The sequence below is a fragment of the Chloracidobacterium sp. genome, assembly GCA_015075585.1.
Lineage (GTDB): Bacteria > Acidobacteriota > Blastocatellia > Pyrinomonadales > Pyrinomonadaceae > OLB17.
In genome coordinates this window covers 980,053-1,037,723 of record JABTUB010000001.1, presented here as the reverse complement: position 1 = coordinate 1,037,723, position 57,671 = coordinate 980,053, and the positions used below count along the sequence as shown (strand labels likewise).

At 53.6% G+C, this 57,671-nt stretch carries 55 protein-coding genes (1 of these 55 running past the window's edge); 32 read left to right on the top strand and 23 right to left on the bottom strand.

What is annotated here, in order from left to right:
- Window positions 1-645, bottom strand: the 5' portion of a protein-coding gene (locus tag HS105_04705) for an NAD-dependent epimerase/dehydratase family protein (GenBank protein ID MBE7515901.1). It extends 213 nt beyond the left edge of the window; only the first 645 of its 858 coding nucleotides appear in the window; its start codon is at window positions 643-645; the stop codon falls past the left edge of the window.
- Window positions 646-797: 152 nt separating this feature from the next.
- On the opposite strand from HS105_04705, the gene HS105_04700 reads away from it, so the two are divergent.
- Window positions 798-3,572, top strand: a complete 2,775-nt coding sequence (locus tag HS105_04700) for a PBP1A family penicillin-binding protein (GenBank protein MBE7515900.1) — start codon at window positions 798-800, stop codon at window positions 3,570-3,572.
- A 7-nt stretch (window positions 3,573-3,579) separates the two neighbouring features.
- On the opposite strand, the gene HS105_04695 is transcribed toward HS105_04700, so the two are convergent.
- Window positions 3,580-4,317 carry a DsbA family oxidoreductase gene (locus HS105_04695; GenBank protein MBE7515899.1) on the bottom strand — a complete coding sequence of 246 codons (738 nt, stop codon included), beginning with the start codon at window positions 4,315-4,317 and terminating at the stop codon, window positions 3,580-3,582.
- A 52-nt stretch (window positions 4,318-4,369) separates the two neighbouring features.
- Window positions 4,370-5,248 carry an urea transporter gene (locus HS105_04690; protein MBE7515898.1) on the bottom strand — a complete coding sequence of 293 codons (879 nt, stop codon included), beginning with the start codon at window positions 5,246-5,248 and terminating at the stop codon, window positions 4,370-4,372.
- A 197-nt stretch (window positions 5,249-5,445) separates the two neighbouring features.
- On the opposite strand from HS105_04690, the gene HS105_04685 reads away from it, so the two are divergent.
- The 3 genes from HS105_04685 to HS105_04675 all read left to right on the top strand — a co-directional run bounded on the left by HS105_04685 (window position 5,446) and on the right by HS105_04675 (window position 8,639).
- Complete coding sequence (locus HS105_04685; protein MBE7515897.1) at window positions 5,446-6,609, top strand: radical SAM protein; 1,164 nt, start codon at window positions 5,446-5,448, stop codon at window positions 6,607-6,609.
- Window positions 6,610-6,631: 22 nt separating this feature from the next.
- Window positions 6,632-7,810, top strand: a complete 1,179-nt coding sequence (locus HS105_04680) for a glycosyltransferase (GenBank protein MBE7515896.1) — start codon at window positions 6,632-6,634, stop codon at window positions 7,808-7,810.
- Window positions 7,811-7,922: 112 nt separating this feature from the next.
- Complete coding sequence (locus tag HS105_04675; GenBank protein ID MBE7515895.1) at window positions 7,923-8,639, top strand: SDR family oxidoreductase; 717 nt, start codon at window positions 7,923-7,925, stop codon at window positions 8,637-8,639.
- Here HS105_04675 and HS105_04670 read toward each other — a convergent pair.
- Genes HS105_04670 through coaBC form a run of 4 tightly spaced genes read right to left on the bottom strand, consistent with a single transcriptional unit; the run spans window position 8,636 to window position 13,197 of the window.
- Window positions 8,636-9,892 carry a competence/damage-inducible protein A gene (locus tag HS105_04670; protein MBE7515894.1) on the bottom strand — a complete coding sequence of 419 codons (1,257 nt, stop codon included), beginning with the start codon at window positions 9,890-9,892 and terminating at the stop codon, window positions 8,636-8,638. The genes HS105_04675 and HS105_04670 overlap by 4 nt on opposite strands.
- On the bottom strand, window positions 9,889-10,977 hold the full coding sequence (locus tag HS105_04665) for an isoaspartyl peptidase/L-asparaginase (GenBank protein MBE7515893.1): 1,089 nt from the start codon (window positions 10,975-10,977) through the stop codon (window positions 9,889-9,891). Before HS105_04665 ends, HS105_04670 begins: the two co-directional genes overlap by 4 nt.
- Window positions 10,978-11,009: 32 nt before the next feature.
- Window positions 11,010-11,963 carry a uracil-DNA glycosylase gene (locus HS105_04660; protein ID MBE7515892.1) on the bottom strand — a complete coding sequence of 318 codons (954 nt, stop codon included), beginning with the start codon at window positions 11,961-11,963 and terminating at the stop codon, window positions 11,010-11,012.
- The gene (gene coaBC, locus HS105_04655) at window positions 11,941-13,197 is read right to left on the bottom strand and encodes a bifunctional phosphopantothenoylcysteine decarboxylase/phosphopantothenate--cysteine ligase CoaBC (protein MBE7515891.1); all 1,257 of its coding nucleotides are present in this window, start codon (window positions 13,195-13,197) and stop codon (window positions 11,941-11,943) included. Before coaBC ends, HS105_04660 begins: the two co-directional genes overlap by 23 nt.
- A gap of 184 nt (window positions 13,198-13,381) precedes the next feature.
- Between coaBC and HS105_04650 the strand changes: the two genes are divergently transcribed.
- The 11 genes from HS105_04650 (at window position 13,382) to HS105_04600 (ending at window position 24,572) form a co-directional block, all read left to right on the top strand.
- Window positions 13,382-14,431: a hypothetical protein gene (locus tag HS105_04650; GenBank protein ID MBE7515890.1), complete on the top strand. Its 1,050-nt coding sequence runs from the start codon at window positions 13,382-13,384 to the stop codon at window positions 14,429-14,431.
- 29 nt (window positions 14,432-14,460) lie between these two features.
- On the top strand, window positions 14,461-14,994 hold the full coding sequence (locus HS105_04645) for an NUDIX hydrolase (GenBank protein ID MBE7515889.1): 534 nt from the start codon (window positions 14,461-14,463) through the stop codon (window positions 14,992-14,994).
- A 144-nt stretch (window positions 14,995-15,138) separates the two neighbouring features.
- A complete protein-coding gene (rplM, locus tag HS105_04640; protein MBE7515888.1) occupies window positions 15,139-15,573 on the top strand; it encodes a 50S ribosomal protein L13 in 435 nt (144 codons plus the stop codon).
- Window positions 15,574-15,575: 2 nt separating this feature from the next.
- Complete coding sequence (gene rpsI / locus HS105_04635; protein ID MBE7515887.1) at window positions 15,576-15,968, top strand: 30S ribosomal protein S9; 393 nt, start codon at window positions 15,576-15,578, stop codon at window positions 15,966-15,968.
- A gap of 115 nt (window positions 15,969-16,083) precedes the next feature.
- Window positions 16,084-17,037 carry a 30S ribosomal protein S2 gene (rpsB, locus tag HS105_04630; protein MBE7515886.1) on the top strand — a complete coding sequence of 318 codons (954 nt, stop codon included), beginning with the start codon at window positions 16,084-16,086 and terminating at the stop codon, window positions 17,035-17,037.
- Window positions 17,038-17,131: 94 nt separating this feature from the next.
- Complete coding sequence (gene tsf / locus HS105_04625) at window positions 17,132-17,794, top strand: translation elongation factor Ts (GenBank protein MBE7515885.1); 663 nt, start codon at window positions 17,132-17,134, stop codon at window positions 17,792-17,794.
- A 64-nt stretch (window positions 17,795-17,858) separates the two neighbouring features.
- Window positions 17,859-18,584, top strand: a complete 726-nt coding sequence (locus HS105_04620; protein ID MBE7515884.1) for a UMP kinase — start codon at window positions 17,859-17,861, stop codon at window positions 18,582-18,584.
- Window positions 18,581-19,141 carry a ribosome recycling factor gene (frr, locus tag HS105_04615; protein ID MBE7515883.1) on the top strand — a complete coding sequence of 187 codons (561 nt, stop codon included), beginning with the start codon at window positions 18,581-18,583 and terminating at the stop codon, window positions 19,139-19,141. The genes HS105_04620 and frr overlap by 4 nt, the downstream gene beginning before the upstream one ends.
- 122 nt (window positions 19,142-19,263) lie before the next feature.
- Window positions 19,264-21,927 (top strand): hypothetical protein, encoded by a 2,664-nt coding sequence (locus tag HS105_04610; protein MBE7515882.1) that lies wholly within the window; start codon window positions 19,264-19,266, stop codon window positions 21,925-21,927.
- Window positions 21,928-22,443: 516 nt separating this feature from the next.
- On the top strand, window positions 22,444-23,187 hold the full coding sequence (locus HS105_04605) for a hypothetical protein (GenBank protein MBE7515881.1): 744 nt from the start codon (window positions 22,444-22,446) through the stop codon (window positions 23,185-23,187).
- A gap of 125 nt (window positions 23,188-23,312) precedes the next feature.
- On the top strand, window positions 23,313-24,572 hold the full coding sequence (locus HS105_04600; GenBank protein MBE7515880.1) for a VWA domain-containing protein: 1,260 nt from the start codon (window positions 23,313-23,315) through the stop codon (window positions 24,570-24,572).
- Between the two features lie 141 nt (window positions 24,573-24,713).
- On the opposite strand, the gene HS105_04595 is transcribed toward HS105_04600, so the two are convergent.
- Genes HS105_04595 through glmM form a run of 3 tightly spaced genes read right to left on the bottom strand, consistent with a single transcriptional unit; the run spans window position 24,714 to window position 27,633 of the window.
- Complete coding sequence (locus tag HS105_04595; GenBank protein ID MBE7515879.1) at window positions 24,714-25,118, bottom strand: hypothetical protein; 405 nt, start codon at window positions 25,116-25,118, stop codon at window positions 24,714-24,716.
- 46 nt (window positions 25,119-25,164) lie between these two features.
- Window positions 25,165-26,280 (bottom strand): 3-dehydroquinate synthase, encoded by a 1,116-nt coding sequence (aroB, locus tag HS105_04590; protein MBE7515878.1) that lies wholly within the window; start codon window positions 26,278-26,280, stop codon window positions 25,165-25,167.
- Window positions 26,281-27,633 carry a phosphoglucosamine mutase gene (gene glmM / locus HS105_04585; protein ID MBE7515877.1) on the bottom strand — a complete coding sequence of 451 codons (1,353 nt, stop codon included), beginning with the start codon at window positions 27,631-27,633 and terminating at the stop codon, window positions 26,281-26,283. It abuts the gene before it with no gap.
- A 207-nt stretch (window positions 27,634-27,840) separates the two neighbouring features.
- On the opposite strand from glmM, the gene HS105_04580 reads away from it, so the two are divergent.
- On the top strand, window positions 27,841-29,082 hold the full coding sequence (locus HS105_04580) for a hypothetical protein (protein ID MBE7515876.1): 1,242 nt from the start codon (window positions 27,841-27,843) through the stop codon (window positions 29,080-29,082).
- Window position 29,083: 1 nt separating this feature from the next.
- Here HS105_04580 and HS105_04575 read toward each other — a convergent pair whose 3' ends face one another.
- Window positions 29,084-29,644, bottom strand: coding sequence for a hypothetical protein (locus HS105_04575; protein ID MBE7515875.1), 561 nt, complete (start codon window positions 29,642-29,644; stop codon window positions 29,084-29,086).
- Between the two features lie 49 nt (window positions 29,645-29,693).
- Here HS105_04575 and HS105_04570 point away from each other — a divergent pair, with 49 nt between their 5' ends.
- The 5 genes from HS105_04570 to HS105_04550 all read left to right on the top strand — a co-directional run bounded on the left by HS105_04570 (window position 29,694) and on the right by HS105_04550 (window position 34,463).
- The gene (locus HS105_04570) at window positions 29,694-30,236 is read left to right on the top strand and encodes a DUF4878 domain-containing protein (protein MBE7515874.1); all 543 of its coding nucleotides are present in this window, start codon (window positions 29,694-29,696) and stop codon (window positions 30,234-30,236) included.
- A 142-nt stretch (window positions 30,237-30,378) separates the two neighbouring features.
- On the top strand, window positions 30,379-32,127 hold the full coding sequence (dnaX, locus tag HS105_04565) for a DNA polymerase III subunit gamma/tau (GenBank protein MBE7515873.1): 1,749 nt from the start codon (window positions 30,379-30,381) through the stop codon (window positions 32,125-32,127).
- 77 nt (window positions 32,128-32,204) lie between these two features.
- Window positions 32,205-33,074, top strand: coding sequence for a TPM domain-containing protein (locus HS105_04560; GenBank protein ID MBE7515872.1), 870 nt, complete (start codon window positions 32,205-32,207; stop codon window positions 33,072-33,074).
- Window positions 33,075-33,098: 24 nt separating this feature from the next.
- Complete coding sequence (locus tag HS105_04555; protein MBE7515871.1) at window positions 33,099-33,821, top strand: hypothetical protein; 723 nt, start codon at window positions 33,099-33,101, stop codon at window positions 33,819-33,821.
- Between the two features lie 15 nt (window positions 33,822-33,836).
- Window positions 33,837-34,463 carry a LemA family protein gene (locus tag HS105_04550; protein ID MBE7515870.1) on the top strand — a complete coding sequence of 209 codons (627 nt, stop codon included), beginning with the start codon at window positions 33,837-33,839 and terminating at the stop codon, window positions 34,461-34,463.
- Window positions 34,464-34,576: 113 nt separating this feature from the next.
- Here the strand turns inward: HS105_04550 and HS105_04545 are convergent, their stop codons facing one another.
- From HS105_04545 to HS105_04520, 6 genes are all read right to left on the bottom strand, one after another.
- Window positions 34,577-34,849 (bottom strand): ethanolamine utilization protein EutN, encoded by a 273-nt coding sequence (locus HS105_04545; GenBank protein MBE7515869.1) that lies wholly within the window; start codon window positions 34,847-34,849, stop codon window positions 34,577-34,579.
- Window positions 34,850-34,880: 31 nt separating this feature from the next.
- Window positions 34,881-35,165, bottom strand: coding sequence for a EutN/CcmL family microcompartment protein (locus tag HS105_04540; protein ID MBE7515868.1), 285 nt, complete (start codon window positions 35,163-35,165; stop codon window positions 34,881-34,883).
- 30 nt (window positions 35,166-35,195) lie between these two features.
- On the bottom strand, window positions 35,196-35,465 hold the full coding sequence (locus HS105_04535; protein MBE7515867.1) for a EutN/CcmL family microcompartment protein: 270 nt from the start codon (window positions 35,463-35,465) through the stop codon (window positions 35,196-35,198).
- 15 nt (window positions 35,466-35,480) lie between these two features.
- Window positions 35,481-35,759, bottom strand: coding sequence for an ethanolamine utilization microcompartment protein EutM (gene eutM, locus HS105_04530; GenBank protein ID MBE7515866.1), 279 nt, complete (start codon window positions 35,757-35,759; stop codon window positions 35,481-35,483).
- Window positions 35,760-35,802: 43 nt separating this feature from the next.
- Window positions 35,803-36,603: a class II aldolase/adducin family protein gene (locus HS105_04525; GenBank protein MBE7515865.1), complete on the bottom strand. Its 801-nt coding sequence runs from the start codon at window positions 36,601-36,603 to the stop codon at window positions 35,803-35,805.
- Between the two features lie 79 nt (window positions 36,604-36,682).
- Window positions 36,683-36,985, bottom strand: a complete 303-nt coding sequence (locus HS105_04520) for a hypothetical protein (protein MBE7515864.1) — start codon at window positions 36,983-36,985, stop codon at window positions 36,683-36,685.
- A gap of 184 nt (window positions 36,986-37,169) precedes the next feature.
- On the opposite strand from HS105_04520, the gene ruvA reads away from it, so the two are divergent.
- From ruvA to HS105_04500, 4 genes are read left to right on the top strand one after another with little or no spacing between them, the layout of a single operon-like run.
- Window positions 37,170-37,772, top strand: a complete 603-nt coding sequence (gene ruvA, locus HS105_04515; protein MBE7515863.1) for a Holliday junction branch migration protein RuvA — start codon at window positions 37,170-37,172, stop codon at window positions 37,770-37,772.
- Between the two features lie 7 nt (window positions 37,773-37,779).
- The gene (locus HS105_04510; protein MBE7515862.1) at window positions 37,780-38,541 is read left to right on the top strand and encodes a CPBP family intramembrane metalloprotease; all 762 of its coding nucleotides are present in this window, start codon (window positions 37,780-37,782) and stop codon (window positions 38,539-38,541) included.
- Between the two features lie 9 nt (window positions 38,542-38,550).
- Window positions 38,551-39,582, top strand: coding sequence for a Holliday junction branch migration DNA helicase RuvB (gene ruvB / locus HS105_04505; GenBank protein MBE7515861.1), 1,032 nt, complete (start codon window positions 38,551-38,553; stop codon window positions 39,580-39,582).
- A gap of 55 nt (window positions 39,583-39,637) precedes the next feature.
- Window positions 39,638-41,290 carry a hypothetical protein gene (locus HS105_04500; GenBank protein ID MBE7515860.1) on the top strand — a complete coding sequence of 551 codons (1,653 nt, stop codon included), beginning with the start codon at window positions 39,638-39,640 and terminating at the stop codon, window positions 41,288-41,290.
- A gap of 9 nt (window positions 41,291-41,299) precedes the next feature.
- Here HS105_04500 and gyrA read toward each other — a convergent pair whose 3' ends face one another.
- A complete protein-coding gene (gene gyrA, locus HS105_04495) occupies window positions 41,300-43,837 on the bottom strand; it encodes a DNA gyrase subunit A (GenBank protein ID MBE7515859.1) in 2,538 nt (845 codons plus the stop codon).
- A 194-nt stretch (window positions 43,838-44,031) separates the two neighbouring features.
- Between gyrA and HS105_04490 the strand changes: the two genes are divergently transcribed.
- The 6 genes from HS105_04490 (at window position 44,032) to HS105_04465 (ending at window position 49,315) form a co-directional block, all read left to right on the top strand.
- Window positions 44,032-44,835 (top strand): PilZ domain-containing protein, encoded by an 804-nt coding sequence (locus HS105_04490; protein ID MBE7515858.1) that lies wholly within the window; start codon window positions 44,032-44,034, stop codon window positions 44,833-44,835.
- Between the two features lie 23 nt (window positions 44,836-44,858).
- On the top strand, window positions 44,859-45,635 hold the full coding sequence (locus HS105_04485; GenBank protein ID MBE7515857.1) for a PilZ domain-containing protein: 777 nt from the start codon (window positions 44,859-44,861) through the stop codon (window positions 45,633-45,635).
- A 72-nt stretch (window positions 45,636-45,707) separates the two neighbouring features.
- A complete protein-coding gene (locus tag HS105_04480) occupies window positions 45,708-46,361 on the top strand; it encodes a 1-acyl-sn-glycerol-3-phosphate acyltransferase (protein ID MBE7515856.1) in 654 nt (217 codons plus the stop codon).
- Between the two features lie 91 nt (window positions 46,362-46,452).
- On the top strand, window positions 46,453-47,337 hold the full coding sequence (locus HS105_04475; GenBank protein MBE7515855.1) for a DUF4344 domain-containing metallopeptidase: 885 nt from the start codon (window positions 46,453-46,455) through the stop codon (window positions 47,335-47,337).
- 57 nt (window positions 47,338-47,394) lie between these two features.
- Window positions 47,395-48,555: an ADP-forming succinate--CoA ligase subunit beta gene (sucC, locus tag HS105_04470; protein ID MBE7515854.1), complete on the top strand. Its 1,161-nt coding sequence runs from the start codon at window positions 47,395-47,397 to the stop codon at window positions 48,553-48,555.
- A 382-nt stretch (window positions 48,556-48,937) separates the two neighbouring features.
- Window positions 48,938-49,315, top strand: a complete 378-nt coding sequence (locus HS105_04465) for a hypothetical protein (GenBank protein MBE7515853.1) — start codon at window positions 48,938-48,940, stop codon at window positions 49,313-49,315.
- Here the strand turns inward: HS105_04465 and HS105_04460 are convergent.
- From HS105_04460 to HS105_04445, 4 genes are all read right to left on the bottom strand, one after another.
- Window positions 49,312-51,690, bottom strand: a complete 2,379-nt coding sequence (locus tag HS105_04460; protein ID MBE7515852.1) for a DEAD/DEAH box helicase family protein — start codon at window positions 51,688-51,690, stop codon at window positions 49,312-49,314. The genes HS105_04465 and HS105_04460 overlap by 4 nt on opposite strands.
- 298 nt (window positions 51,691-51,988) lie before the next feature.
- Window positions 51,989-53,218, bottom strand: coding sequence for a restriction endonuclease subunit S (locus tag HS105_04455; protein ID MBE7515851.1), 1,230 nt, complete (start codon window positions 53,216-53,218; stop codon window positions 51,989-51,991).
- 238 nt (window positions 53,219-53,456) lie between these two features.
- The gene (gene tnpA, locus HS105_04450; protein MBE7515850.1) at window positions 53,457-53,945 is read right to left on the bottom strand and encodes an IS200/IS605 family transposase; all 489 of its coding nucleotides are present in this window, start codon (window positions 53,943-53,945) and stop codon (window positions 53,457-53,459) included.
- A gap of 98 nt (window positions 53,946-54,043) precedes the next feature.
- A complete protein-coding gene (locus tag HS105_04445; GenBank protein MBE7515849.1) occupies window positions 54,044-55,492 on the bottom strand; it encodes an SAM-dependent DNA methyltransferase in 1,449 nt (482 codons plus the stop codon).
- Window positions 55,493-55,683: 191 nt separating this feature from the next.
- On the opposite strand from HS105_04445, the gene HS105_04440 reads away from it, so the two are divergent.
- The gene (locus tag HS105_04440) at window positions 55,684-56,166 is read left to right on the top strand and encodes a hypothetical protein (protein ID MBE7515848.1); all 483 of its coding nucleotides are present in this window, start codon (window positions 55,684-55,686) and stop codon (window positions 56,164-56,166) included.
- 99 nt (window positions 56,167-56,265) lie between these two features.
- Here the strand turns inward: HS105_04440 and HS105_04435 are convergent, their stop codons facing one another.
- Entirely contained in the window at window positions 56,266-57,582 is a 1,317-nt protein-coding gene (locus tag HS105_04435; GenBank protein MBE7515847.1) for a DUF5009 domain-containing protein, read from the bottom strand.
- Window positions 57,583-57,671: the final 89 nt, after the last annotated feature.

Below are 57,671 nucleotides of genomic sequence, written 5' to 3'. Positions count from 1 at the left end.
GCCGCCGCCGATGTTATAAAGTCCGTGCCGTATCACAGACTCAAAGAACGCTGAACACGCGCGTGCAAAGTCATCAACGTGCAGGATATCGCGGATAGGCGTTCCGCCGGCAGGCAGCCGGATCGCCTCGCCAAGATTGATCGCATTTGCATAGTGGCCCGCAAAACTCGGCCTGTTGCCTTCGCTCATTGGTGCGTAGGCGGATGAAAGACGAAAAATACACGAGCGAAAGCCGCGAGCGTTCGCATAATATTCGACGTATTTCTCAGCAATGAACTTCGACCATTCGAAAGATGATTGCCCCGAATATGAAACCGGCACGGTCTCGGGCACATCAAAGTAATTATCCGCAAAGCGTCCGTATATATCCTTTGTTGACAAATAAATGAAGGCGGCTCCTTCACGCATCGACCGAAGGATATTGATAGTTCCCGCAACCTGCGTCTCAAAATTCTTTTCTTCACCGGCGGATGATCGATCGAGGTTCGCCGCCATGTGGATAACCAAGTCGTATTCACTCGCGATCGCAGCATCTTGGCGGATCAAAACATCCTTGCCCGAACGTCTCGACAGGTCGTCAGCACCGAAAAAACGCCTCACATGCGTGCCGAGATAACCGCTTCCGCCCGTAACGAGTACCTTCATAGGTCAATTAGAAGTCATTATTTGCTGGACATCAAGCCACGCAAATATAGTAAGATTTTTAATAGCAAGAGTGCCTCTCCTGCCCGCCGCGAGGCGTTGTTCAGCGTGCCGCAATGCCCGAACCGACAGAAAATAGAACAGCAAGATCAAAGATGCCGCCAAAAGGATGGGTGAAGGCACGGCGTCAGGTCTCATTTAAGGCTCCGCCAAAGTCGCGCGTAAGGCGGCTCATCGACCTTGTGTTCAACCGTTGGACGCTCATCATTAGCCTAATCGTGCTTCTGATCACGTTCCTCTCGTTGACGTACTTCTGGTTCGAATTCTCTGACCGTATCGACCGGCGTCTGCTCAGCGGCGAGGTTTTTACGCCGACCGCGGGCATATATTCGGCCCCAAAAACGCTCCGCGTCGATGAGTCGATATCGATGCAGGAGCTGACCGATTATCTTCGCTCTGCCGGCTATATCGAAAAGAATAATAAGGCCGATCAGTCGCGAAGCCGGTATTCGGCCGAGGGCGACGTACTTGCCATCGAGCCCGGTGCCGGTGCGGTGATCGACGGTAAAAAGGCATTTCCGTCAATATCCGTTAAGTTCGGCAAGGATCTTAAGACGGTGGCCGCGATCGGTGACCGCGACACGGGCGAACAAGTCAAAGAGGCACGGCTTGAACCCAAGATGCTGAGTTCGGTTGCGGCTGAGGGCGACGGCCGACGAAAGACCATCACCTATAATGACCTGCCGCCGCACCTTATACGGGCGATCGTGGCGACCGAGGATAGAGCCTTTTTTGACCATTACGGCGTCAACTTTCGCGGTATCGCACGCGCGCTTTGGCGGCGATATGACAGCGATGAGAATTCACCGCTTCAAAATCAGGGCGGCTCCTCCATAACGCAGCAGCTTGTCAAGAACACGCTCCTGAGCAACGAGCAGACACTCGAGCGCAAAGCGACCGAGGCCTTTATGTCGATCATTCTCGAAACGCGGCTCAGCAAGCAGGATATCTTTACGCTATATGCCAATCAGATATATCTTGGGCAGCGTTCGGGTGTGTCGATCTACGGCGTCGGCGAGGCGGCAAATGCTTATTTCGGCAAAGATGTATCACAGCTTACGCTGCCCGAATCCGCTTTTATCGCAGGAATAATTCGCAGTCCGAACCGCTACAATCCGTACAAGAATCTCGAAAAGGTAACGGAGCGGCGCAATCAGGTCCTTGAATCGATGGTTGAAACAGGCGATATCGACCCCGCAAAGCTTGCGGAATACAAGCAGGAACCTATCGAGCTCCGGCAATTCGACGCTAAACATGACCTGCAGGGTATGCCGTATTTTTCACAATACGCCATCGACGAGCTGCCGAAACTCGTCTCGGACCCCGAAGCGATACAGCACTTGCGTGTTTACACCTCGATCGACCCCGACCTTCAGCGGATCGCTTATGAGACCGTAAGCAAACGGCTGAATTCGCTGGACAAATACTTTCCAAAGAAAGAGAAAGGATCGCTGAACGCAGCCCTTGTAGCCGTCCGACCGAGGACCGGCGAGATCGTGGCAATGGTCGGCGGGCGCGATTATCTGCAAAATCAGTTCAACCGAGCAACAAGTGCGAAAAGGCAGCCCGGCTCCGTATTCAAGCCCTTTGTTTATACGGCCGCGATAAATTCCGCTTACGACTCGGGCACACGGCAATTTACCGCCGCCAGCATATTCAAAGACGAAAAGAAGGTGTTCACCTTCGGCACCGAGACCTATTCGCCGAATAATTTCGGCGACACTTTCTCGAACAAGGAGTTGACGCTGCGGGACGCGCTGGTTAAGAGCAAAAATGTTATAACCGTCGATCTTGCCATGCAGCTGAATATCGGCAAAGTGATGAATTTCGCGGCAAAGGCCGGCTTGCCAAAGGTCGATAAGGCATATCCTTCGATGGCACTCGGAACTGCCGAAGCTACTCCGTTGGAGGTTGCCACAGCGTACACAATGTTCGCCAATCTCGGCGACCGTGCCGCGCCAATGCCGATCACGCAAATAACATCCGGCGACGGCCGCACGGTTACGGCCCCGCTGCCCGAACGTAAGAATATCGTACGACCCGATGTCGCCTACATAATGGACGACATTATGAAAGACGTCATCAATCGCGGCACCGCAGCACAGGCCCAAGGTTGGGGCTTTCGCAACGTCGCCGGCAAGACGGCCTTTGCCGGAAAGACCGGAACCTCACGCGACGGATGGTTCGCGGGCTTTACGCCCGAGATCGTTTGCGTCGTCTATGTAGGTTTTGACAATGGCGACGACCTTGGGATGAAAGGATCGGATTCGGCAATGCCGGTGTGGGCCGACTTTATGAAGGCCGCTCTTGCCCTGCATCCTGAATGGAATGGCGACTGGACGATGCCCGGCGGCATCCGCAAGGGCGAGATCGACATTCGCAACGGCAAGCTTATCCGCGAACTGGATGCCGTTGAACAGCAGCTGCCCGATGCCTCGCCCACGGCAACACCGACGCCGATGAAGCTGGTTGACAGCGAAGGAAATGAGATACCGGTTGACACGCCCTCGGTACCTGAACCGGAGATCTATGTAACGAATGTTCCCGCTGAGTTTCGCCGTATTGAGCTGTTCATTTCGGGGACAATGCCGAGCCGCGCGATCGCAGGAACCGAAGATATCAACGTCGAGACCGAAAGCAAGCATCCGTCGCCGACGCCCGTCGATTCGACCTGGCAGGATTCCGCTCAACCGCCTAACGGTGAGCCGCCGGGACGTCCGCCGAATGCTCCGCGCTCCGAATCAGGCACTGTTTCCGTGGCTGTGTGTCCGTTGACAGGGTTGCGTGCAACATCGAAATGCCCGGAGCGTGAAATGCGAACCTTTGCCGCCGGCTCAGAACCGAAGGAATTTTGTACGTTTCATCGTTGACGTCGCGCTATCGATCGCAATTTCCGCCGATATCGCAGGACGATCCGGCACTTACCGCTTTGATCTCGGGAGCCTCCGACCGCTTCCAATCGTTATAAGCGGCGTTCAGCGCTTCGAGAAAGACTTCAGGCGGCTGAGCGCCTGAGACGGCATATTTCTTGTTGAATAAGAAGAACGGGACTCCTGAAATACCTATCGAGGCGGCCTCGCGGAGATCCTGATCGACCATTGCGGCATAGGTTTCGTCGTTAAGCGCCGCTTCGAGATCAGCATCGCACAGCCCGACACTTGCTGCGACTTGCCTCAGCTTTTCCGCGCTGCCAAGGTCAATGCCGTTGGTAAAATATGCCGCAAAAAGAGCTTCCTCGAACTCATTGCCGAGTCCTTTTTCTTTCGCTATCTGAGCGATGCGATGTGCTTGATAGGTATTGAAGCGAACTGCGGTATCGAAATTGAACGTAAGTCCCGCATTCTTCGCCGTTCCGGCCATCTGTTGAAGCATTGCATCGGCCTCGGGCAAACTGCGTCCGTACTTATGTGCGAGATGTTCGCGAAGATCGGTCTTTTTGTTCGGGTCCTGCGTCATATTCGGGTCAAGCTGAAATGCTCTGAATTCCAACACGACCTCTTCAGGATGTTCAAACTTAGCAAGAGCCGCCTCGTAATTCCGTTTTCCGATATAGCAGAATGGGCAGACAACATCGCTCCAAACTTCGACGCGTAGTTTTTCGGTAAGATCACTCATAACAATTATTGTATTCCCGTGCGGCTCGCTCTGTAAGCGGAGGCATTTCCGATTACTGCTGCTTGGCCGATGTTTTCTTTATTAACGATGTGATCCATGTAGCCAGGACGAACGGGAACGTAAAGGCGCCGCCGACCGCATCGAAGATCTCGGTGTTCGCGAAAGCGAGATTCACACCGATCGTAATTATTACGCCAATGATGCAGAACAGAAGGTCACGCTTCGTCGGCCCGGAAAGAGCAATGGCAGTCAGAACCGGATTGAACCCGAACAGGCCGAGCGTTACCGCATCAGCAGCCTGCCCGCTTGCTTGTGCGATCAATGCACCAGCAAGCGAAGCTGTAAAGCCATACAGAGCCGCCCGTATGTCGGCAGCAAGCACACCTATAAAGATGAAAATTCCGGAGAAAACATTTTTCTGAAAGGTTACCTCACCAAAGCCGTTGGTTACCGCGAACGCATTGCCGAGCGCCAGTGCATCGTGTTTTCCAAGAAATAGATTCGGGCCCGGAACTTGAGCAAAATTCCTCAATACGAAGACGGTCGCCCAAGTTACCAGAATGAACGGAAAAGTGTAGCCCGGAAGCTCCTTTCGCAGAAAAATGTGCTGAACGAGGGCGGCCGCCGCGCCGCCCAGAATGACGGCAATCCAGGTGGTCGGCGTCAGATCAAAAAGAAGGCCAATGGCTGCCCCGACCAGTGCCGCACTGAATCCGTAAAGTCCGGAGTCGATCTTTTTGCGGTCGAAGCCGAATAAACGCGCGGTCAATGTTCCTGCAGCCGCTGCCGCGAGCGTGGCGAGGAACGTCCGCCATCCGCCGACAAAAACCCCGATCGTAACAAGCACGCCAGTCAAAATACTCTCTTTGAGCATTATCTGGCCCATGCCTTTGATCACCTGGTCGAAGAAAGAAAATATCGCCTTATACATTTCAACTAATTGTGATAAATAGGGTCGCGTGTCAACGAGCATTAGGCCGCAAATAAATAGGCCTTCTTGATCGAGGACAATATTTACCTTAACGCGCCATGGGCACGGCACGCAATTTGTTGAGAAACGGCATCAAATACGATAGATTTAAGCTGGTGTAGAACGCGCATCGGATGGGCGTCTGCCAAGGAAGGATAATGGACTTTACTACAAGAGAGATCTTTAAGCGTTACGCGAGCATGGTGATCGGGAAGACCATCTCACCTGTATTTCTTAACATTCTCGTTACCAGCGTGTGTGATATGCGCTGTACGCACTGTTTCTTTACCGAAGAACTCGATGATCGCCCGCGCAAAAAGCTCCAGATGAAGACCGATGAGATCGCACGGATATCAGAGACGCTTGGCGGCAATCTAGGCGTGCTTGTGCTCGCCGGCGGTGAGCCCTTCACACGGAAGGACCTCCCGGAGATCGTCAAGGCATTTTATGAGAACAACAATCTCGAATCGGTCTATTTGATGTCCAACGGACAGATCCATCAGCGAATTTTCCCGGATGTTACAAGGATCCTGGATGAGTGCCCAAAGCTTAATGTCTCCGTCGCTCTTGGCATTGACGGTTTGAAGGAAGCGCATGAAAAGATCAGGAGAAAGGAAGGCAGCTGGGATAAGGCGATCCATACTGCAAGAACGCTTCAACAGATGAAGCGCGAGCAATATCCGCAGCTTGATATCCAAACCTGCACCTGTGTTATGCACTCGAATGAGGATACGATCTTCGATTGGTATGACTTTCTAAAATACGACCTTAAGCCCGACAAGGTGAATATTAACTACATTCGCCCGCCGTCGGCCGATCCGAGTGAGTTGAATTTTGACCACAAGCGATATCAGGAACTTTCGCAGATGATCCTTGACGACACAAAGAGCGCTGCGATCAAGAATAATTACGGCGGCAAGTCCGGCTTCTTCAAAGCAGCGGTAGATATCTATATGCACGGCCTCATCGCAAAGACAAAAGAGGAAGACAAACCGCAGTTAAAGTGCTATGCAGGTTCGGCCGGAGCAGTGATCTACGACAACGGAGCTCTTTCCTCGTGCGAGAACAAGCCTGACGTGCTTAACCTCCGTGATTTTGACTGGAATTTCCAGGCAGCGTGGACATCTGACCAGATGAAAGCTCGACGCAAAGACATAGCTGCCGGATGCCATTGCACGCACGAATCGAATTGCTTCTATCCGTCGCTGCCGTTTAATCCGGGCCATCTCATCAAGATCAAAAAGCTTGAATCTGAGATGCGAAAAGCGGCGGCATCCGCAGGGTTCGAGACCGCCCGCGAGGCCGTTCTAAAGAAAGCATAGATCGTACAGCTTTGACTGGCAGATGCAGCCGAATACGCCAAAGATCCTGATAATCTCTTCCGACACCGGCGGCGGGCACCGGAGCGCCGCGGCGGCCATAGCTGCCGGCGTGCAAAAGTTCTGGCAGGGCGACTCGGCGGCGGTCCGTATAATCAAGGCGGTCGAGGAGTCGCATCGCGTTACCGAAAAGCTCGTCAACATCTACAATTGGATACTTCGTAATAAACAGCACTGGATGAAGTATCTCTATTGGGTGGTCAATAAGATACGCCCGGAGACCCGCGAATTCTTTCATAAACGCTGCATCGGATTTTGCCGTGATGTTTTCGAAAAATGGTGTCCTCACATGGTCGTAAGTGTACACCCGCTGACCCAACATATATTCGGAAGGATACTCCGAGAGTTGAATTTGGTCGGACAAGTGCCATTGGTCACGGTTGTTACCGATCCGTGCTACGGATTTTGGAAGGGCTGGGCCTGTGATGACGTCTCGCTCTATCTTGTCGCAAATGACGAAGCAAGGCGGCAGCTGATCGATTACGGTGTTTCGCCCGAAAAGATAAAGGTTTCCGGAATGCCTGTCGATCCGAAATTCCACGAGGTTTGCGAGGCGGACGCCCAAAACGCGCGGAAAGTGTTCGGGCTTGATCCGGATAAATTTACGGTATTCATAAATGCGGGCTGGATCGGCGGCGGGAATATCCCGCAGATCTTCCGCGAATTCATCCGCGGCGACCTCGATGTGCAGGCGATCTTCCTTGCAGGTAAGAACGACCAGCTTCGACTTGAGGCCGAGCGGCTGGCGCGAACCGCAAAATTCCCTGTCAAGGTCATCGGCTATTCTGATGAGATCGAAAAGCTTATGCAATCGGCAAACGTTATGGTCTCAAAACTCGGCGGCCTGACCACTTTTGAGGCTCTTGCATGCCGCTTGCCGATCATTGCCGATGCTACAACGCCGCCCATGCCGCAGGAGGCAGGCACTGTTCAGCTTATCCACGATAAAGGTGCCGGAATACTCTTGAAGAACTGCACGGACATCGTTCAGACGATCGACGGCCTCGTTCACGACCGCGACAGGTATTCCCGTATGAAGGCGGCGACCGCAGGGCTTTCCGCCCCGAATTCCACCGAATATATCATCCGCGAACTGAACGCTTTATGGCAGCGCGAGCAGGTGCCGATCAGGGCCGCCGCATAACATTCGGCTGTTGAGACTTGTCATAAATCACTGATTTAATTAACCTCTTCTTTTACTTTTCATCACGGGGAACTCTGATTTGAGCTTATTGTTAGAAGGAAAACGCGCGTTTGTGTCCGGCGGAACTCGAGGTATCGGGGCCGCGATCTGTGAGGTTTTTGCCCGAGAAGGGGCCGATGTTGCGTTCAATTATTTTTCGAGCGATGAACTCGCCGAAAAGATGAAAGCGAAGATCGAGTCGTACGGCCGCCGGGCCTTCGCATTCAAGGTGTCTGCAACCGATCGTTTCGGGATGAAGCATATCGCACGCGAGATAAAAGAGTCTTGGGGTGCGATAAATGTCCTCGTCAACAACGCTGCGGTCAACAAAGCGGATAACTTTGCTACGACGACGGACAAGAGTTGGGATTGGGTAATAGATACCAATGTGAACAGCCTCTTTGCCGTTACAAAGCCTTTCTATAAGCAGATGATCCGTGAACGCATCGGTTCGATCTTGAACATCACCTCGGTCGGCGCCATCCGTTCGCTCCCGACATCGGTCCATTACGCGACCGCTAAGGCAGCAATGATCGGCTTCACCAAGTGCCTTTCACGCGAAGCGGCTAACTTCGGCATTTCGGTCAACGCCATTGCGGCGGGTATTTTTGATACCGATCTCGGGCAGACATTGCCGGATCGGCTAATGGAGATACACGAGCATTGGGTCTCAAAGGGACGCCTCGGGCGGCCCGCAGAGCTTGCCGAATTTGCAGCGTTCATGTGCAGCGACCGCAACAGTTTCATGAACGGCGAGGTCGTCATCGTGGACGGCGGCGCCGTAACCTAAAGTTTCAGCATTTGCCGTCTTAAGTAGTCGAGCGCGGCCTGGCTTGAATGCCGGCGGATCAGGTATCGGTCTCCGGGAAAGACGAACTTGCGGCTTCGCGTGCCGGCAGGCCCCGAATAACCGATATAGACCGTACCGACCGGCTTTACCTCCGTGCCGCCGTCAGGCCCGGCAATGCCCGTGATCGAGATCGCGTGTGCGGCCCCGGAACGCTCGCGGATACCCCGTGCCATCGCCTCTGCACAATCCGCGCTTACCGCGCCATGATCCTCGATGATCTTCGGATCGACGCCTAAAGTTCGAACCTTTGCCTCGTTCGAATACGTTACGGCACCCTCGATAAAATAGCGCGACGAACCCGCGATCTCCGTGATCCGCCGCGAGACAAGCCCGCCGGTGCAGCTTTCGGCGAGAGCAAGTGTCTCGCCGCGATCGACAAGCATTTTGCCTATCACCTGCTCCATCGAGTCGCCGTTCGTGGAAAACACAGCGATCCCGATAGCAGCGGTGATCTTTTCTGCAACCTCATCAGCGGCCGCCTGCGCCGACCTTGGATCGGACTCACGGGCGGCAATGCGAAGCTCGATCTCGCTTTTACCGATCAGAATGGAGGTTTGTACATTGTCATACGCGGTGTAGATCGGGGCCGCGATCTCATCCACTGCCGATTCACCCATGCCCGAAACACGAAGGAGCCGCCGCGACACATAGGTCTCACCGGCGATGCTTCTCAGCCTTTCATAGACGTGATCGACAAACATCGGCTGATTCTCGCGCGGCGGCCCGGGCAGAATGACCAGCATCTTGGTTCCTAATTCAAGAAGCATCCCAACCGCAGACCCGTTGGGATTTGGCAGAATGTCAGAGCCTTCGATCACATAAGCTTGCCGCTTATTTATCTCCGGCATCACACTCGTCCAGCGCTTGAAACGCTCACGAAGCTGCTGTTCGATATCGTCTCGATAGATCAACTCGCGGCTGACTGCTTTTGCTGCGACGGCCCTCGTAATATCATCTTCGGTCGGCCCTAAGCCGCCCGTCGTTATCACGATATCCGAGCGTGTGAGAGCATCGCGGATCGCGGCTTCAAGACGTACGGCATCATCACCGACGATCGTCTTGAGCATCACGCCTATGCCGATCTCGTCTAACTTTTCGGTGAACCAAAGGCTGTTCGTATCGATCTTTGTCGGCGTCAGCAGCTCCGAACCGATAGCAATTATCTCTGCGGTTCTCATCAGTGATGTGCTCACTTATATATCTCGACAACGGGCTTGCCGTTCGCGTCGATATAAGCACGGTACATTCCCTCGCTGTTGAACGAGATCGCCATGTTCCCGAATTTGTCCATCGCGATCACGCCGCCGTCACCGCCTAGGTTGCCGACCTTTTTCATTACGGCATCGGCGGCCTCCTGTATTGGCAGGCCTCGGTATTCCATCATTGCAGAGATATCACGCGCGACGCCGAGGCGTATAAAGAATTCGCCCCAGCCTGTCGCCGAAACGCCGCAAGTATTGTTATTGGCATAAGTACCTGCGCCGATTATCGGCGCATCGCCGACGCGGCCGTAACGCTTGTTCGTCATCCCGCCGGTCGAGGTGCCGGCGGCGATATTGCCGTTCCTATCGAGAGCAACGGCGCCGACGGTGCCGAAACGATTGGCGGGTTCGCGTGAAGCCGGCGCTGCGTCGGAAACACTCGGCTTTGCCGCCTTCTCATCGGCCTTCTTTTGCTCCTTCTCTTTTTCCTCTTTCAGAACCCGCTGCAGGCCGTTCCAGCGCTCCTGCGTCCGGAAGTACTTCTCGTCAACAAGCTCGATCTTCCTCTCCTTTGCAAATTGCTCAGCACCATCGCCGACCATCATCACATGAGGCGAACGCTCCATAACGGCACGGGCGAGCGTTATCGGATTCTTTACATGATGAAGGCCCGCGACCGAACCTGCCGCAAGCGTCCTGCCGTCCATTATCGAGGCATCAAGCTCATTCTTGCCGTCGTGCGTAAAGACCGCTCCTTTACCTGCATTGAAAAGCGGCGAATCTTCCATCATCCTGATCGCGATCTCGACCGCGTCAACACCGGACTTCCCTTCCTGGAGAGCCTTGTATCCGGCCATTACGACCTCAGCAAGCTTATCGCGGTATTCTTTCTCACGCTCGGGGCTCATCGAGCCTTTTAAGATGACGCCCGCACCGCCGTGGATAATAAAACCGATCCGCGGGTTCTGCGGCGACTGAAGCTGCGGGTGCTCGCCAAAACTGCCTTTCTGCGCAAATATTCCAAGCGGTAAGCACGCAATGGCGACGATCAACACTATCGACGAAAGGATTCTCATAGAATATCTCCTGATCGGCAAACGAATCTCAACTAGGCCTGTGACCCCGACGCTCGACCCTGCAGGCAGTCTCGGACCAGCTTCATATCTTCCCAAACCTCACGCTTCTTGTTCGGATCGCGAAGCAAATAAGCCGGGTGAAATGTCGGCATTACCTTTGCTCCCATAAGATCGTGAAAGCGGCCGCGAAGCTTTCCGATCGGCACCTTGGTCTCAAGCAGATTCTGAGCCGCGTGAGCTCCAAGCACGACAATTACTTTGGGCCGAATTACCGCGATCTCGCGCAAAAGGAAAGGCTTGCACGCGGCGGATTCATCCGGCTCCGGCATTCGATTTTCCGGCGGACGGCACCGATTAATGTTGCCGATAAAGACGTTTTCGCGTTTGAAGCCGATGCTCTCGATTATGCGCGTCAGCAGTTGGCCCGCACGCCCGACGAACGGCTCGCCCAACCTATCCTCATCTGCTCCGGGCGCTTCACCGACGAACATAAGATCGGCGTTGAAATTTCCGACGCTGTTCACGACCTGTGTGCGCCCGAGCCGACAAAGCTTGCATCGCGTACAATCCGGGCCGATATCACCTCGTATCTGCTCGATCGTCTCGACCGGTTCCGGCCAAATAAATGCGGCTTCTGCCGGGATCGCAACGGAACGCTCGATCACTTTCGGTTCAGATTCGACCTTGAGCGGTTCGGCATCCTTCGGTTCGATCACTTTTCGCGGTTCGAGCCTGCCTCTTAAGGATGGCAGCGACGTGAGCGTCGGATCGGCGATCTTTTGCTCTGACGGACGTGTGAGCGGTTCTCGCAGCTCGGTCGTTCGCGGTCGAAATTCAACCTCCGGCGCCGATCTCACTTGCTTTGCCGGTATCGGGCTGAATGCCGGCAAATTCACCGCAAGGCCCGAAATTCCAAGTTCCTTTAGAAATAAGGCCTGCTCACGAATTTCCTCACTCAGTTCTTTAAGCTCGTTCCGTTCGATCATTTCCGTTTGCCCGATCGTTTCTCATCGCTTCGATGCGATCGAGTATCTTGTCTGCGAGTTCCCTCTTTGACATAAGCGGATATTCTGTTTCATCCGTTCGCGTGATAACCGTCGCGATATTTGTATCGGTATTAAAGCCGGCTCCGTCCTTTGTAATATCATTCGCCACAACGATGTCGAGTCCTTTCTTTTCGAGCTTCGAACGCGCATATCCGACAACATCATTCGTTTCAGCGGCAAACCCGACAACGATAAGCCCGTCGTGCCTCGCCTTTGACACCGCCGCGAGGATATCGGGGGTCTTTCGGAGTTCGAGTGTCATCTCGTCGCGGCCTTCCTTTTTTATCTTTGCGTCCGCCGCATTCGCGGGAGCGTAATCAGCCACCGCCGCCGCTCCGATAAAAATGCTGGCATTCGGCAATTCGCTCATCACAGCCTCATACATAGCTGCGGCTGACGTGCCGCGGAGAATTTTTATGTTCGCCGGCGGCTCGACCGTCGTAACGCCCGCGACGACCGTCACTTGCGCACCTCTCGCCGCGGCGGCCTCCGCCATCGCGAATCCCATCTTTCCCGACGAATGATTTGAAATAAAACGCACCGGATCGATCGGCTCGCGCGTACCGCCAACCGTGATCAAGAATCTCTCTGCCGAAAGATCGCGGGCGTCTCCCGTCTCCGGTCTCTCGTCTCTTGTCTCAAGCAGAGCGAGAGCCTGTGCGACGATATTCTCGACGTCCTCGAGTTTCCCCGTGCCGACGGTCTTGCACGCCAATTCACCTGCGACCGGCTCGACGAACTTCACGCCGTCGGCCTTCAGCCTCGCGATGTTCCGCTGCGTCGCAGGCTGCTCCCACATCGTGGTGTTCATCGCCGGAGCGATCAGCACCGGAGCCGTCGAGGCGAGATATGTCGAGGTGAGAAAGTCGTCGGCAACGCCGTTCGCAAACTTTGCGATGATGTTCGCGGTCGCGGGCACGATGAGCAAAAGGTCGATATTCTGCGAGAAGTTTACGTGAGCGATCGGGTCTGCGTTCTCGGGATCGTAATCGTCAACGACGACCTCTGCGTCCGAAAGCGCGCGAAAAGTGAGCGGTGCAACGAACTCCGTCGCATGCCGCGTCATCGCGACACGCACCTCGCAGCCCGCCTTTTGCAGCAGCCGCATCACTTCGACCGCCTTGTAAGCGGCGATGCCTCCCGTAACCCCTAAACCGATGCGAAATTTGGACATATTATCGCTCAATAAATACTCGGCCTTTTACTGCGAACGCAATAATTGAATACAACCAATTAATGCAATTCTACAACAATAGAACAGCAGTAGATAGCGATTATGCGGCTGTGTGTTGCGACACGTTGCGGTGCCTTGTTAATCTGTTGCCGATAAAGAATATTTTCCATCACTGAGTTACAAAATGAGATCATCCTTAAAAGCAGTTTTACTCGTCGCCCTTTGTCTTACACCGGCTTTTATTTTCGCACAAGCCGTCTCGCCCGCGGGCCAAAATTATCTTGCTGAGGTTCGGCAGGCCGAGCAGGCGATCGCGGCGGACCAGTGGAACGTGAAGGCCTACACCTCGCTGCGTGTCGCACTCCTGTCGATGGCTCAGGACCGTGCAAAGGGTGTTGCCGGCATACCCGATCCGATGCCGCACTGGGCAAGTCTGCTGAAGACCTATCCTAACAATATCTGCGCGCAGTTCCATTACGGCTATTGGAAGCCGTTCGCAAATATCGGGGCATGGCGTGACCAGATCGAACCGATCCTTGCCGCTCACAGCGAGCCTCGCGGAAATCCCTGCGCCTCTATGGCGGCGAGGAATCTTGCGATGGCCTTTGCGAATGAAGGCGATTACAGGAACGCAAAGGCATATTACGAGCGGCAGAAGAAGTTCGACCCCAAGGACCCTTTTATCGACGGCTACATCAAGGAGATGGCCGACAAGGCTTATAGCAAGATGCTGCAGGATGCGGTCGTCGAAGGGTCAAAGCTCGCCGTTGCCACGAAGCGGATCGAGATGCCGAACGGCGATATTTACACCGGCCAGGTCGATAAGCTCGACCGGCCGACGGGCAAGGGCAAACTCGAAAAGAAGAACGGCGATGTGTACGAAGGGAGTTTCTTCGACGGCGAGATGACCGGGACGTGCGTGTACCGTTTCGCGAACGGCAAGGTCTATGAGGGCGAGGTTTTCAAGGGCATCTTCCATGGGAAGGGCCGGTTCAATATGATCGTGTCGATCTACACCGGCGATTTCCTTCGCGGAAATATGACCGGAAAAGGCAAACTCGTCATGCTCGACGGTGATACAAAAGGCGACGAATACGAGGGCGACTTCGTCAAAGGACAGCCTCACGGGTGGGGCACGTACAGGTTCAGCAATGACGGCAAGACACCGAACAGCGGCCGGGTCAAGTGGGGCACGTGGGAGAACGGCAAGCTCATCAAAGAAGCGACGTATTGACCGCGACACGGCGGGCCGCGCGCTCAAGTATGAAAACTCAAACCATCTCGTCTTGTGACCGTTTTCACGGCCGCATCTTCGATGTCCGAACAGACGTTATTCGTGAGGGTGACATTGAATATGAACGTGATATTGTTGTGCATCGCGGAAGTGCGGTCATTGTGCCGGTCTTTGAGGATGGAACGGTCGCTCTTGTAAGGCAATATCGTCATGCGGTCGGCGGCATCACCCTCGAACTTCCGGCCGGCGGCATCGAACCCGGCGAAACCTTTGAGCAGGCAGCGAGACGTGAGTTGGAAGAAGAGGTCGGCTTTCGGGCGGAGACTGTCAGGAAATTGAGCGAATTCTACGTCTCGCCGGGCTTTCTGACCGAGAAGATGCATCTTTTTCTTGCCGCGAAGCTTGCCAGAACCGCACAAAACCTCGACGATGACGAAATTGTCGAGATCCTGCGTTTACCTCTTGCAGACGCGGTCAAAATGATCTCGACCGGCGAGATACAGGACGCAAAGACCATCGTCGGGCTTTTGCTGTATACTCATCGCAGCGTTGTTGACGTATGAGTTGCCGTTTTTGCAGCCGATCAACGCGCCGCCGCTTCTGTCGAACGCACGGTAAAGACGTAATCGGTATTTGACGCAGAACTCACATTTCGATATCCTGTCAGTTCGCATTTTTGCGGAAAGTTCGATTTGTGTGTGTGAGTTATGAGTACTTATTTCCCCAGCGGTAAGGGTTTGGCAGATAACCGCAAATGGCTTGTGGTCGATGCAAAGGGCAAGACCGTCGGGCGCTTGGCGACCGAGGTTGCCCGCATCCTTTCGGGCAAGAATAATCCTGCATGGACGCCGTTCCTTGATATGGGCGACCATTGCGTAGTGATAAATGCACGCCACGCGATCTTTACGGGAGCAAAGAATGAGCAGAAGCTTTACCGCCGCCATACGCTGTATCCGGGCGGCCTGCGCGAAGTTTCGGTAAAGGAAATGTTCGAGAAAAAGCCTGAGAAGGTGATCGAGCTTGCCGTTAAGGGCATGCTGCCGAAGACCAAGCTGGGCAAAGCAATGGCAAAGAAATTAAAGGTTTATGCAGATGCCGAGCATCGCCATGCCGCGCAGAAACCTGAGGCGATCGAGATCTAGTTATGGCAGACATTCAGTATTACGGCACAGGCCGCAGAAAGACATCCACAGCTCGCGTTTACCTTCGTCCGGGCACGGGCAACATCACGGTCAATAAGCGTGATTTTGACACCTATTTCCCGAATGAAGCTCTTCGAATGATCATTCGCCAGCCGCTTCGCTTGACCGAAACTGCTGAGAAATTCGACATTCTTGTTACCGTTGACGGCGGCGGCACGGCCGGACAGGCCGGCGCGGTTCGCCACGGTATTACGCGTGCGTTGATGGAATTCAACGCAGACCTGCGTCCTACGCTGAAAAAGGCGGGACTGGTAACGCGTGATCCGCGCCAGAAAGAACGTAAGAAATACGGTCAGAAGGGCGCTCGTGCGAGATTCCAGTTCTCGAAGAGATAATTTTTACACAACTCAGGAATTCGGCGCCGTGCCGAGTTCCTGAGCTGTAAATCCATCGACAAGCAACTTGGTTCATAGCCGTCTTGTCGAGTACATAAACCAAGGAGACAATAGTTTGGCTACAGTTACAATGAAAGAGCTTCTGGAAGCAGGAGTTCATTTTGGTCACCAAGTTCGCCGTTGGAACCCGAAGATGAAGGAATACATCTTTGGTGAGCGCAACGGCATTTATATTATTGACCTTCAAAAGACGCAAAAGCTTTTCCGCGATGCCCTTAATTGGGTTACCGAATCACTTTCACAGCGCCCCAACCAGAAGGTGCTTTTCGTCGGCACGAAACGTCAGGCTCAGGATGCGATCAAGGAAGAAGCGGAGCGCTGCGGCCAGTTCTATGTGAATAACCGCTGGCTCGGCGGCCTTTTGACCAACTACCAGACGGTTCAGCGTTCGATCCAGAAGCTGAAAGATATCGAGGCAATGCGTGAGGATGGCCGCTTTGAGATGCTTACAAAGAAGGAGCGCCTCAAACTCGACCGTGAGCACGAAAGCCTTATGAAGAACCTCGCGGGCATCAAGGATATGAACGGCATGCCCGACCTGATGTTCGTGATCGATGTCAGAAAAGAGGATATCGCGATCAAAGAAGCGAACCGGCTGAATATACCGATCGTCGCTGTCGTCGATACCAACTGTTCGCCGGAGGACATTGACCTCGTTATCCCCGGAAACGATGACGCTTTGCGGGCGATACGCTTGTTTGCTTCACGCATCGCCGACGCGATCATTGAAGGAAGGCAGATCGGCACGGAAGGCGGCGTTCCGGTTACGGAATCGACCGATGATAGTGAAGAACCTTCGGGAACTGAGCCGGAATCGAGCATTGTGATACCGGCCGCGTACCTCAGTGATGATGACCGCGCGGAAATGGAATCGCCTGAGATCGCTGAGGACGAGGAAGAAGATATCGAAGATGATGCCGCAGACGCTCCTGTTGCAGAAACATCGGATGATGCTGCGCCGTCCGCCGAAAAAGACAACGGAGACGACGCCGAAGCGGCCTCAAGTTAACAAGAACTTTTTAGTTTTCTAGCGTGGCTCGTTTTCCGTTGTCGGTAAAATTGGCTACGCTTTTCTTTGAATAGTCATTATTTTGGAGTTATTTATGGCAGAAGTTACGGCAAGTGCGGTAAAAGCACTTAGAGAAAGATCCGGTGCGGGAATGATCGATTGCAAAAACGCTCTCGTTGAGGCTAACGGCGATGAAGGAGCGGCAATGGAGATCCTCCGCAAGAAAGGAATGGCGACCGCGGGCAAGAAAGCGGGCCGCGTTACGGCGGAGGGTGCCGTCGGCTCGTACATTCACATGGGCGGCAAGGTCGGCGTGCTTGTGGAGATCAACTGCGAGAGCGATTTCGTCGCCCGCGGTGACGAGTTCCAGCAGTTAGTAAAGGATGTCGCAATGCACATCGCAGCCTCAGATCCGCGTTACGCGACGCGCGAAGAGGTCCCTGCGGACATACTCGACAAAGAACGCGAGATCCTGATGGAACAGCTAAAGAACGATCCGAAGAACGCGAACAAGCCGGATGATGTCCTCGCAAAGATCATCGACGGCCGATTGAACAAGTTCTACGAGGACAATGTTCTTATCGATCAGCCTTTTGTAAAAGACCCGTCAAAGACCGTCGGCGACCTTGTTACCGAAAAGATCGCATCGATCAAAGAGAACATCTCGATCCGACGTTTTTCACGGTTCAAAATGGGCGAAGGCATCGAAAAGAAACAGGATGACTTTGCCTCGGAAGTGGCATCAATGGTCGGCTGAGTTCGTTCCTTGGTCGGCGGCATGAACGTCCGAGCGGGCTTAGCGGCGGGTAAAATTGCACATTATGGCGACTCCGGTCTTCAAACGCATTCTTCTGAAACTCTCGGGTGAAGCCCTGATGGGCATGCATTCCTACGGCATTGACACGAAGGTTGCAGAATCCGTCGCATCTGAGCTTAAGACGGCACACGACATGGGTGCTGAGATCGCTGTTGTAGTAGGCGGCGGCAATATCTTTCGCGGCGTTTCCGAATCCGCGGGAAATATGGATCGCGCGGCCGCCGACTACATCGGCATGCTTGCGACCGTAATGAATGCGGTCGTCCTGCAAGATGCGCTCGAAAAGCAAGGTGTCTATACGCGGGCAATGTCGGCGATCGATATTCCGCAGCTTGCCGAACCTTTTATCCGAAGGCGTGCGATACGCCATCTTGAAAAGAAGCGGGTCGTCATCTTTGCGGCGGGAACAGGCAATCCGTATTTTACGACCGACTCGGCCGCGGCACTTCGGGCGTTGGAGATAGGGGCCGATGTGATCCTCAAGGGAACAAAAGTGGACGGCATCTACTCCGCCGATCCTATGAAGGTGCCCGATGCCACACGCTACGACCGCATAACGTATCGAGAAGTGCTTGAGAAAGAACTGAAGGTTATGGATGCATCTGCGATCTCACTTTGTATGGAGCATAACTTGCCTATAATGGTCTTCAATATGCGTAAAGCGGGCAATATAGTAAAGGCCCTCGAGGGCGATACTGCCATTGGAACACTCGTCGGAGGTCATATATGAGCGGACAAGACATCGTAAAACAAACCGATCCGAAAATGAACGCTGTTATCGAGGATTTCAAGCGTAAACTCAGTAATATTCGTACAGGACGCGCAACCGTCGGGCTGTTGGACGGCATCATCGTTGATTATTACGGCACGCCGACGCCCTTAAATCAAATGGCGTCTGTGGCCGTTCCGGAAGCACAGCTGATGACCGTTCAACCGTGGGACGCCTCACAGCTCGGAGCGATCGAGAAGGCCATCATAGCGGCGAATCTTGGATTTAATCCGTCCAACGACGGCAAGATAATCCGCCTTGCTGTTCCGGCTCTTAACGAAGAGCGGCGCAAGCAGTTCGCTAAGCAGGTCCACGAGGTTGCCGAAGAACATCGGATCGCCGTTCGCAATCTGCGGCATCAAGCAAATGACAATCTGAAGAAACTTCAGAAGGATAAGGCAATATCTGAGGATGAGGAACGCAGCAGCCTCGACGACGTACAAAAACTTACGAACAGCTATATAAGTAAGCTGGACGAACTCGCCAAGAATAAGGAACAGGAAATAATGAGCGTCTGAAACTGTCGGATCTGATCGTTCGGCCCGGGATGCTTCCGGCATCCCGGGCCTTTTTCATTTCGTCTGATACTTTCAAACGCCCGCATCTCGGGTTATATTGGTAACGCTCAGGGGTGTGATAAATGAAAGATCGACCAAGTTTCTTGACGCTGCTTCTCCTTATCGGATTTTTGCTTTCAGCCGTGTTCCCGTGCGGGCCGGGCTACATATCGCCGGTTTTCAACAGCAAGAATTCGCCGGAATATCCGTACACCAACTACGCGGCGGGACAGCTTGGCATCGTAAAGCCCGGTTTTGGCCGCGCTTTGCTTCTCACCGCATATCGATATGTCAATGGCGGCAGTTTTTCGCCCGATGAACAAAAGGCTCTCACCGAAATATGGAAAGCCCAGATCGACCGCGACTTTGAAGAAGGCGATAACAACACTGCTGCGATCAAAGCTTGGGTCGAAAAGCGTAAAGAAGTGATGCCGAAGGACGAAAAACTGCCAGACATCTACACCGAGCGCTCCTACGGAGGCTATAACTTCTTTCCGAACTGTGCCGTAAATGCCTTCGAGACGGCGACGGCAACACTTGCCTCACGCATTGCCGAGCACGGTGCCGCGGATACGAGCGTTAAGGATTGGGTCATGGCTCAGGATGATGTTTTTCGTAATTGTGCGAGCGGCCGGAGCCTTCCCGGTGAGGCTCCCGTCGGTTCGCCGACATGGCTTCAAAAAGATCGCGCCTATCAGCAAGCCGCGGCGGAGTTCTATTCGTTGGACTATAACTCGGCCAAGAAACGCTTTCAGGATATCGCTCTTGATACGGAATCGCCTTGGGCAGAGACCGCTGATTATCTCGTTGCCCGAACGCTGATCCGTCAAGCGAGCCTGGCAGGCAATCCGGCTGCGGCACTTCCCTATTATGAAGAAGCAGAGGCAAAGCTCGACCATTTCATTTCGCCTACAGGAAAGTTCGCGCCGTCGGCGAACCGCCTTCTCAATTTGGTCAAGTACCGCCTTCATCCCGAACAGCGAGTGCTCGAATTGGCACAGACACTCGCCTATCGACCCAACAATGATAACTTCAAACAAGATGTGATCGATTACACATGGCTCCTTGATAAATACGAGAACGAGACGTTCGAGAAGATCCGCAAGCGTACGGAGGCAGAGGAGGCCGCAAAGAAAGGTGAACCCGTTCCGACGCCTTGGCCGACGAATAACTCTGAGTCAGCAGTGCCTCCGGGCAAACTGGCGCTAAATTGGTGGGACGACGCCAACAGCAGATCGGTCCAGATAATTATTGATGAGAATGCAACCGATGCGGACGCGATCGGCGCGGCCGAGCGAGAACTCGGGAAACCGCTCACGGATGCCCAGAAAAAGAGCGTACGAGAAGAGCGCGCTTCGGCATACTCGAACAGATATTCTTCCGGAATAGCGAACGAATACGAAGGCGGTTGGTACACGGATGAGCAGCTGAGCCTTGGGGACCTTCCGGCGTTCCTTCGAGGCGATGATCTGACCGATTGGCTTTATACGTTCCAAACGAGCACGCCCGAAGCGTACCTTCATTCGCTAAAGAAATTCTCCGATACCGGTTCGGAGATATGGCTTATGTCGGCACTTTCGCAGGCTCGAACCAACTACTCAGGCCTGCCGCGCCTTTTCGAGGCCGCTCAGAATGTAAGTACATCATCGCCCGCCTATCAGACGATCGCATTTCACCACACGCGACTCCTGCTCGACCTCGGCAAAACGGCGGAAGCACGTAAGATCATAGACGACGTTACGCAATTTGAGGACAACTTGCCGATCTCAACGCGAAACAGCTTCAGCGATCTGAAACGACGACTTGCCGGCAGTATGGATGAGTTCATTCGAACGTCTCTTCGTAAACCATACGCATGGGACTTCAGCGGAAGCGTCAACACACTCGACAACCTGATAGCGGATCAGAAATCGTATTATGATCCTGAATACGAAAAAGGAACCCGCGAGGAATTTGAACAAAAGATCGAGGAATCATATAAGCTCCAGCGCGAATTCAACGAGCGGCCGATGCTCGATCGCGCGTCGGTTGATCTGATAAATACGAACTTCTCTCTCCGGGCACTCAAACAGGCACTCGATTCAGATGCTCTGCCAGAGAGTCTGAAAGCGAATTTCGCGATCGCCGTATGGACACGCGCATGGCTTCTCGATGATAAGGCAACGGTACTCGCGGTAACGCCGATCCTTGCACACGGCCATCCTGAAATGGCTCAGCAGCTCGATGCGATCACATCTGCCACTACTCAACCCTCACAGGACAGAGCGATCCTATATTTCGTCTTAAAAAATCCGATCCTGAGTCCGTTCGTCGAGGACGGCACCGGAAAGACGGACAACGACTTCGGTATGTGGGACGATAATGACTGGTGGTGTACATACTCGCTTGAGAATGAGGACGCCGACGGCAGCAGCGGATCCGAGAGCGACACCGACGAGCGTCTGACGCCGCCGCCGTTCATAACCGCCGAAATGAAGCGACAGGCCGGCCTTGAACGGAAAAAAATGCTGGATCTCGGCAATGCTCCGCAAATGCTTGCCGAACGTGTCCTCGCATGGGCAAAGGCCGCTCCTGCGGACAAAAGGGTGGCGGAGGCACTTTATATCGCTCATCAGGCCAATGGCTGGACAAAATACGGTTGCGGCAGTAACGAAGACCTTCAAAATAAGATCGCGGCCGTGATGAAGAAGAGCTATGCGTCGAGCGAATGGACAAGGAAACTCGATCAGCCGGACGAGGATCAGTAGCATTTCTTGTTTCGACCGGCATTTGAAGTACAACTAATGCCCTATGAAAGCCTTGACCGAAACGATCGTCCCGACGCCTTGAATGACTTCGGCGTCCGTTTATAAGCGCCGCCCACTAGAGGGCTGACGACGTGACAAATTCTAGATGGCCTGTTGCGCTTGAGGCTCAAGAGCAACAGACAGATACATTGGACCAAATGCTTGGAAGCACAAGGAGTTGGACGGATCGGCCTGTTGCGAACCCTTCCTGAGTCTTGCGGCAGAAGAGTTTTCCACAGGACGCCTGTTTCTGTGGAAAACAATTCAGCATCTTAGATACGCTCTTTGCTTTCAACGATCTGCAGCAAATAAATTCATTTACAACCTTAAGTTTTCATTGTATCATCGTCGTTAGTGTTTATCGTCTGCGCGTAAATGCTGCAACCGAGATCCGAAAAGATTCATCAACATAACGTCTGAACCGCGGCCGCCATGGCTTTGCCCGCTGCATGAACGTTTTTGCTTCAGGAGGAAAGTATGTCAAAAGGCAACCTGATTATCCGAACAACATTTCTCGCACTGCTCATTCTTTGCATCAGTGCTGCGACGTTCGCCGACACGATACGCCTGAAGGACGGCAGTATCTTCAAGGGTACGATAACCTCTTTCGCAAATGGGAAATTCACTATCGTGATCGGTGAAGGGCAGCGGAGCCGCCAACTGTCATTCAGCGCCGCCGAGATCGATTCGATAATTTTTGATCAGAACCTTAGGCCCGCCGCTGCTGATCCGTCAAATCGAAACGCCTCATACACGCCGAGTGAGCCTCCGCGTGTCGTGATCGCCAATGATAACTCAGTACCGGCGTCGCAGCCTGCCAAAAAGACATCTTCGGCTCCCGTCAAACCGATCGAGTGGAATGTAAAGGTCTTGGCCGACAATACGTCGAACGGCTGGACGAATACGGGTTGGGTCGTCAAAAAAGGACAACGCATACACATCTCCGGCGACGGCACCGTTTCGCTGGGAAAGGGCCGTAAGACGACCGCCTCGGGCCTTTCTGATCTCGATGATCCGAACAAACTCTTGAAGAATGTACCAACCGGCGCGCTGATAGCGGTCATCGGCGACGATAATAATGACTTCATATATATCGGCGCTGACCGCGAGATCACCGCGACGCGTGACGGCTCGCTATTCCTCGGCATTAACGAAGGCAACTTGGATGATAATTCGGGCTCATTTGCCGTGAAGGTGCAGATCATCCCTGACGGTCAATAGGCCGACTTTCAAAAGCAGCAAATGGCCGGCCGCCAAGAGCGAGTCCGGCCTTTTTATTTGCCTTTAACCAACGAAAATCGCACAATCTGTATCTAACCTTTATGCTGCGGCACCGGGAGTATTTAATGAAGTACCGTTCTCTTCGCTCATTTTTCGCCATAAGTTTTGCCATTTTTATTGTTGCCGGCTCCGGCGTACTGGCGGCCGCGCAGTCGCGTCCTCAGCGGCCTGATGCATCGGTGGGTGACGGCAAAAAGAACGATCGTCCGCGGCCTTTGACCGACGAAGAAAAGCGTGCGGCTGAAGAAGCCAAGAAACGAGCCGAAGAGGAAAAGAACGCCATTATCGACCCTGACGTCGAGAAGGTGGATACCAACATTGTTACGATCGAGGCCGTAGTCGTCAACAAGAAGAACGGCAACATTCTGACTGGATTGAGGAAGGAGAATTTTGCGGTCTTTGAGAACGGCGTAAAGCAGCAGATATCCGAATTCTCAACACCCGAATCACCTATCACCGTCTCGCTTGTTGTTGAATACAGCCGTTGGACCGAGATCCTCGGCCGTGCCGGCAGCGGCTATTGGGAACCGGGAACTTACGAGGTGATTCGCCCTGTCGCATATTTCCTCTCGAATTTTATTAAGCCGCCGAATGACAATGCATCTGTGATAGCATTCGACATACGCCCGACACCGATCACCGATTTTACGAACGATCCGCAAAGGCTGCGGCAGGCCGTCGAGATATTGCTCCGTAACAGGCCGGCGTACCGCGAGAACAACCTTTGGGATGCTCTTAAATTTACGCTCATCGGCGGCGTCGGCGACACCGTCGTGCTTGAAGATTCAAAAGACCGGACCGCGCAGTACGAAGGTATGGCACGCCTGAATGCAAAGCGAAAGGCGATAATACTCGTCGCAAGCGGGATCGACACGTTCAGCAAATCGAACTATGACGAGGTTCGACGTGTGATCCGAGAGGCAGGCATTCCGATCTACGTGATCAGCACCGGAAATCTTTTTTACAAACGCTACGAGCCGTACCTGCCTGCCCTTGACGGTATCGATGGATCGCCCGGCCGAATGACGTTCCAAATGGCGAGAGTTGCCATGGACACCATCGCGAAGGAATCGGGCGGGCTGCATTATGCCATGACCTTTGAAGGCGAAGTTCCGGCATATCTTGCCGAGATCAATGCAAGATTGCGGAATCAATACAGCCTTTCGTATGATGTGATCGAGCCGCGCGCTCCGGGATCTAAGAATAAACTGCAGGTAAAGGTCGATGTTGACGGCGACGGAGTTTACGACGATAAAACGTATGTCGTACAGCACAGGCCGTATTACATTGCTCCGGGTGACGCAAAGGACAAGAAGAAAAAGTGATCATTGCGTCGCTCGACTGTGAGCAGCGAGCGAGCGCAAAATTACGCACGGCACATCGCTAATGCCGTGCGATCATGAAGCCTTCGCTTTCGGACAGCTTCCGGCCTTACGCCGAGCATAGATACCCGGCATTTTCCTTCGCTATTTTTCGAGAAAACCCGTCGGTGTCGCGGTGTGATCAAAGACGTATTTGTAGTTGTATATGCCAAAGGGAACGATCGGAACGTCTTTGGTATATGTGACCCGTGCCGTCAGCATGTTCCCATTCTGAGTAACATTCAGCGTGGCATCGGCCGGTGCTCCCTGGGTCACCATCGCCTTTTGGATGCGAGCTTTGACATTATCGACCGGATTCATCTTTCCGGGCATTGCAAGCCCCTGAAGTACCGCCGTTGACATCTCCGTACGGAGAGCCTCGGCATCGTAAGCCACAGGCACATAGTTATAACCGGCGTTACCCAAAAGTGCGATCACGGCTAACGCGATCAAGAGCTTCACACCGGCACTGCCTCGTTCCGTGGAACGTTCTCTGTTTGTTTTGTTCATTCTTGGTCAACCTCCTCAAAGGACTTCGAGAGGGCCTTTCTTGTGCTCAGCGAGCAAGAAGGTGTTCAAATGCAGACCTTTGCGTACGTCTTGAAATGTCCTTGCCGTCAACAATGCACGGATCGCCGATGCCTTTCAGCAAAATCAGCCTCAACCCGCCGGCCACATTCTTTTTATCAAGAACGAAGGCCCGAATGACCTCGTCTGCATCGATGTTCGCCAGTGTCGGGAGTTTTCCGACACGATGCACAACACCGTACAACAAGTTTACTTCAGCATTTGATAACAAATCAAGACTTTTTGACAGCTCGGCAGCGTATAAAATGCCGTAGCCGACAGCCTCGCCGTGGCGAAAATAGCGATAATTCGTAACCTTTTCGAGTGCGTGGGCGAGCGTGTGGCCAAAATTAAGCACCATACGCGAACGACCGTCACGGCGTTCGGGCGCCTCGCGTTCGTCACCTCGCACGATCTTCGCTTTGAACGCGATGTTGCCTGCGATCAGTTCTTCGAGCAGCAAGTCATCGTGCGTTTCAAGGTAAAGTTCGGTCTTATCCATCAGCTCGGTACCACTGATAGCGGCGTGTTTGACCATTTCGCAAAGGCCTGCGGTCATCTCTCGGCGCGGAAGCGTTGAAAGCACTGCCGGTACAATTAGAACGCCCGAAGGTTGGTGAAAGGCTCCGATGGTATTCTTGCCGAATTTGCTGTTTACGCCTGTCTTGCCGCCGACAGACGAATCGACCATCGCAAGAAGCGACGTCGGCACCTGCAGAAAGCGGATGCCGCGTTGATAAATGCTCGCGGCAAAGCCCGCGAGGTCACCTACCACGCCGCCGCCGAGAGCGACAACGGCATCACTCCGGGTAAGTTCGGCAGTTCCGAGCGCGTCGAGCGTCTTTGTCAGCGAAGATATGCTTTTTGCTCTTTCGCCCGGCCTCACGATGTGCTGCGACACCGAAAAACCTTGCGCCTGCAATGCCGATTCAACCGTCCGGGCGTACAGCTTGCTTACGTTAGCATCAGAAACGAGACAGATCTTTGAAGAACTCTTACCAAGGCATTTGCGTGCCCAATGCCCGCACGCGTCAAGGCCTTTACCGAAGGCCGCGTCGTACGAACTTTCGTTTCCGGACGTGTTGATACGGATCGACAAAGACATCTAACCAAGCACCGATTCGATCACCTCTACGAGCCGCGCGGCCTGCTCCTCGATCAAAGACTGGTCTTCGCCCTCGATCATAACGCGAGCGACATTCTCTGTCCCCGAGTAGCGCAGCAGCAAGCGGCCGCTGCCTGCCGCCTTGATCTCGCTCTCGATCTGCTTTGCTAAAGATGCGATCTCGGTCACATTCTCAAAAGGTATCTTCTCGCGCACGGCAGCTTTCTTAAGCGTCTGCGGATACCGCGTAAAGCCCTTTGCTGCCTCAGCCAGCGAGCCTCCGAAGCTTTCTGCCGCCTTCAGCAGCAGAAGTGCGGTCGCCATACCGTCGCCGACAAGGCTTAGCTGCGGGAATATCACATGACCGGACTGTTCGCCGCCGATCTCCGAGCCGCTGTTCAAAAGTTCCTCAAGAACGAATTTGTCGCCCACGGAAGTGCGTTCGAGCGCTATTCCCTCACCGGAAAGGGCCAGTTCGAGGCCGACATTGCTCATCACGGTTGCCACGACCTTGCCGTTCTTAAGGTCGCCGCGTTGTTTCAACTGACGCCCAATGATCCAAAGGGTCGAATCACCATCGATCAGTTCGCCGTTCTCATCGACAAATAACGCTCGGTCGGCATCACCATCAAAGGCGATACCGAGATCTGCATTACGCGAAGCAACTTCCCGCCGGAGTTCGTGGATATGTGTCGAACCGCAGTCTTCATTGATGTTGCGGCCCGTCGGTTCGCAATGAAGATCGATCGTTTCTGCACCAAGTCCGGCAAACAATTCCGGTGCCAGTGTTGAGGCCGCTCCGTTCGCACAATCAAGCACGATCCGCCTGCCCTTGAGCGACAATCCGTCGGCGATCTTAACCAAGTGATCGAGATACGCATCTCGAAACTCCGACCAGCGTTCGGACGGAAGGGCATGAGTTACCATGAACTCTTCTTCGCCCGTCGCCTCAAAGACCTCCGCTTCGATCATGCGTTCGGTCATTTCATCAAGCTTCCTGCCCGACGGCTGAAAGATCTTGATACCATTGTCGCGAAACGGGTTGTGCGACGCACTGATAACGACGCCCGCATCATAACCGAATCTCTGCGTCAAGAATGCCACTCCGGGCGTCGTGATAACGGCCGCCGATTCGCAGACCGCACCTTCACTTTCCGCACCCGAATGAAACGCCGCCTCGAGCCTCGCTCCCGATTCGCGCGTATCACGGCCCGTAACAAACTTCGGGGCGCGGCCTAAATTTTCGCGAAATTGCCTCGCCACGGCCGCTCCGATAAGGCAAACCGTATGATCATCAAGCGGGAATTCACCCGCTATGCCGCGTATTCCGTCCGTTCCAAATAGTTGATCCATAAGGATATACTGCACCACACGCTCGATGCGAAAGCCTAGTTATACATTATCCTGGCAGTGACTTCCAATTAAATTAAACATAAGCATTGTAAATATATCCGATAAATAATTCGAAATCTATTGACAACCGCATACACAATGGGCGAATCTTATAACTGCGGCCGCAAGCTTTCAGAGAAGTTACTATCACGCGGCACCTCTCTCCAAATGACAGTTATGAAAATTTTAGCGGTCTTTGGCCTTTTGCTCCTTACTGCATCGTCAGCTTTTGCTCAACTTGGCAACGAGTCGCCTCGAGTGGTCGTAACATCGACGCTGCCGCAAGCCATACCGCAATCTAAACCGATCGCCACGCCGACGCCGATCGTAGCCTCTCAACAAAAGCAGAGCATTTATCCGCAGACTGTCGCGGGGAGTAACCTGAATCAAAAAGGCCTGAGCTTTGCACAGATCAAGTCAAAGATCGCTGAAGCCAAGCGTTTTATGCAGACGCGGCCGATCGCTACCGCTTCGGTCGAGTCGGAAACGCCCAACAGTCTTGTCCGCATTGCATTTTACGATGAGCGCGAACGGACCATCGACTATCTTGTATTAAGCAAGAACGATTTCCTGACGCCGTTGACCCCGGTCTTGGGCATCACTTTGAACGGAAAACAGGTAACCAAGCAAACCATCAGGGCGAACGGCGTTAATACGCCCATCACGATCACAGATTCTAACGGCATCCGCCATTTGCCGCTGATGATCCAGTATCCCGTCGAAAAGAACGGAAGGTTTATCGAAACTGCATATTATATGTCAACTCATCCGGGTATCATCACCTCGGAAGTGGTCAACGCCGGGCGTTTTTATGTCCGCAATACCATCGACATCGCTCGCGAACAGCTTCGCAGCAAAGGCTACTCGATAGAACCTAAGGTTGCCGATTTTGCCGAGCGGCTGTCAACGGTCGAGCACGTCGATCATTTGAGGTTCCGCACTGAGCCGCACGCGAATATCTTTAACGACATCTTTACGCTTTACGCTCTAAATGAGGGTCAGACATACCGTTATTCGGTAAGTTCGGCGGGTGCCGGCGGAATGGTGCAAATGATACCGGCGACGTATCGTATGATCCGCGCCAGATTTCCGAATGCCGCATTGATGCCGGACTTCGTCGAGGGAATGCGCAACCACGTCAATGCTACGCAAGCGATGCTGCTTTATATGCAGATGACGTGGAACGACCTGTCATCGAACGCAACGGTGCAAAACGCCCTTGCAACCGGCATCGCGCGCCAAGAACATCTGATGGCGGCGGGTTATAACTCAAATCCGGCTCGTCTGCCCGGCTATATTAACCGCGGCGGTGCTGATTGGGAAACACTGATCCCGCGTGAGACAAAGATCTATCTGCAGATATGGGATTCATTGGAGAGCCTTGTGCCGCTGAGTCCGCGCAAGAAATAATTCATTCGTCGGCAACGTGAGCCTGTATCGGGTCACTCGCTCCCAAATTCGATACTTCGGCAGCGATATCGGCCGCAGTTCGATCGACGAGGCTCGCACCTTCAAAAAACTCATTGTTCGTGATCTCGAACAAGGCGAATGGCGGCGGCTCTATCGCCGCGGCATCGGCCTCGGATAACGAATCAACGATCGCAATGCACAGGCCGTGCGGTTCGCCGAGGTAAATGTCGAAGTACCAGTTGCGTCCGTCAACCTCGTGAAAATAGCGGTTCTTGCGTATCTCTCGCCCGCCGAACCTATCAAATAAAGATAACTCCGGTTCATTCAGATGCAGTTCGGCAGTATTGATGATCCGGCAGCCGGTGTCCGCATTCGATGATACGAGCTGCAGGACGTGCGCTATCGAATTCGCCTGCGGGTCGCGTATTCGACGTGAACGAAGGCGCGTGTTGATAAAATAATTGTCAAAGATCTGTAAATGGCTGCTTGCCCTTGTCAACGGATCGGGCAGCCCTTCGGCCAAGAAACTTCTTCTGAATGTTGTGACGCTTGTCTTACTCATTTTTTGAAGTTTATTATACTCATTGAACACATTTTCTGAGAGAAATATTATGAAAGCAGTTACTTTTTGTTCGGTCATTTTCCTGACGGTTACTTTTGTCGCATCCTGCGGAGGCGGGCCTGCGGGCAACGTGCCGGCAAACAACTCCAACTCCGGCGTCTCATCAACAAGTCAAAACGCCAATGCAGTAACCGTCATAACGCCGACACCCGATCCGTCCAATAACGATGCGCCGACGCTTACACCGGTGTACAAAGCATTTTGCGAAGCTCTGAAAAAGAAGGATGAAGCGGCGGTCCGCAAGGTTTACAGCTCCGATACACTCAAGAACTTTGACGAGCAGATGAAAGCCGAGAATATCAAGAGCCTGCTAAAGTTCCTTGAGGATGATATTCCGACCGGCGAATGCACCGTAAAGAACGAGGTGATCAACGGTGATTCGGCAGTCGCAAAGCTTGTAAGTTCGCTCTATCCGAACGGTTTTGCGATCGTCTTTGTAAAAGAAGGCGGCGAGTGGAAGATGACGAATCGCAGCCCGACGCTCGATACCGTAAAGAGCGATAAGACCGCACCGGCCAACGCCGCAAAATAGCGTTTCAGGCAACCTATCGTTACGAGGTCAAGAGCTGCCTGCACCGGCCGCAGGCAGCCTTTTACGTTCATATTTGCGTTGAGCCGATCTAAGAATACTGCAGGACTTTATAGTTTCGAGCTAATCCTATATCCTTATTCCGATGTCCTATCAGGTGATAGCCCGCAAGTGGAGGCCGCAGACCTTTGAAGAGGTAACGGGCCAGGAGGTCGTTACGCAAACGCTGCGTAACGCACTCGAACACGATCGGCTCCACCATGCCTATGTGTTCTCGGGTTCGCGCGGTGTCGGGAAGACGACGACAGCCCGCATCCTTGCAAAGGCTGTCAACTGCCATAAGACCGACAAGCCGAACCTTACGCCCTGCTCGACGCTTGCAGACGATGCGTGTGCGTCGTGCATCGAGATCTCAGAAGGCCGTTCGCTCGACGTGCTTGAGATCGATGCGGCTTCGCATACCGGCATCGGCGAGGTTCGCGAGACGATACTCGAAAGCATCAACTTCAAACCGGCACGCGACCGCTACAAGGTCTTTATCATCGACGAGGTGCATCAGCTATCGAAGCCCGCGTTCAACGCGCTTTTGAAAACGCTGGAAGAACCGCCGGACACGGTCATCTTCGTGCTTGCGACGACCGAACTGCACAAAGTGCCCGAAACGATCCTTTCGCGGTGTCAGGAGTTCGATTTTCGAACGATCGCCTCGTCAAAGATATTCGACCGGCTGAGGCTGATCGCTGATTCTGAAAATATCGATGTTACCGACGATGCACTTCGCGAGATCGCCCGTTCAGGCGAAGGTTCGATGCGCGATGCGCAGAGCAACTTCGATCAAGTTATCAGCTTTTCGGGCGAAAAGATCACTTCGGACGATGTAACCAGGGCTTTGGGCCTCGCAAGCTCCGATACCTTGGCGACGGTGATCCGTGCGATCGCGGATAAAGATTCCGGAGCAATTCTCAACGTGGTGGACGATCTGATGACACGCGGCCACGACCTGCGCAACTTCTGCCGCGACCTACTCGGCACACTTCGTGACCTTCTGGTCTTTAAGGTCGCCGGAGCTTCTGAAAAGCTGATGGAAGGCTCAGTTGCCGACAGCTCTATATTGGAAGCCTTGAGTTCCCCGTTCACAGAGGCTGACCTTTTACGTTTCTTCAATTCCCTTGCAGAAACCGAGACCAAACTCCGCGAGGCCGCTCACGCGCGGCACACACTCGAGATCGGCCTCGTAAAGCTGATCGAGATGCGGCGTGTAAAGCCGCTGGAAGCGATAATCGAACGCCTTACGCGACTCGAAGGCTCTGCTCCGGCGGCCTCGGCGGAAAAAAAAACTTTAATTGAGAACGAACCGGCCGTTATTGGGGCCGCGAACCCGTCGAAAGCGGGCGCATCGAAAGGCCGCGGCGATCACGAGGAGACTAAACCCGAACGGCCCCAGCCCGTAATTGAGCCGCCTGCACCGATCGAACCTGACACCCGACAGGCCGCATCGTACGCACCGATCCGCTCGCCTCGGTTAGCGCGCCTTTCAAGCGAAGAATTGGCTCATACACCGGATGACAAACTCGATGATGCGTACGACGAAGCACTCGCCGCCGAAGGCGAACCCCTGAAACCGATCAACGGAGCTTCGGCGATGATAAGCGAATGGTTCAAAGATATCGTACAAGCACGGCCGATGACAGTTTCAGGAGGTGCTGCGGCCGCTCCCGCACGCGACCTGTCCCATTTGCTGCCCGATAGGCCAAAAGATGAACCTGTTGAACTGCCGACGCTTGGCCCTGACGCGACGACGGAGGAATTGATCGCGTACGCCGACGCACATCCGACGGTAAGGATGATCAAACGAACCTTCCGCGCACGCATCATTGACGCAAAGCGGGTTTGACCGCATCTAAGGCTTTGCGTCGTACACTTTGCGGCAGATATTGGATGCGGCGGCGAGTCGTTATCAGCATTGGACCTATGAGATATGAACTGCGTATTGTTGCGATCGTTGCCGTGTTATTGGCGGCCATTGCGTCAATTCCGGCGCAGCAAAGCACCGGCTGGTCTCAGAATGTCTCGCCGCTGCCTTCGCCGACCGGCTTTGTAAATGACTACGTCGGAGTCATGGATCAAGCGGCCAAACAGCAGTTAGAAACCAAACTCCGTAATTTCCGTGACACGACGAACCCGTCGGTCGAGATCGCGGTCGCCGTCATAAAAACGACGGGCGACAGAGATATTTTTGATTATTCGCTCGCCGTTGCGCGCGGCTGGAAGATCGGCTCAAAGGCAGACGACAACCCGAGTGCGCTGCTTTTTATAGCGATCGACGACCGCAAATACTTTACACAGGTCAGCAAAGACCTCGAAGACGAACTGCCGGACGGCGTTGTCGGAAGCCTTCAGCGGCAATATCTGGTACCGCAGTTCAAACAAGGGAACTATTCAAAAGGCATCAGTGACACGGTCGATGCCTATATTAGAACGATTCAAGCAAAACAGTCGGGTGAACCCGCGCCGTCGGGCACTTCCGGCAGTTCTGAGAATGACGGTGCATGTATCGTCGGCTGCTGTATCGCAGCGTTCATTTTTGGCCTGTTGATGCTGATCCTCTTCCTGTCGCGACGACAAACGCCCCCCGGCGGAGGATCAAGCGGAGGCTGGCGAAGCGGCGGATTCGGCGATGCCGCAGCGGCCTCGATCCCGTGGATAATTGACGCCATCGCGAACAGCAGCAGTTCGGGCAGCTCGTCGTCAGATTGGGGCGGCTCTTCCGGCGGTTCAGATTGGGGCGGCTTTGGCGGCGGCGGAGACTTCGGCGGAGGCGGTGCCGGCGGAGACTGGTAAGGCAAGCAGAAATGGAGTGATCCAATGGAAATGAATCATCACTTTGACGCATTTATTGACGATCTGCGTTCGACCCATGGAACGAACCTGGTTTCGGTGATCCTTTTCGGATCGACCGCCGCCGGCGATTACGTGCCGAAAATGTCCGATCATAACATCCTGATCGCTCTCGACCATATCGGGCCGGAAGATCTTCGTAATGCATACGCCTGCGTGCGGGAATGGACGAGGCTCGGGCACCCTGCACCGGTTTATTTTACAGTTTCTGAGCTTAAGAACGCTGCGGATGTATTTCCGATCGAGTTTCACCAGATGAGCGCTTCGCGCGCGGTCTTGTACGGCCCCGACCTGCTCGATGATCTAAAGATCTCCGATACCTTTCTGCGGCTTCAGACAGAGTATGAGCTTCGCAGCAAACTGCTGAAGCTTCGCCAGCAATACATTCCGGCGTCGCACACGGTTGACGGTTTGAAACGCCTCATGGCGGAGAGCTTATCCAGCTTTGCGGCATTGTTCGGAGCGGCCCTATTGATCAGCGGAAAGACGCCGCCCGCAAAAAAACGCGATATAGTTGCAATGGCCGCTAAAGAATTCACTCTTGACATTGAGCCATTTGAAAAAATTTTCAGCATCCGTAAGAATGTTGATGAACCGAAACTTGACGAGAGCTCGGCAAACGGCCTGTTTGGCGAGTATTTGAAACAGATCGAGCGGGTTATCGCCGCCGTGGATGCTTTAGAAAAATAGTTTAAGGAGAAGTCTATGAAAAGAATACTGATATTGTCGGCACTGCTGATCGCTGCTTTTTCGATGAGCGGATGCAGCTATAACGACCTGACCGCAAAACAGCAGGCAGTAAAGGCCAAATGGTCAAATGTCGAAAGCGCGATGCAGCGTCGCGCCGATCTGATACCGAATCTTATCGAAACCGCAAAAATGTCCGCTGTGAATGAACAGGAGGTTTTCGGGCAGATCTCCGATGCACGTTCGCGGCTTCTGAACGCGCAGCAGGCAGCTCCGCAAGGCCCCGACGGTGATAAGTCGCCGGAACAGAAGCAGGCGATCATCGAGGCGAACAACTCGTTCGGCGGCACGATCGGCAGGCTGCTCAGCTTACAGGAGAATTATCCGCAGCTTCGTTCGAGTGAGGCATTTATGAAGGTTCAGGACGAGCTTTCAGGTACGGAAAACCGCATAAACACCGCACGCATCGATTACAACGATGTGGTGCAGGCGTACAACACGACGCGGAACTCGTTCCCTGCGGTTATCACGGCATGGATCATGGGCTTTAAGGAAGAGCCGTATTTCCAAGCTGACGATAAGGGCAAGACCGTGCCGACCGTCGGCGATGCGAATTCGCTTCGAAAGCCCGAGGGCAATAAGTAGCATTGCCCTCGCGAACGAACGCCGGATGACAAAAGGCTTACCGGTTCGATGCCGGTAAGCCTTTTCCCTTTGAAACTTCGATCTGTCCTAAATCCGGCGCGGATGCGGGGCGTTCAGATCAGGTCGATCCGATCGATAACGCCGACTATCGCCGAGTCGATCGCCGCTCCGGGCTTTCCCGTCGAAGCGGTCGATGCCGACCAGCCTTCTTGCGCGATCAAAACTATGTCGCCCTCACCGGAATCGACCGAGTCAAGAGCGATACATGTGTAATCCATATCCTCACCTTCGGGCGTGATCTGGCGGCAGAGCATCGCGCGCGTACCCTCATAACGCTGATTTTTGTGCGTTGCAACGATGTTTCCGATGACACGGGCTAGAAGCATTTGAAAGATATCTGCACGTCGCAGAACGGTGCTAGCGGTGTTCGCCGTTCCGTACATGCTTGTCGGAGTCAATAATGCCGACGATGGTGCAATCGGTCGGGATCTCATCACGCTTGAACGGGAATGAGGCTTCTTTGCCGCGGCACCAAAAGACGAGTTCGCCGACGCCCGCACCGACCGCATCGAGTGCGATAGTTGGCTTACCCTTTGGCTTCAAGTCGGCGTCAAGCGTTTCGACGATCAAGAGCTTTCGGCCGCTAAGCGCCTCGTTCTTCACTGTCGAAACCAAAGTTCCGATAACTCGTGCTATCTGCATACGAAAAAACTTACGAACGCGCTCGGCTGCCTAGCCGCTGTGGTCGATCTCGTCGATGACGCCGATAATGGCGGAATCGACCGGACAGTCCTTGTTCCCTTCGGCCATACGTGCAGACGAACCGCCGACCACGAGCACCTTTTCATCAAAGCCCGCACCGACCGTATCCACAGAAACGATATAGCCGCTTTGGTCGCTGCCGTCCAGGTTGATCGGCTTTACGATGAGCAGCTTTTTGCCTTGAAGGCGTTCATCCTTTTGAGTGGACACAACCGTGCCCAATATCCGCGCGATTATCATCTGAATGCCTGATGACTACTTTTTGACCACCGGCAGCGTTTCGTCAACGCTCGCGTGCGGACGCGGTATCACGTGCACGCTCACAAGCTCGCCGACACGGCGTGCCGCAGCCGCACCGGCATCTGTCGCCGCCTTGACCGCAGCGACATCGCCGCGGACGATCGCGGTAACAAATCCCGCTCCGATCTTCTCATAGCCGACAAGCTGCACGTTCGCCGCCTTGACCATTGCATCCGAGGCCTCGATCATTGCGACGAGGCCCTTTGTTTCAACCATTCCCAATGCTTCCTGCATCTAGTTAACTCCTAATGTTAGGTTACCGATCCGAACCGTAAGTTTAACTCAAATTGGCCGCCCTGCTCAAAAGCTCGATCAATTGTTCGCGAGTTAGCGATACTCGCTGCCCGTCGTGATCGCTGGCAGAGCGTTCTGCGACATCGCGTTCACAGACGATGCCTTGCTCATGGAGGTAGCCGCACGATTGGCAGCGTGCCTTTTCTGTAAGATAACCGGCCTTTTCCCTGATATTTACAAGTTTCTTTATGGCATCGGCCGGCAGGTCGTTCGCCCCGCCGAGCGTACGAGCCAATATTGCGATCTTTGCCGTGTGTTCGAGGGTTTCAAGCCGATCGAACGCCTGCCATGCGTCAGAGCCGTAGGCTACCGCCCCGTGATTCGCCATGAGCAATGCGTTGTGATTTTCGATAAAAGGCTTCATCTTCTCGGTCAGTTCCCTTGTCGAGGGCGTACCGTAACCGGCCAACGGAACGCAGCCCAGCGTCAGTATGACTTCAGAAAGGATCGGCTGATCGATCGGAAGTCCTGCGACGGCAAAGGCCGTTCCGTACGGCGGATGGGCATGGCATACGGACATAATATCGGGCCGCATCTTGTAAATGAGCAGGTGCATTGCAAGTTCGCTTGATGCACGGCCCTCCGACAAAGCACGGCCCTCCATATCCGTGAGTACAAGGCCGCTTTCGGTCATGCGGCCCTTACATGTCATCGTCGGTGTAGCAAGCACGGTATTCTCATCGAGGCGGATGCTTACGTTGCCGTCGGATGCAACCACGTAGCTGCGATCATACAGCAGTCTGCCGATCTCAATGATGAGTTTTCTGGCTTGTAACTCGTCCATAAACAAAGAAACCACAGATTAACACAGCCCGCAGGCGCGGTGTTAATCGGCGGCTTCTTTAATGCCGATAACGGCGTTTCTAGTTGCCGGTGTGTCCCCGCATTCGCATTTTCGGTGCAGCCGCCGGATCGTGCGGCATTGCCGGCGGCGGCGGAACCGGAGCAATGAACTGAGGATCGTTCAACTGTTCACGCAATGCCTCATTCTCCTGCCGAAGCTGCTCATTCTCCATTCTCAGATCCTTCATCCGATGTCCGCGGCAGCTACGGCCTTCCCAGCGATTTGGTGAAGATGCCGGTGCAGCGCTCATGAACAGCCCGCTCACCGCCATACCGATCGTGAAAGTTATGATGAACGGAATAAAACGCTTTAGAAAACCCATAAAACCCCTCGATGTCTCATTATATCAAATAATGTACTACGTTTGATGCGGAAATTTTGATCCGAGTTTCTTACCGTTCATTTTTTCTTTGATATTCGTATTTTCGCCTTTGCCGCAAGCGGCAGCCTATCCGATTTGCCGACTGACATAAATTGCCGTACAATCACGTTTCAAGTATGAAACAATGATCGCACACCTCAGCGGAAAAATTATCGAGAAAACGACCGATGCCATCGTTGTTGATGTCGCGGGCGTAGGCTATGAGGTGTCGGTGCCGCTTTCGACCTTCTATGAACTTGGCGAGGCAGGCAGCCGTGTTTCGCTTCGCATCCATACTCATGTTCGCGAAGATGCGATAGTGCTGTTCGGCTTTAGTACGGCAAGCGAACGCGATCTTTTCCTGCGGCTCATTTCTGTGCAGGGAGTCGGCCCGAAGCTTGCGATCACGATCCTTTCCGGCGTCAGTGCCGAGGATCTGGCTCATGCTATCAGAACCGACAATTTCGCTCGGCTTACATCGATCCCGGGTGTCGGAAAAAAGACGGCGGAGCGGCTCGTCCTCGAACTTCGCGACAAACTTGCTGAGATTGGCCGCGACGCACGTCCGGCGGCAGGGATTTCGGATACGGAAGGCGGCAAGGCCTTTGACGACGCTCTGTCGGCCCTCGTTAATCTCGGCTATCAACGCACGGCCGCCGAAAAGGCCTTGCAGCAGGCCGTAAAGGGCGGTACGGAGATATCTGTCCAAAAGCTGCTCCGTGCGGCACTTCAACTCCTCGCAAAATAGGCTCTTTATGCTTGAAGTTCTGAGGCATATAAAGGCCGACCTGAGTTCACTCGACAAGCGGGCGAGTTTTGCGCTCGTTTATGCGGCGGTCGGCCTTACTTGTATCACCTATCTCAAAGATCCCGCGTACCTGCGTGCAATTCTCGCGCACACGCCTTTCTCAAATATCGGCGACGCGGCGTTTTATTCGAGAGACAACAATCTTTACGCGCTTATTTGGTGGGTAACTGTCTCTGTAACATTCTATTTCATAGTTCCGGCCTTGTTCGTGCGCTTCATTCAAAAACGAAAGCTCAGTGAGGTCGGTATCGCCGCAAGGGTCGAACCCGGATTCCTCAAGCTGCTCGCAGTGTGTATCGCAATAATGCTGCCACTGATCTTCCTTATGTCGCTGACGGGAGCATTTGCCGCAAAGTATCCGTTTCTGAAGATATACAATGACGCGCCTTATACCGGCACGATCTTGATCGTCTGGGAGGCCGTCTATTTCCTGCAATTCTTCGGCCTCGAATTCTTTTTTCGCGGCTTTCTCGTTCACAGCCTCAAACCGTCTCTAGGGCTTTATTCGATACTTGCAATGACAGTTCCCTACACGATGATCCACTTTCAAAAACCGATGGCCGAGACGTTCGCGGCGGTCTTTGCCGGCCTGTTCCTCGGCTGGATATCGTACAGGAACGGCACAATATGGCTCGGCCTCGTGCTGCATTGCACCGTAGCCTTTTCAATGGATATTTTGGCTCTGTACAACAAAGGGCTATTATTTTAAGGAATATCGATGAACAACATTGCCGCCATCGACATAAGGACCGACGAGCTGTCGGCAGAAGAGTGCCGCTTTGAGGCGAGCCTGCGGCCGGCAAAATTGACCGAATACATCGGCCAGCCGAAGATCAAAGAGAATCTTCGCGTCTTTATGAAGGCTGCATTGAAGCGGCGCGAGGCTCTCGATCATATTCTGCTAACAGGGCCTCCGGGAGTAGGCAAAACAACACTTTCGAATATCGTCGCGAACGAAATGGGTGCATCGCTCAAATCAACATCGGGGCCTGTCATAGAAAAGGCCGGCGACCTTGCCGCGATACTGACGAACCTCGAGGAAGGCGATGTCCTGTTCATCGACGAGATACATCGCTTGAATCCTGCGATCGAAGAGATCCTCTATCCGGCAATGGAGGATTACAGCCTCGACATCTTGATCGGCCAAGGACCGTCTGCACGCTCCGTAAAGCTTGAGCTGCCAAAGTTCACGCTTATCGGGGCAACGACGCGGCCGGGAATGATCACCGCACCGCTTCGCGGGCGTTTCGGCATTGTTTTCCACCTCGATTTCTACGAGGTCGCCGAACTTCAAACGATCTGTGAGCGTTCGGCGGCAATACTGAATGTAAGCGTTGATCGCGAAGGTTCTCACGAGATCGCACGACGCGGCCGCGGCACGCCGCGTATCGTCAACCGCTTGCTCCGCCGTGTGCGCGACTTTGCAGAGGTCGATCACGAAGGCCATATCAGCGGTGAAGTTGCCGGACGATCGCTCGACCGAATGGAAGTTGACTCATACGGGCTGGACGAACGCGACGCAAAGTTCCTTCGAATGATAATCGAGAAATTCGACGGCGGCCCCGTCGGCCTCGGCACGCTGTCGGCGGCGCTGCACGAGGAAAAGGATTCGATCGAAGAGATCATCGAGCCGTATCTGCTCCAGATCGGTTTCATCGACCGAACGCCCCGCGGACGCATTGCTACGCGCCTTGCCTGCGAACACTTCGACATTGTGCTTCCCGAAAAAGCTCCTTCGCTCTTCAATTAGCGTCGCCGGACGGCTCTTCGACGTTTTCGCACCGTTTGCGCGATAATCTTGCATTATGTTGAAAACGCTATTGTTTACCGCCGCTTGTCTTCTTTTCTTACAGCTTGCCGTATCAGCTCAATATCGGTTCGAGGGCTATAACGTCATTGTTGATGCTCCGCGTAACCATACATCTGCAACCTGTGCATTGCGTTATCCGGCGCAATCGACCGCTGTAACGATAACCGACCTTGATCCTTCGACACAGATGAAGATACGGCCGTGCGGCGGCAGCGCCGGTTCGCTTCGGCAAACGAGCGCGTCAACGGCGTTACTGAGCAATGCCGGCGATAAGAAGTGGTGTTTTGAGGGCGAGGACAAGCAGTACAAAGTTTCCTTTCAGGGCGACAGATATTCGGGCCCGATATCGTACACCATACTTGCTTTGTCCGATGAACGGACGCGGGGCTTTTTTAATATACGCGACTTCGGCGCGGCGGGCGACGGTATGACCGATGACACTGCTGCGTTCAAGAGCGCAATGGCGGCCATTGGATCGAACAACGGCGGCACGCTTACCATACCGGACGGCGATTACGTCATAACTTCCGCGGTAACGGTACCTTCCGGCATCATTATCCAAGGCACGAACGGCCTTCATTCGCTCGCGGCAACAAGCAACATTACGCGCAAGAATCCCGCGAGGCTTAGGCTCACACGCTCCGGCACCGCTCTTCTGCGTGTGGGCGAGTGTACCGAGCATGTTACGCTTCGCGACCTCGAACTGTACTCCGACAGCAGCGACGGCACGAGCGGCATCGAGATGATGGGTGCATGGAACACGTCGCAAGGCTTTAATTTCGACCGCGTGTCGTTCTCGAACTTCAATCGCGGCATCCACGCTTACGGATTGCCGCAAACGAACCTCAATTGGCAGATCGACTACATAAAGGTCAATGCCTGTCGTTTTGTGATGAATCGTGATGCCGGCATCTGGGTCAACGCCCGCAATACCGACTGGAAGATCACCGGCTCATTCTTTACTAATCCGAAGAGAGGCCCCGGACAAGCCGCGAACTCGATGCACTTCGAACGCGTCGGCCTTGTGCTGATCGAGGATACTTTTGGCGGCGGCTTCCCCGGTGCACTCGGCGGCACGTTCATCGACATTCTCGACAGCGGGCCGACCACGATCATCGGCTCGCAGACCGAGGCGATGACCAATTCGATCGTATTCAACGAGGTGAACAATCCGCTGGCGGGCGATTACACGTTCCCGATCACCATCGTCAACTCGATCTTCGGCGACCCGATCGTATTCAAAGGCCGTCGTACGCTTGTTTCAACGGGAAGTTATTATCTTGGCAATACCTTTCGCACCGATGACAGACTGCGGGTATATTCAACGGGTGATCGTTTTTGCTACGACGGCTACATCGTGGGATGTCAAAATTACGGAAAGAATAATTTTGATAAGGCTTCGGTGATCTTTATGACCGGCCAGCCGTCCGAAGGTTCGGTAACAGGCCATCCGACCTATTTCGGCTATGACACGAAGATGGGTGCGCCGCTTCAGCTCGCACCCATGCCGGTAAATACGCTCCCGCAAGGCAAGGCGAACGGTTCGCTGGTCTATTGCAGCGACTGCCGCCGCAACACAACGCCTTGCCAAGGCGGCGGAAGCGGAGCTCCCGCAATGGTCATCGGCAATCAATGGAGCTGCTTCTGAGGCAATCCGCTACTCCTCATCCGCGGCGAGCAGCGACGCGCTTGTAACAAGGTCGTCCTCGCCGCACTTGATAAGCGTAACGCCCTGTGCGCTGCGGCCCGTTTCGCGTATCTTGTCAACGCCGAGCCGGATCAGCTTTGCCTGCTGCGTGATTATCATTATCTCGCTGTCGTCGGCTACGGGGAATGCGGCAACGACCTTGCCGGTCTTGTCCGTCGTCTTCATATTGATGACGCCGATGCCGCCACGCTTGGTCAGCCGATAACTGTCAACGGTCGTTTGCTTGCCAAAGCCTTTTTCTGACACCGATAGAACCTTCTCGGAGCCGTCCGGCAGGACGGCACAAACAGATACGACATAATCACCGCCGCGCAAGTTCACTCCGCGGACACCGCGTGCCGCGCGTCCCATCGGCCGCACATCGGTTTCCTTGAAGCGGACAGCCATTCCGTCGTGCGTTGCGACAAAGATGTGCTGCTTGCCGTCGGTGCGAATTACCTCGATCAGCTCGTCGCCCTCATCGATATTGATGGCATTGATGCCGTTCGCACGAATATTCTGGAACTCGCGAAGTGCGGTCTTCTTGATAACGCCGTTCCGCGTGACCATCGTCAGATATATCTCTTCCGTAAAGTCCCGAACCGCCATTGTCGCGACCATCTTACGCTCCTGAGAGAGCTGCACAAGGTTGACAACTGCCTTGCCGCGGGCGGCGGCCGCCGCTTCCGGGATCTCGTGCACCTTGATCTTGAAGACCTGGCCGTCATCGGTAAAGATCATCAGAGCATCGTGCGTTGACGCGGTAAAAAGATGCTCGACAAAGTCATCATTCTTCGCGGTCGCACCAAGCCTTCCCTTGCCGCCGCGGCCCTGCCGTGAATAGGTCGATACAGGTGTGCGTTTGATATAGCCGGCCTTCGTGACCGTTATGGCGACCTCTTCGTCAGCAATGAGGTCCTCGATCTTGAGATCGACGCCCGCATCGACGATGGTCGTCCGGCGTGCATCACCGTAGGCCTTTTTGATCTCGCTCAATTCGTCGATTATCACTTGCCGCAGGACGCTCTCATTGGCAAGGATATTCTCAAGCTCGGCAATGTAGCGGATGATCTCTTCGTACTCGTCGAGGATCTTTTGCCGCTCAAGGGCCGACAGCCTGCGAAGCTGCAGGTCGAGGATCGCCTGGGCTTGTATCTCGCTGAATTCAAGGCTCGCAATGATCTTGCGCAGCTCTTTTCTGAACTGTTCGTCGGTTTTGCTTCCGGCGATGCCGCGCCATTTCTGAACCTCATCGAGTGTCGAAAAATCGGCGGTAAGCCAACGGCGGGCCTCGTCCACGCTGCGCGAATTCCTAATGAGCGGAATTATGTGGTCGAGAGCGTCGATGGCCTTATTGAGGCCTTCTAATATATGCGCTCGAGCCTGCGCCTTCTTGAGGTCGAATTCCGTCCGCCGCCTGACGACTTCGCGGCGAAACTCGATGAACGCCGCAAGCATATCCTTGAGCGTCAATAATTTCGGCTGGCCGTCAACGATCGCGATGTTAATAATGCCGAATGACGACTGCATCGGCGTTAGTTTGTAGAGCTTGTTCAGGATGACTTGCGGGATCGCGTCACGCTTCAACTCGATGACAAGGCGCATCCCTTCGCGGCTCGATTCATCGCGGACCTCAGAAACGCCGTCAAGTTTGCGCTCGTGGACAAGCTCGGCAATACGTTCGTGGAGCTTTGCCTTATTGATCTGATAGGGTATCTCGGTTACGACGATGGCGTTTCGGGTACGTTCGCCGCGTCCGATCTCGTCAACAACAGCCTTCGCACGCATCTGTATGATGCCTCGGCCCGTCTTGTATGCGCTGACTATGCCCTCGCGGCCATATATGAAGCCTGCGGTCGGAAAGTCAGGGCCCGGAATGAACTTGATGAGGTCATCGACGGTAAGCGTGTGGTCATTCAACAAGGCGATGGTTCCGTCCAATATCTCGGTGAGGTTATGCGGCGGTATCTTTGTCGCCATTCCCACGGCAATGCCTTCTGAACCATTTACAAGAAGGAGCGGGATCCTGGTCGGAAGCACTTTCGGCTCAGACAAGGAATCGTCATAGTTCGGCTGAAAATCAACCGTTTCCTTCTCAATATCCGCAAGCACTTCATTCGCGATCTTCTGGAGGCGAACCTCGGTATATCGCATCGCCGCGGGATTGTCACCGTCTATCGAGCCGAAATTTCCCTGCCCGTCAACCAGCGGATAGCGAAGCGAAAAGTCCTGAGCCAGCCTCACGACCGTGTCGTAAACTGCGGTGTCGCCGTGCGGATGATATTTACCGATCGTATCGCCCACCACACGCGCCGATTTCTTATACGGCTTGCCGTGCGTGTTCCCGAGTTCACTCATCGCCCACAAAACACGGCGGTGAACCGGTTTGAGGCCGTCACGCACATCAGGCAAGGCCCGGCCGATGATGACCGACATTGCGTAATCGAGATACGAACGGCGCATCTCGTCTTCGATATTTATTTGATTACGTTCTAGTAATGAATCCATCGTATTTGGAATAGGAAAGGCTGCGGCTTACGGTCAGGAAAAATTTACGGCGGCCCCGAAAAAATCTGGAAAAGACAGTGCCTTAATTATTTCTAAATTATACAGGCGAAAAGCCTGTGTCGCAACCAACGCGAACATCCCCGAAACGACCCGATCTCTGAGGCCGAACAACCGATCCCAAGTTGTCTAAACCTATGCAAAACATACTTTCTAACGAAGTGCTTGGCGATCATCCGAAAGCGCCCGCAACGCCCACTCAAAAAGAGAATCGACGCATTCAGCGCATCGCTCTTCCGCTGCCCGCACGAGTTGAAGTAAAGCTCGACACAAAGGTCAATTGGACCGAGGTAACACGGCTTACGGACGTGTCGGCATTCGGCGCCGGCTTTACGTTAAAACGGCCCGTAAAACGCGGCCGCCTGATCGCTCTGACAATTCCGATGCCTCGGCAGTTGAGATGCTACGACTATGCCGAAGCCCAATATCGCATTTGGGGCCTTATAAGACGCTGCATCGCGATCACGTCAGGCCCGAACCAAACGTTTGCGGTCGGCGTCGCCTTTATCGGCCGCACTCCGCCGAGCGATTATCTTGACCATCCGTCGCGCCTTTACGATATTAGTCACAAGGACGAGACCGCAGAAGGCTTTTGGAAGATGAAACTTGCGGACCTTATGGCTGATGACAGCGACCTGCCAAAGGATCTCCGCAAGCAATCACGCCTTTTCATACCCGAGCCTCTGGTCCTCGAATTGATCGACGAACAGGGGAACGTTACCAATAGCGAAGCCACGGTCACTGAGAACATAAGCCTCAGCGGTGCGGCTGTTTTCAGCCAATTCGACCTGTCTCCCGGCACTTTCGTACGTGTTACGAGCGAAAGGTTCGGTGTTACTATAATCTCTGTCGTTCGCGGCAGAAGGGTCGGTCAGGACGGCATCCCTCGTCTTCATTTGGAGTTCATCGATCGTCATTTTCCGCTTGATGGTATCGAATAGTTTCAGCAGGTAATACGCGATAAATGAGCAGCAACGACAATTTGATCGCTGATGACGGACGTCACCTTTCTCGTCAGGCCGCTGACATTCAGAGCATTGTTCAGGTTAAGGAAGGCGACGGCACGAGCTGGAAAGAAGTAACGGTTCTTTCAACCGTCTCACTCAACGGCGCAGGCTTTACTCTGACACGGCCCGTAACGTTGGGGCGTCTTGTGTCGATGGTTTTGCCCATGCCCAGGAACCTCCGCGCGTACGACCATGACAAGGAGTTGTATCCGGCACTCGGCCTTGTGCAGCACTGTACAAAGACCCGGATCGACGGCGAGACGAAGTACCGCGTAGGCGTTGGCTTTATCGGCAAAGAGGTGCCCGAAAGTTTCAAAAAAGATCCGACGCAGAGCTATCTCTTTACCGGCATACGCCCCGACGGTCTTTGGATGGTCCTTGAGGCGAACAGCCAGTTCAAACAACGCGGCAACCCTCGATTTTGGAAACATATCGAATTCACTGTTACCAAAATGAGGCGCGAGCGTTCAAACCTCGAAAAGGTCACTGCGATGACGAACGACATCAGTGCCGGCGGCTTTTCGATAACCGGCGACCTCAACGTCGAGATCGGCGAGCGCGTAAAGGCTGCGTGCCCGATCTTCGGCTTCTACACTTTTGCCGAGATCCGCAACATTAGCGTCTCAAAAAAGGACAATCGGACGACGCTTCATCTCAAATTCCTTGATTACGAATTTCCGATGGAAAGGCTGCTCGCACGCCCGAGAGCAGCATCGAACGGACATCATCGGTAGGTCGAAACTTACATTTTCGGTGAAAAGTATTTACTCTTTATAGGTCGCAGCCTTCTGCCGCGACCTGTATTTGTGCCGCAAGAGTTCCGCTACCCGTCACGAACGATCATACGTCTGCTGAAGCTGACCGCGCTCATCATCAGCAAGGTTTTCTGGTTCATACGCTACGAAGGTCTCGACAATATTCCGCGTTCCGGCGATCGCGGGCTGATCATCGCGTCAAATCATCAAACATACATCGACCCGGTCTGGATCAGCATTCCGATACGGCAGAAGCAGAGATTTATGGCGTTCGACGGTGCGTTCAGTTGGCGGCTCGTCGGCCCGCTGATCACTTATCTTGGTGCCTTTCCGGTAAAAACGCCGGTCGATACCGGCACGGCGTTCATAAAAACATCACTTCGGGCCCTTTCTGAAGGTGCTGCACTCGTGATCTTTCCCGAAGGCTCGCGCGAGTCAGCCGACGGCAAAATGATGCCGTTCAAGGAAGGTACGATGCGCATCGCATTACGCACCGGTTTACCGGTTCTGCCCGTAACGATCGTCGGCGGCGAACGCATCTGGCCCTACGGCCGTCGATACCCGCGGATCTTTAGGCGCGTTAACGTGATCTTCCATCCCGCGTACACTCCCGAGAACGCAATTTCTGACCAAGCGGCAACCGAAGAGTTGGCGAGAGCCATCGCTTCGGCGTATGACGACAAGCGTCCCGCAGCGAACATCTGAATTTGCCGGTTGCAGCGGCTGTTTTTGTTTGACAATCGGCAGCGAATCTTGTGTAATCGCTTCACGATAAATTAGCTCATCAGGTGTGCCTATGTCTCGAAATGTAATAAATCTCCTCGGGGTCGCAGCGATCTTAACAGTTATCACTGCATGTGTTTGCAATCCGGGAAAGAACACGAACAACTCGGGCGGCGGCGCAAGTCCTTCGCCAAGTGCATCACCGAGTGCGTCGCCTGAGAGCACAAAGTCCCGCAATGCCTCTGAGAACGAGGACAAAGGCAACTTCGTCGTAGAACACGTCGATGTACAAGATCCCGCGTACGAAAAGATCGATGCGGCGATCCGCAAAAATCGTATCCTCGAAGACGCGGCCGACGATCTTAACTCCGCATTGTCGCTGCCCCGTGATATCACGCTGCGTTCGAAGGACTGCGGCGAGCCGAATGCATTTTACAATCCTGACGACGTATCCGTAACAATGTGTTACGAATTGATGGATCACTTTTTCGAGACCTTCCTTAAATCGGGACTGTCCGAGGATGAGGCTTTCCAGCAGATGTTCGCTGCAACAAAGTTCGTCTTTTTGCATGAACTCGGCCACGCTCTGATCGATCAATACCAATTGCCCATAACCGCTAACCAAGAAGATGCGGCCGATCGCTGTTCCGCTTTTATCAATATCGAGGAACTCGGTGATGACGGCGTCAAATCGGTGCTTGCGGCGGCTGATGCGTTCCGGCTTGAATCAAAGGACGGCGGAAAGATCAGCGGCGGCGAGCTTGCGGATGAGCACCTGCTCTCAGAGCAACGCTTTTTCAACGCTCTTTGTATGCTTTATGGCTCGAACCCTGACAAGTTCTCAAATATCGTTACAAAGGGCTATCTGCCGAAGGCTCGTGCCGTGCGTTGCCCGAATGAATATCAGCTGAATGCGGATGCATGGTCAAAACTCCTCAAGCCCTGGCGCAAAAAGTAATACCTTTGGGGCAGTTTCGTTTGATTCCGCACGGCATCGCCGATAAACTGTCCCTTTATGAAGATCCACGAATATCAAGGCAAAGCCATCCTTAAGGAATATGGCGTCCCGACACCGCGCGGCATCGTTGCCCGCTCACCCGAAGAGGCCGAAGCCGCCGCAAAGGAGCTCGGTACCGACATAGTCGTCGTAAAAGCTCAGATACATGCCGGCGGACGCGGCAAAGGAGGCGGCGTAAAGCTTGCAAAGTCGCCTGCCGAAGCAAAAGAGATCGCATCGCAGATGCTCGGGATGATGCTCGTTACGCATCAGACCGGCCCCGAAGGCCGCGAGGTCCGCACACTGCTGATCGAGGAAGGCCTGCCGATCGATAAGGAATTCTATCTCGGCATTACGCTCGACCGTGTTACGGGCCGCAACGTCTTCATGGCGTCGTCGGCCGGCGGAATGGATATCGAGAAGGTCGCCGAAGAAACACCCGAACTCATCCTCAAGGAGACGATCGACCCGGCGGTCGGGCTGCAGGCATTTCAGGCACGCAAGCTCGCATTCGGCCTCGGCATACCGAACGAACTCGTCAACCAAGCAGTCAAATTCATGCTTTCGCTCTACAAGGCGTATGAGAGCACGGATGCGTCCCTTGTCGAGATCAATCCCTTCCTGCTCACAAAGGACGGGCGGCTGATCGCACTCGATGCAAAGCTGAACTTTGATGACAACGCAATGTTTCGGCACAAGGATTACGCCGAGCTTCGCGACCTCAACGAAGAAGAGCCGCTCGAGATCGAAGCATCGAAATTCGACCTCAATTACATCAAACTCGACGGCAACATCGGCTGTATGGTCAATGGTGCCGGCCTTGCGATGGCAACGATGGACATCATCAAACTCGCGGGCGGCGAACCTGCGAACTTCCTCGATGTGGGCGGCGGTGCTTCGCAGGAGCGTGTTGAACAGGCGTTCAAGATACTGCTTGCCGATAAGAACGTAAAGGCCGTACTCATTAACATCTTTGGCGGCATCGTCCGCTGCGATATGGTGGCGAACGGCGTTGTCGCGGCCGCAAAGAATCTCGGCGTCTCGATCCCGATAGTCGCACGCCTCGAAGGTACCAACGTCGAAGAGGGCCGCCGCGTTTTAAGTGAATCCAACATCGGCATCATCCCCGCAACCACAATGAACGACGCCGCCGCCAAAGTGGTCGCCGCCGCCGCCTAAGTCAGAACCGCCTGCGTAAGCGGGCGGCCAGTTCGCAAGATAACCAAAGGCCTCGGACATCACCGAGGCCTTTTTGCTCTATTCAACTTCACTGCCAAACTGCTCCGCACCAACAAAGCGGAGTTACAAGCGGTATTATTGGAAATTCGAAAGGCTTTGTTGAACTATTACGACATTCAATATGAGTTGCCGTGCTCTTTATGAGTTGCCACGCTCTTTAGAGCGTGGAAAAGGTGAACAAATAGGATCCCAGCCGGCTTTAGCGAGCTTTATCCGACCGGCTTCAGCCAAATAGACAAAGGACGTTAAAACGCCCTCCCGAATTCGCACCGCAGCCTCACCACGGGCTAAAGCCCGTGGCTATACGTAAGAACCAAAAAAGATGTATGATCTCACAAGGGTCACAAAGAATGACCTCGCGATCTTTTTACGCGGTGGCTACCTTAACGACGCCGTCAAGGCAAAGCTCCAACGCCTCGTCGAGATCGGAGCGCAGCTGGCAGAGATCGACAGTAAAAGCGGAGCACTCGATGATGAGATCGAAAAGATCGAGGACGATCAAAAGCGGCTTCGCGAGAATATCGAGGCACTTTCAAAAACACCCGAGGCTAAGGTTCTCATCACACGCTACGTCGCCAAAGCCGGCGAACAGGAAACACGCCTCGAAGCGATCCAAAAAGAACAAAAAGAACTCTGGGAACGCAGGATACAGCTCCTAAAGGAACAGGCCTCAGAGATACGGAACTTCAACATCGATTAGCCGTTCACGGCATTCTTTTGATAAAGATGGCGTTGAAAACCAACAAATGTTTCGCGGATGCGAGAAACGTCGCCGAGAGCGTCCACGCCGTCGGGGACAGATCGATATTTGAGTTCGAGCAGTCGCGGAAGCTTCTCGTCGTCGAGTTCACCAACGCCCGACTCGACATATTTCGAAAGGACAAAATCTAAAAACCCGCGTTGCTCACTGTTTAGGAAGGCAAAAATGTTGCTTTTAGCGGCATCAACACGCTCTTTGCGGGTGATCGGAGCGACAGCATAGGCGACGTATTCGAGCAGATCGAAAACGTCGCTTTTCTCGGCGTCAATTAGTTTCTGCATCTCGCCCAGCTGTTCGGGGCCAAAGCCGGCATCGGCAAGCCGATGGAGCAATTCTCGCCGCGTTGACGGTTTCGACCATATCTCGCGAAGGTGCTCTTCGTCGCGAAAGAACTGCGGCAGCACGCCAAAAAGGTTCTCTAGGAACTGCTCGGCTGAGATCGGGTTTCCGTTGCCGTCGAGGAAGGATGTCGACGCCATATGCTGAATTGAGCGTTCCTTACCGTCAGCCAAGCGGATCTTGACCTTTTTCTTGCATTTGCACGGAAGCTCGCCGCACTTCTCACACGGTGCGGGCGGTTCTATTTCGCAAACACATTTTTTTTCACCACAGACGGGGCACGGCTTCTTTTCCTTGCGTTCGCACTCGCAGGGCGAGGCACCGCACTCGTCGCATATCTCGAGTATCGGTTCGCCGTCCCATTCCGGATCGAGAAAGTTGTGATAAGCGTCAACAAAATCGTAGATAGTGAAATAGTCCTTGCCGTCAAAGAGCCGCGTTCCTCGTCCGATGATCTGCTTGAACTCGATCATCGAATTAACGGGCCGCATCAGGACGATATTTCTTACATTTCGAGCATCTACTCCGGTTGAGAGTTTCTGCGAAGTTGTCAGAACGGTCGGGATCGTCTTTTCATTGTCCTGAAACTGCCGCAGATATTCCTCGCCCTGTCCGAGGTCGTTTGCGGTCACCCGAACGCAGTAATGCGGATCGGTGCTGTCGGCGATCTGATTTATCAGGTCGCGAAGCAATGCGGCATGAGCCTGTGTCGCCCCGAAGACGAGCGTTTTTTCATTTTGGTCGATCTCGGAAAGAAATATCTCACAACGCTTCCGTTCGCGTTCGACGATCTCGATGGTACGGTTAAAGTCCTTTTCCTCATAGACCTTTCCGGCCTCGATCTCGCCCTCGACGATCATGTCATCGGGTGTCCAGACGTATTCGTCAAGCGTGGTCTTTATCCTGCGAACTTTGAACGGCGTGAGGAACCCGTCGGCGATGCCGTCCTTGAGCGAATATGTGTAAACCGGCTCGCCGAAATAGCGGTAAGTATCGACGTTGTCCTTTCGCTTTGGCGTCGCCGTCAGGCCGAGTTGGACGGCGGGCTTGAAATAATCCATTATCGAGCGCCAATTGCTTTCGTCGTTGGCTCCGCCGCGATGGCATTCGTCGATGATTATGAGATCAAAGAAATCCTCAGGGTAATCGCCAAAGTACGGCGAATCGCCCGGGCCGGACATAAAGGTTTGGAATATCGTAAAGAAGATGCTGCCGTTCGTTGGCACGCGGTCGTTCTTTTTGATCGAATCCGGCCGGATGCGAACGAGCGCATTTTCGTCAAAAGCTGAGAAAGCGTTAAATGCCTGATCAGCGAGAATGTTGCGGTCGGCGAGAAAAAGTATTCGCGGACGACGACTGCCGTCGCGTGCGAGGTTCCAGCGGGCCTGGAAAAGCTTCCAGGCGATCTGAAATGCGATAAAGGTCTTTCCGGTTCCGGTGGCGAGTGTCAGCAAAATTCTTTGCTTATTATCGGCGATCGCCTTCATCGTATTATTGACGGCGATCTCCTGATAATATCTTGCCTGCTTTGTTCCGCCGACATCTTCAAACGGAACCGCGTCGAATTTGCTTTGCCATTCCGAAACGTCGCCGAAAACGCGGTTCCAGAGTTCATCGGGCGTTGGGAATGCGGAAACAATGCCTTCACGTCCCGCGTCCATTTCGATCTCATATATCTCGCGTCCATTCGCGGCGTACGCGAATTTGAGTTCAAGCTTTTGGGAATAGAGCTTTGCCTGCATCACGCCTTCGCCGACCTCTAATTCGTCCGATTTTGCCTCGACGCTCGCAAGCTTGCGATTGCTATATTCAAGAACATAGTCCGCCTTAAGAACATTTTGCCTTACGCCGCCCGACTGTATCTTTCCGGCGGTGATGTGATACTCACGCAGGATACGCGCGCCCTCGATCACGCCCCAGCCGCTTTCCTTTAGCTGAGGTTCGATCAATTCTGCTCTTGTATCTGCTTCGTTCATTGCCCGTTTCCGCGTTTCGCGGCATATAGCCACGTCGTTTACGGCGTGGTCAGATTCGATTTGCCTCCAAAGGGCGTTTTAACGTCCTTTCAATTCCCGGCTAAAGCCGCCCGACGGTAAGCCCGTTAAAACGGGCTAAGAAAAATTCTCGATCCTAGACCACGCCGTAAACGGCGTGGCTATGTGCCCTGCGGGTCATGCGGTCGCTGACGCGACGCGGAACATCTTTTTCACATTGTACCGTGGGCTAAAGCACCACGGCTAAATTCATACCACCGCTATGCGGTGAAGACAATATCTAAAGCTCACCGCTGAAGGCTTTTTGGAGAATTGATTTCTTTAATTCGTCCAATTCCCGCAATTTTCTTTGGGATGTTACTCCGATTTCCTTCGTCTCAGTCTCACAAAGAGACATTTTCGATGATAAGGCATGCTGTTCGATAATCGACGTTGGGAGATAGATTTCGAAACTCTCCAGATCCGTTTTGGTAAGTGCCTGACGGGTCGAGCCTCCGGCTACCCCAACATTCAACAGCCGTTCTTTCGTCGCATTCGAAGTCAGGGTGAAGTTAAGGAATGTGGGATCGATTTCATCGGTGTTTGCCCTGATGATGGAGACATGCTGATTCACTCTTCCCGGTATGCATTCATCTGGACAAAGACAACTTCGGGCAATGGAAGCTCCTGTAATATTTATTAGAACGTCATTCGGTTGTAACGTAACGTTTGATAACTCGTTTGCTTGCTTCGAGTCAATGAATGCCAGGTTGTCCGGTTTGAAGCGACGATCATGAACGTTCATGCTCCTAATCAGTGAGATTCCGCGAGTCTTGTATGCATTCTTACCGCCCCGCGGTGTTGCCCCGCTGCCAATCTTTGACGTTAGTTCTTTTAACGATCTTCTCTTCCAATCCGGGCCGGGGTTGGCGAAGATGTTGCTTAGGTATGAGTCGAAGAGTTCGCGGGCGTTTTGGATGTTTTTTTCGGTGTTGGCTTTTGCCTTGTCTATGGAGGCGAACGCTTCGTCAAGGATCGCCACGATCCGCCTCTGCTCCTCGATTGGCGGAACCACGACTGGAAAGGTTGTAATATCCCGCTGATACAAATGCGGCGTAGTCGCCCCTTCGAGCCGAGAGTTCACAATGCTTTGAAAATACGGACTCATTAAGCACCGTAGTAGGTATTTCGGAAATATGGACGATCCGCTACGAATGAGTAAAAGTGATGAATTTATCGTTGCCTTATCGGGAAGTTCGCCAACAATTCCGACCTTTCCGATCCCAGCTCCATCTTTGCAAATTAAGACATCATCTTTTTGAAGAATTATCTCTGGGCTTTCGAGATAGCGTTCTTCGGTAATATGGAAAGCCTGGCAGAAATCGACATAGTCTCCATGATTGAGCGAATGAACAGAAAGAAATAGGGGTCCGCTCTTCTGATATTCCTTTGCAGTCAGGCCTCGCCAGCCTATTCGTCCCCTCAATTCAGCGACTTGACCAAGAGGCTTTGTTTCCCAACCATTCTTCATACCAATGCCTCCACCTTTTTGAGGATCTCGGCGGTTTCGGCGTCGAGGCGGCGGATCTTAGTGTTATTCTGCCCGGTCATTTCCTTAATTTCTTTTTCGTATTGCTTTCAATCCCGGCGGGATCGCATGTTTATAGAAAAATCGTGTCAAAAATATCGTGCGACCCCCGCGGGGTCGTATGTTTTCTTTCGCGACGTTCGTTCTATAAACATTTGACGCCGCCGGCGTCATTCTGCATTTAATCAGATGCACCGTTCTCATCGTCGTCGTCAATCCATTCGAACAAATATTTTTCGTCGAATTCAACCTCGAACTTTTTCAAGAGGTTCGTGTATTCATCCTTGAATGTCCGTTTTGCGTGATGTTCCTTCTGCCGCATGATGTAACTAATCACATCGTCCAATTGCGAATGACCGTACGAAAAGGCTCCAAATCCTTCCTGCCAATTAAAATTGAATTTCGTTAACTGTTTTTCCTTGATGAATTCGTTTGACGCCTTCTTTACTTCTCTCACGAGGTCGGAAAGACAACATGTCGGCCGCATGCCGATCAGAAAATGAATATGGGTTTCAATGCCGTTGATCGCGAGCATCTTCTGACCTTTGTTTTGAACAATTCCGGTAATGTATTTATACAATTGTGTTTCCCATTCTTGTTGAATTAGAGCGTAGCGATTTCTTACGGCGAAAACAATTTGGATATAAATTTGTGAATAAGTATCCAGCATATATTCTCCTTTAGGTTCGACCCCGCCGGGGTCGGATTCTCTTTGTAATCACAATTCTATAAACATGGGATGTCTCTGACATCAAAATCTCTCTGTTTTCATACCAACGCCTCCACCTTTTTGAGGATCTCGGCGGTTTCGGCGTCGAGTCGGCGGATCTCTGCGAGGATGTCTTTCGGATCGCGAAGAGCAGCCTCTTCGGCGCGGTTCGGGTTTTTGACGGAAAGGTCGAACGTATCTTTGTCGATATCGTCGATGCTGACCGTCCAGGACTTTTCGGAATCTGCCTTTGTCTTTTGCAGTTCGACAAATTCGGCAAGGTCGGCGTCGTTGAGCGGATTTGTCTTGCCCAAACTGCGGCCCGGATCGAGTTGGTAATACCAGATGTTTCGCGTCGGCTTTCCTTTCTCAAAAAAGAGAACGACGGTGCGCACTCCCGCACCGAGGAACGTCCCCTGCGGACAATCGAGAATGGTGTGCAGGTCGCAATCTTCGAGCAGCATCTTCCTGAGAGCCTTGGCATCGCCGTTCGAAAGAAACGTGTTCTTGATCACAACGCCGGCACGTCCGCCCGCCTTCAATATCTTGATAAAGTGCTGCAGGAAAAGAAACGCCGTCTCGCCCGTCTGGATCGGGAAGTTCTGCTTGACCTCAGCCCGTTCCTTGCCGCCGAACGGCGGATTTGCCAGCACGATGTCGTAACGGTCGCGTTCCTGAATATCGGCAAGGTTTTCGGCAAGCGTGTTTGTGTGAATGATATTCGGCGCCTCGATCCCGTGCAGGATCATATTCATAATGCCGATGATATAGGCGAGCGATTTCTTTTCCTTGCCGTAGAAAGTACGTTTCTGGAGCGTTTCGATATCTTCTGTGGTCAGATCGCGGCCGGCTCGGAGATATTCATAGGCCTCGCAAAGAAAGCCCGCCGACCCGCACGCTCCATCGTAGATACGATCTCCGATCTTAGGAGCGACAACCCGAACGATCGCCTTGATAAGCGGACGCGGCGTGTAATATTCACCGCCGTTGCGTCCGGCATTGCCCATGTTCTTTATCTTTTCCTCGTAAAGCGCCGACATTTCATGCTTCTCTTTGCTTGAGCGGAACTTCAAGCCGTCGATCTCGTCGATAACCTCACGGAGGTTGTATCCGCTCTGTATCTTGTTCTTTAGCTCCGAGAATATTTCGCCGATCTTGTACTCGATCGTGTCCGCGCCTTCTGCGTCGCGCTTGAATTTCTTTAGGTACGGGAACAGTTCCTTATCGACAATATCGATGATATCGTCGCCCGTCATAGCGCGGTGGTGATCGAGCCTGCCGTCAGCCGTTTTCGGCGCCGCCCACGCATTCCATTTGTATTCAGATGCAATGATCGGCCTATATTCCTTGCCCGCCAGATCAGCAGCCATCTTCTTGGTCTGCTCAAGGTCGTCGAGATACTTGAGAAACAGGATCCAAGAAGTTTGCTCGATATAATCGAGTTCGGTCGCGCAGCCCGCCTCTTTGCGCAGGGTGTTATCAATATTCTTAAAGGCTTGTTCGAACACAGTTTTTAATTTACGATGCCGGAGAATTTCACGATAAGTGAGTTGCGGACATTTTAGCATCAATTTTAACAGCAGTGATAGGATCCTCGCACCGCGACTGCACGCGGCGGGCTTTCGCGTCCGTTGATTCGCGCGGCTTTTTGGCGTAGAATTTCCACATCGGGCAAATTCATGTCGAGGAGGTCAGCGTTATGACAAAGTTATCGCGTTTCGCGTGCGTTATCTTGGGGTTTGGCGTAATTATCCTTGCGGCGTCGGCAGTTTCGGCGCAGAAGGCAAATGACGACGCCGTACCCGTAATGACGGAATTCCGGGGCATCAAGATCGGAATGCCGGCCAAAGACGTCGAGAACACGATCAAAAAAGATGCCGCCGCAAAGGATGACAAAGGCTTTTACTTTACCTTTTCGGAGGACGAAGCCGCGCAGGTTGCTCTTGATGCCGACAACAATGTCAGCGCGATCTCGGCTATGTATTTTAAGGTTGATGCCGCAACGCCAAAGATCGGCGACGTTTTTGGCAAGGCAGCAACCGCAAAACCCGAAGCGGACGGCCATATATATCAAATGATCCGCTACCCGAAAGCCGGCTACTGGATCTCATACAACCGAACGGGGGGCGATTCGCCAATGGTAACGATCACAATGCAAAAGATACCGGCGGATGAGCAGTGAACCGCCGAATCTGAACGCGATCAGATCAGCAATACGGCAACGCGGTCCCGCAACTCGAAGGTCACGGATCGCATTGCCGCTTCGCGAAAATGAAGCCCGCTAAAGCTTTATGTAGATCCGCCGCCGATAAAGCAGCCACATAAGGAAAAGCCAAAAAAGAATGAAGGTGACGGCGTACATCCACGACGCATCTATCGGCGACGCAAGCGGAAGATAGACGTTCTGCATCACCCAACCGAGCAGCGAGACAGGCTTGCCTTCGGCACCGTCAACACGATACGAGATCAGGATGCGGGCCATTATCCCCGAAAAGACGAACAGCGCGAGCGCGTTCGCACCAAATACCTCGAACGGCCAAGCCCAACGCCGATAGCCCTTAAGATCGATCGCCCAATAGCAAACACCGAGGACAAGCAGCGAAAGCCCGCTCGTCGCAACCACATACGAGCTTGTCCAAAGCGATTTGTTCATCGGGAACCAGCTGTTCCAAACGAAGCCGAGCGCCAACAGCAGCACGCCGAACGCAAACAGAACGTTGGCTTTCTCCGAGGACGCCGAAGCCGCGGCGGATGCGTCGCCTCCCTTCATCAGCCACTTGCCGGCCAGAACGCCCGAGATCGCGGTAACGATCGCAGGCAGCGTCGATAAAATGCCTTCGGGGTCGTAAACCTTGCCGCCGCGCCAGATATGGTTTTCGGTAAGAATAAGCCTGTCGATGTACGCCGCAAGGTTGCAGGCCTTGTCGTTCATTGTCGTAACCTCGCAGCCGGGCACGGGCACGAGCGTCAGCAATGCCCAATATCCGAGCAGGATAGCAACGGAAATGCCGAGAAGCTGTTTCCCGCTGAAATGCAGGAACAGTATCGATGTGACGAGATAAACAGCGGCGATCCGCTGAAGTACGCCCATGATCCGCAGCGTCGAGTAGTTGTACGCGACGATGTTCCAGCTTGCGAGGTTCATTAACGCGATGCCTGCGAGGGCAGCGGCCGCAAGCACCGCTGCCGTTTTGAACCTCCGCAACAGCAGGAAAAACAACGCGGCCGCGAACAGAAGCCACACGATGAGCTTTACGGCGTCGGGAGCGTCGGACGCTTGGAACTGAAAGAACGGAATGGTCGAGATGGCCGCACCGCAAAGATATATCGACACCGCACGGATGACAATTTTCGTATAAACGCCGCGGCCCGGCCTTTCTCTGACACGTTTACCGAGCGAGAATGAGATCGCAACGCCGACAATGAACAGAAAGAACGGAAAGATCCAATCGGTAGGCGTCAGGCCGTTCCATTCGGCGTGTTCGAGCGGCCAATAGACCGGCGGACCGCCGGGGTTATTCACGAGTACCATCCCCGCGATCGTCATGCCGCGGAATACATCCAGCGAGATCAGCCTGCCTTGACCGGTCGAACCCATAATTGAAGCAAGATCACGAAAAAGGGTATTACAAACGGCTCGAATAATGAAATGCCGAAACGTATGAACCCGGCAAGCGGCGACCTCGC

Coding starts and splice junctions, on each gene's coding strand:
- HS105_04700 (MBE7515900.1), top strand. CDS start 798: ATGCCGCCAAAAGGATGGGTGAAGGCACGGCGTCAGGTCTCATTTAAG.
- HS105_04695 (MBE7515899.1), bottom strand. CDS start 4,317: ATGAGTGATCTTACCGAAAAACTACGCGTCGAAGTTTGGAGCGATGTT.
- HS105_04690 (MBE7515898.1), bottom strand. CDS start 5,248: ATGTATAAGGCGATATTTTCTTTCTTCGACCAGGTGATCAAAGGCATG.
- HS105_04685 (MBE7515897.1), top strand. CDS start 5,446: ATGGACTTTACTACAAGAGAGATCTTTAAGCGTTACGCGAGCATGGTG.
- HS105_04680 (MBE7515896.1), top strand. CDS start 6,632: ATGCAGCCGAATACGCCAAAGATCCTGATAATCTCTTCCGACACCGGC.
- HS105_04665 (MBE7515893.1), bottom strand. CDS start 10,977: ATGAGAATCCTTTCGTCGATAGTGTTGATCGTCGCCATTGCGTGCTTA.
- HS105_04660 (MBE7515892.1), bottom strand. CDS start 11,963: ATGATCGAACGGAACGAGCTTAAAGAACTGAGTGAGGAAATTCGTGAG.
- coaBC (MBE7515891.1), bottom strand. CDS start 13,197: ATGTCCAAATTTCGCATCGGTTTAGGGGTTACGGGAGGCATCGCCGCT.
- HS105_04650 (MBE7515890.1), top strand. CDS start 13,382: ATGAGATCATCCTTAAAAGCAGTTTTACTCGTCGCCCTTTGTCTTACA.
- HS105_04645 (MBE7515889.1), top strand. CDS start 14,461: ATGAAAACTCAAACCATCTCGTCTTGTGACCGTTTTCACGGCCGCATC.
- rplM (MBE7515888.1), top strand. CDS start 15,139: ATGAGTACTTATTTCCCCAGCGGTAAGGGTTTGGCAGATAACCGCAAA.
- rpsI (MBE7515887.1), top strand. CDS start 15,576: ATGGCAGACATTCAGTATTACGGCACAGGCCGCAGAAAGACATCCACA.
- tsf (MBE7515885.1), top strand. CDS start 17,132: ATGGCAGAAGTTACGGCAAGTGCGGTAAAAGCACTTAGAGAAAGATCC.
- HS105_04620 (MBE7515884.1), top strand. CDS start 17,859: ATGGCGACTCCGGTCTTCAAACGCATTCTTCTGAAACTCTCGGGTGAA.
- frr (MBE7515883.1), top strand. CDS start 18,581: ATGAGCGGACAAGACATCGTAAAACAAACCGATCCGAAAATGAACGCT.
- HS105_04610 (MBE7515882.1), top strand. CDS start 19,264: ATGAAAGATCGACCAAGTTTCTTGACGCTGCTTCTCCTTATCGGATTT.
- HS105_04605 (MBE7515881.1), top strand. CDS start 22,444: ATGTCAAAAGGCAACCTGATTATCCGAACAACATTTCTCGCACTGCTC.
- HS105_04600 (MBE7515880.1), top strand. CDS start 23,313: ATGAAGTACCGTTCTCTTCGCTCATTTTTCGCCATAAGTTTTGCCATT.
- HS105_04595 (MBE7515879.1), bottom strand. CDS start 25,118: ATGAACAAAACAAACAGAGAACGTTCCACGGAACGAGGCAGTGCCGGT.
- aroB (MBE7515878.1), bottom strand. CDS start 26,280: ATGTCTTTGTCGATCCGTATCAACACGTCCGGAAACGAAAGTTCGTAC.
- glmM (MBE7515877.1), bottom strand. CDS start 27,633: ATGGATCAACTATTTGGAACGGACGGAATACGCGGCATAGCGGGTGAA.
- HS105_04580 (MBE7515876.1), top strand. CDS start 27,841: ATGACAGTTATGAAAATTTTAGCGGTCTTTGGCCTTTTGCTCCTTACT.
- HS105_04575 (MBE7515875.1), bottom strand. CDS start 29,644: ATGAGTAAGACAAGCGTCACAACATTCAGAAGAAGTTTCTTGGCCGAA.
- HS105_04570 (MBE7515874.1), top strand. CDS start 29,694: ATGAAAGCAGTTACTTTTTGTTCGGTCATTTTCCTGACGGTTACTTTT.
- dnaX (MBE7515873.1), top strand. CDS start 30,379: ATGTCCTATCAGGTGATAGCCCGCAAGTGGAGGCCGCAGACCTTTGAA.
- HS105_04560 (MBE7515872.1), top strand. CDS start 32,205: ATGAGATATGAACTGCGTATTGTTGCGATCGTTGCCGTGTTATTGGCG.
- HS105_04555 (MBE7515871.1), top strand. CDS start 33,099: ATGGAAATGAATCATCACTTTGACGCATTTATTGACGATCTGCGTTCG.
- HS105_04550 (MBE7515870.1), top strand. CDS start 33,837: ATGAAAAGAATACTGATATTGTCGGCACTGCTGATCGCTGCTTTTTCG.
- HS105_04545 (MBE7515869.1), bottom strand. CDS start 34,849: ATGCTTCTAGCCCGTGTCATCGGAAACATCGTTGCAACGCACAAAAAT.
- HS105_04540 (MBE7515868.1), bottom strand. CDS start 35,165: ATGCAGATAGCACGAGTTATCGGAACTTTGGTTTCGACAGTGAAGAAC.
- HS105_04535 (MBE7515867.1), bottom strand. CDS start 35,465: ATGATAATCGCGCGGATATTGGGCACGGTTGTGTCCACTCAAAAGGAT.
- eutM (MBE7515866.1), bottom strand. CDS start 35,759: ATGCAGGAAGCATTGGGAATGGTTGAAACAAAGGGCCTCGTCGCAATG.
- HS105_04525 (MBE7515865.1), bottom strand. CDS start 36,603: ATGGACGAGTTACAAGCCAGAAAACTCATCATTGAGATCGGCAGACTG.
- HS105_04520 (MBE7515864.1), bottom strand. CDS start 36,985: ATGGGTTTTCTAAAGCGTTTTATTCCGTTCATCATAACTTTCACGATC.
- ruvA (MBE7515863.1), top strand. CDS start 37,170: ATGATCGCACACCTCAGCGGAAAAATTATCGAGAAAACGACCGATGCC.
- HS105_04510 (MBE7515862.1), top strand. CDS start 37,780: ATGCTTGAAGTTCTGAGGCATATAAAGGCCGACCTGAGTTCACTCGAC.
- ruvB (MBE7515861.1), top strand. CDS start 38,551: ATGAACAACATTGCCGCCATCGACATAAGGACCGACGAGCTGTCGGCA.
- HS105_04500 (MBE7515860.1), top strand. CDS start 39,638: ATGTTGAAAACGCTATTGTTTACCGCCGCTTGTCTTCTTTTCTTACAG.
- gyrA (MBE7515859.1), bottom strand. CDS start 43,837: ATGGATTCATTACTAGAACGTAATCAAATAAATATCGAAGACGAGATG.
- HS105_04490 (MBE7515858.1), top strand. CDS start 44,032: ATGCAAAACATACTTTCTAACGAAGTGCTTGGCGATCATCCGAAAGCG.
- HS105_04485 (MBE7515857.1), top strand. CDS start 44,859: ATGAGCAGCAACGACAATTTGATCGCTGATGACGGACGTCACCTTTCT.
- HS105_04475 (MBE7515855.1), top strand. CDS start 46,453: ATGTCTCGAAATGTAATAAATCTCCTCGGGGTCGCAGCGATCTTAACA.
- sucC (MBE7515854.1), top strand. CDS start 47,395: ATGAAGATCCACGAATATCAAGGCAAAGCCATCCTTAAGGAATATGGC.
- HS105_04465 (MBE7515853.1), top strand. CDS start 48,938: ATGTATGATCTCACAAGGGTCACAAAGAATGACCTCGCGATCTTTTTA.
- HS105_04460 (MBE7515852.1), bottom strand. CDS start 51,690: ATGAACGAAGCAGATACAAGAGCAGAATTGATCGAACCTCAGCTAAAG.
- HS105_04455 (MBE7515851.1), bottom strand. CDS start 53,218: ATGAAGAATGGTTGGGAAACAAAGCCTCTTGGTCAAGTCGCTGAATTG.
- tnpA (MBE7515850.1), bottom strand. CDS start 53,945: ATGCTGGATACTTATTCACAAATTTATATCCAAATTGTTTTCGCCGTA.
- HS105_04440 (MBE7515848.1), top strand. CDS start 55,684: ATGACAAAGTTATCGCGTTTCGCGTGCGTTATCTTGGGGTTTGGCGTA.
- HS105_04435 (MBE7515847.1), bottom strand. CDS start 57,582: ATGGGTTCGACCGGTCAAGGCAGGCTGATCTCGCTGGATGTATTCCGC.